The 57671-nt window shown below is 42.1% G+C and carries 55 protein-coding genes and 1 tRNA gene; 19 read left to right on the top strand and 37 right to left on the bottom strand.

The annotated features are described in order from the left end of the window. Window positions 1–92: 92 nt before the first annotated feature. From glmM to rlmE, 4 genes are all read right to left on the bottom strand, one after another. A complete protein-coding gene (gene glmM / locus PR761_RS10695) occupies window positions 93–1430 on the bottom strand; it encodes a phosphoglucosamine mutase (protein ID WP_006814510.1) in 1338 nt (445 codons plus the stop codon). Then, entirely contained in the window at window positions 1423–2271 is an 849-nt protein-coding gene (folP, locus tag PR761_RS10690) for a dihydropteroate synthase (RefSeq protein ID WP_006814512.1), read from the bottom strand. Before folP ends, glmM begins: the two co-directional genes overlap by 8 nt. Before the next feature lie 70 nt (window positions 2272–2341). Further along, window positions 2342–4309, bottom strand: a complete 1968-nt coding sequence (gene ftsH, locus PR761_RS10685; protein WP_006814513.1) for an ATP-dependent zinc metalloprotease FtsH — start codon at window positions 4307–4309, stop codon at window positions 2342–2344. A 57-nt stretch (window positions 4310–4366) separates the two neighbouring features. After that, complete coding sequence (gene rlmE, locus PR761_RS10680; RefSeq protein ID WP_006814514.1) at window positions 4367–4996, bottom strand: 23S rRNA (uridine(2552)-2'-O)-methyltransferase RlmE; 630 nt, start codon at window positions 4994–4996, stop codon at window positions 4367–4369. Between the two features lie 256 nt (window positions 4997–5252). Between rlmE and yhbY the strand changes: the two genes are divergently transcribed. Beyond that, window positions 5253–5546 carry a ribosome assembly RNA-binding protein YhbY gene (gene yhbY, locus PR761_RS10675; RefSeq protein ID WP_006814515.1) on the top strand — a complete coding sequence of 98 codons (294 nt, stop codon included), beginning with the start codon at window positions 5253–5255 and terminating at the stop codon, window positions 5544–5546. 118 nt (window positions 5547–5664) lie between these two features. On the opposite strand, the gene greA is transcribed toward yhbY, so the two are convergent. Beyond that, complete coding sequence (gene greA, locus PR761_RS10670; protein ID WP_006814516.1) at window positions 5665–6141, bottom strand: transcription elongation factor GreA; 477 nt, start codon at window positions 6139–6141, stop codon at window positions 5665–5667. Window positions 6142–6400: 259 nt separating this feature from the next. On the opposite strand from greA, the gene dacB reads away from it, so the two are divergent. Beyond that, complete coding sequence (gene dacB, locus PR761_RS10665; RefSeq protein ID WP_006814517.1) at window positions 6401–7849, top strand: serine-type D-Ala-D-Ala carboxypeptidase; 1449 nt, start codon at window positions 6401–6403, stop codon at window positions 7847–7849. An 87-nt stretch (window positions 7850–7936) separates the two neighbouring features. On the opposite strand, the gene cgtA is transcribed toward dacB, so the two are convergent. The 3 genes from cgtA to rplU all read right to left on the bottom strand — a co-directional run bounded on the left by cgtA (window position 7937) and on the right by rplU (window position 9830). Then, the gene (cgtA, locus tag PR761_RS10660) at window positions 7937–9112 is read right to left on the bottom strand and encodes an Obg family GTPase CgtA (protein WP_006814518.1); all 1176 of its coding nucleotides are present in this window, start codon (window positions 9110–9112) and stop codon (window positions 7937–7939) included. Between the two features lie 132 nt (window positions 9113–9244). Then, entirely contained in the window at window positions 9245–9502 is a 258-nt protein-coding gene (gene rpmA / locus PR761_RS10655; RefSeq protein WP_004905922.1) for a 50S ribosomal protein L27, read from the bottom strand. Between the two features lie 19 nt (window positions 9503–9521). Next, complete coding sequence (gene rplU / locus PR761_RS10650) at window positions 9522–9830, bottom strand: 50S ribosomal protein L21 (protein WP_008913976.1); 309 nt, start codon at window positions 9828–9830, stop codon at window positions 9522–9524. Between the two features lie 332 nt (window positions 9831–10162). On the opposite strand from rplU, the gene ispB reads away from it, so the two are divergent. Continuing rightward, entirely contained in the window at window positions 10163–11134 is a 972-nt protein-coding gene (gene ispB, locus PR761_RS10645; RefSeq protein WP_006814520.1) for an octaprenyl diphosphate synthase, read from the top strand. A 62-nt stretch (window positions 11135–11196) separates the two neighbouring features. Here ispB and PR761_RS10640 read toward each other — a convergent pair whose 3' ends face one another. Further along, window positions 11197–11562: a DNA-binding protein gene (locus tag PR761_RS10640; protein ID WP_006814521.1), complete on the bottom strand. Its 366-nt coding sequence runs from the start codon at window positions 11560–11562 to the stop codon at window positions 11197–11199. Window positions 11563–11662: 100 nt separating this feature from the next. After that, the gene (locus PR761_RS10635) at window positions 11663–12022 is read right to left on the bottom strand and encodes a DNA-binding protein (RefSeq protein WP_154610816.1); all 360 of its coding nucleotides are present in this window, start codon (window positions 12020–12022) and stop codon (window positions 11663–11665) included. A gap of 504 nt (window positions 12023–12526) precedes the next feature. Here PR761_RS10635 and PR761_RS10630 point away from each other — a divergent pair. Further along, window positions 12527–12808, top strand: coding sequence for a helix-turn-helix domain-containing protein (locus tag PR761_RS10630; protein WP_006814523.1), 282 nt, complete (start codon window positions 12527–12529; stop codon window positions 12806–12808). A 216-nt stretch (window positions 12809–13024) separates the two neighbouring features. Here PR761_RS10630 and mdh read toward each other — a convergent pair whose 3' ends face one another. Further along, window positions 13025–13963 carry a malate dehydrogenase gene (gene mdh / locus PR761_RS10625; protein ID WP_126462335.1) on the bottom strand — a complete coding sequence of 313 codons (939 nt, stop codon included), beginning with the start codon at window positions 13961–13963 and terminating at the stop codon, window positions 13025–13027. Between the two features lie 468 nt (window positions 13964–14431). Here mdh and argR point away from each other — a divergent pair, with 468 nt between their 5' ends. Both argR and PR761_RS10615 read left to right on the top strand, forming a co-directional pair. After that, entirely contained in the window at window positions 14432–14902 is a 471-nt protein-coding gene (gene argR / locus PR761_RS10620) for a transcriptional regulator ArgR (RefSeq protein ID WP_039854857.1), read from the top strand. Window positions 14903–14943: 41 nt separating this feature from the next. Further along, window positions 14944–15354 carry a DUF6122 family protein gene (locus tag PR761_RS10615; protein WP_115164765.1) on the top strand — a complete coding sequence of 137 codons (411 nt, stop codon included), beginning with the start codon at window positions 14944–14946 and terminating at the stop codon, window positions 15352–15354. 40 nt (window positions 15355–15394) lie between these two features. Here PR761_RS10615 and mpl read toward each other — a convergent pair whose 3' ends face one another. After that, on the bottom strand, window positions 15395–16774 hold the full coding sequence (gene mpl, locus PR761_RS10610) for a UDP-N-acetylmuramate:L-alanyl-gamma-D-glutamyl-meso-diaminopimelate ligase (protein ID WP_039854859.1): 1380 nt from the start codon (window positions 16772–16774) through the stop codon (window positions 15395–15397). A gap of 162 nt (window positions 16775–16936) precedes the next feature. Here mpl and fbp point away from each other — a divergent pair, with 162 nt between their 5' ends. The 3 genes from fbp to PR761_RS10595 all read left to right on the top strand — a co-directional run bounded on the left by fbp (window position 16937) and on the right by PR761_RS10595 (window position 20778). Next, window positions 16937–17944: a class 1 fructose-bisphosphatase gene (gene fbp, locus PR761_RS10605; protein WP_006814528.1), complete on the top strand. Its 1008-nt coding sequence runs from the start codon at window positions 16937–16939 to the stop codon at window positions 17942–17944. 138 nt (window positions 17945–18082) lie between these two features. Continuing rightward, on the top strand, window positions 18083–18613 hold the full coding sequence (gene ppa / locus PR761_RS10600) for an inorganic diphosphatase (RefSeq protein WP_006814529.1): 531 nt from the start codon (window positions 18083–18085) through the stop codon (window positions 18611–18613). A gap of 455 nt (window positions 18614–19068) precedes the next feature. Next, window positions 19069–20778 carry a pyridoxal phosphate-dependent decarboxylase family protein gene (locus PR761_RS10595; RefSeq protein ID WP_112837451.1) on the top strand — a complete coding sequence of 570 codons (1710 nt, stop codon included), beginning with the start codon at window positions 19069–19071 and terminating at the stop codon, window positions 20776–20778. Window positions 20779–20840: 62 nt separating this feature from the next. On the opposite strand, the gene PR761_RS10590 is transcribed toward PR761_RS10595, so the two are convergent. Genes PR761_RS10590 through tamA form a run of 3 tightly spaced genes read right to left on the bottom strand, consistent with a single transcriptional unit; the run spans window position 20841 to window position 26710 of the window. Next, the gene (locus PR761_RS10590) at window positions 20841–21188 is read right to left on the bottom strand and encodes a gamma-glutamylcyclotransferase family protein (RefSeq protein ID WP_006814532.1); all 348 of its coding nucleotides are present in this window, start codon (window positions 21186–21188) and stop codon (window positions 20841–20843) included. A gap of 3 nt (window positions 21189–21191) precedes the next feature. Further along, window positions 21192–24971, bottom strand: coding sequence for an autotransporter assembly complex protein TamB (tamB, locus tag PR761_RS10585; RefSeq protein ID WP_115164766.1), 3780 nt, complete (start codon window positions 24969–24971; stop codon window positions 21192–21194). Further along, window positions 24968–26710 (bottom strand): autotransporter assembly complex protein TamA, encoded by a 1743-nt coding sequence (gene tamA / locus PR761_RS10580; RefSeq protein WP_039854862.1) that lies wholly within the window; start codon window positions 26708–26710, stop codon window positions 24968–24970. Before tamA ends, tamB begins: the two co-directional genes overlap by 4 nt. 133 nt (window positions 26711–26843) lie before the next feature. On the opposite strand from tamA, the gene msrA reads away from it, so the two are divergent. After that, window positions 26844–27476: a peptide-methionine (S)-S-oxide reductase MsrA gene (gene msrA / locus PR761_RS10575; protein WP_006814535.1), complete on the top strand. Its 633-nt coding sequence runs from the start codon at window positions 26844–26846 to the stop codon at window positions 27474–27476. A gap of 199 nt (window positions 27477–27675) precedes the next feature. Continuing rightward, window positions 27676–29034: a hemolysin family protein gene (locus PR761_RS10570; RefSeq protein ID WP_039854864.1), complete on the top strand. Its 1359-nt coding sequence runs from the start codon at window positions 27676–27678 to the stop codon at window positions 29032–29034. A gap of 90 nt (window positions 29035–29124) precedes the next feature. Here the strand turns inward: PR761_RS10570 and PR761_RS10565 are convergent, their stop codons facing one another. After that, entirely contained in the window at window positions 29125–29331 is a 207-nt protein-coding gene (locus PR761_RS10565) for a DUF1107 domain-containing protein (RefSeq protein ID WP_039854865.1), read from the bottom strand. Window positions 29332–29621: 290 nt separating this feature from the next. Here PR761_RS10565 and PR761_RS10560 point away from each other — a divergent pair, with 290 nt between their 5' ends. Continuing rightward, the gene (locus tag PR761_RS10560; RefSeq protein ID WP_154610766.1) at window positions 29622–30185 is read left to right on the top strand and encodes a YtfJ family protein; all 564 of its coding nucleotides are present in this window, start codon (window positions 29622–29624) and stop codon (window positions 30183–30185) included. Window positions 30186–30378: 193 nt separating this feature from the next. On the opposite strand, the gene qseC is transcribed toward PR761_RS10560, so the two are convergent. Further along, entirely contained in the window at window positions 30379–31731 is a 1353-nt protein-coding gene (gene qseC, locus PR761_RS10555; protein ID WP_154610765.1) for a quorum sensing histidine kinase QseC, read from the bottom strand. Further along, window positions 31731–32390 (bottom strand): quorum sensing response regulator transcription factor QseB, encoded by a 660-nt coding sequence (qseB, locus tag PR761_RS10550; RefSeq protein ID WP_006814541.1) that lies wholly within the window; start codon window positions 32388–32390, stop codon window positions 31731–31733. Before qseB ends, qseC begins: the two co-directional genes overlap by 1 nt. Before the next feature lie 177 nt (window positions 32391–32567). On the opposite strand from qseB, the gene PR761_RS10545 reads away from it, so the two are divergent. The 4 genes from PR761_RS10545 to mqo all read left to right on the top strand — a co-directional run bounded on the left by PR761_RS10545 (window position 32568) and on the right by mqo (window position 36067). Beyond that, window positions 32568–32978: a YgiW/YdeI family stress tolerance OB fold protein gene (locus tag PR761_RS10545; protein WP_006814542.1), complete on the top strand. Its 411-nt coding sequence runs from the start codon at window positions 32568–32570 to the stop codon at window positions 32976–32978. 137 nt (window positions 32979–33115) lie between these two features. After that, complete coding sequence (locus PR761_RS10540; RefSeq protein ID WP_154610764.1) at window positions 33116–33706, top strand: NUDIX domain-containing protein; 591 nt, start codon at window positions 33116–33118, stop codon at window positions 33704–33706. A gap of 468 nt (window positions 33707–34174) precedes the next feature. Beyond that, window positions 34175–34564 carry a hypothetical protein gene (locus PR761_RS10535; RefSeq protein WP_172459973.1) on the top strand — a complete coding sequence of 130 codons (390 nt, stop codon included), beginning with the start codon at window positions 34175–34177 and terminating at the stop codon, window positions 34562–34564. 9 nt (window positions 34565–34573) lie between these two features. Then, a complete protein-coding gene (gene mqo, locus PR761_RS10530) occupies window positions 34574–36067 on the top strand; it encodes a malate dehydrogenase (quinone) (protein WP_006814545.1) in 1494 nt (497 codons plus the stop codon). A 29-nt stretch (window positions 36068–36096) separates the two neighbouring features. Here the strand turns inward: mqo and cysQ are convergent, their stop codons facing one another. Together cysQ and PR761_RS10520 are read right to left on the bottom strand one after the other, a co-directional pair. Beyond that, entirely contained in the window at window positions 36097–36849 is a 753-nt protein-coding gene (gene cysQ, locus PR761_RS10525) for a 3'(2'),5'-bisphosphate nucleotidase CysQ (RefSeq protein ID WP_112837454.1), read from the bottom strand. Window positions 36850–36973: 124 nt separating this feature from the next. After that, complete coding sequence (locus PR761_RS10520; protein ID WP_039854993.1) at window positions 36974–37594, bottom strand: peptidylprolyl isomerase; 621 nt, start codon at window positions 37592–37594, stop codon at window positions 36974–36976. A gap of 206 nt (window positions 37595–37800) precedes the next feature. On the opposite strand from PR761_RS10520, the gene PR761_RS10515 reads away from it, so the two are divergent. Then, window positions 37801–38412 (top strand): LysM-like peptidoglycan-binding domain-containing protein, encoded by a 612-nt coding sequence (locus PR761_RS10515; protein ID WP_154610762.1) that lies wholly within the window; start codon window positions 37801–37803, stop codon window positions 38410–38412. A gap of 156 nt (window positions 38413–38568) precedes the next feature. Further along, window positions 38569–39345: a CDP-diacylglycerol diphosphatase gene (locus tag PR761_RS10510; protein WP_154610760.1), complete on the top strand. Its 777-nt coding sequence runs from the start codon at window positions 38569–38571 to the stop codon at window positions 39343–39345. Window positions 39346–39439: 94 nt separating this feature from the next. On the opposite strand, the gene rplI is transcribed toward PR761_RS10510, so the two are convergent. The 16 genes from rplI to tsaE form a co-directional block, all read right to left on the bottom strand. Further along, on the bottom strand, window positions 39440–39889 hold the full coding sequence (gene rplI / locus PR761_RS10505) for a 50S ribosomal protein L9 (protein WP_006814550.1): 450 nt from the start codon (window positions 39887–39889) through the stop codon (window positions 39440–39442). Window positions 39890–39927: 38 nt separating this feature from the next. Continuing rightward, window positions 39928–40155 (bottom strand): 30S ribosomal protein S18, encoded by a 228-nt coding sequence (rpsR, locus tag PR761_RS10500; protein WP_000135199.1) that lies wholly within the window; start codon window positions 40153–40155, stop codon window positions 39928–39930. A 4-nt stretch (window positions 40156–40159) separates the two neighbouring features. Beyond that, window positions 40160–40477 (bottom strand): primosomal replication protein N, encoded by a 318-nt coding sequence (gene priB / locus PR761_RS10495; RefSeq protein WP_039854876.1) that lies wholly within the window; start codon window positions 40475–40477, stop codon window positions 40160–40162. Window positions 40478–40485: 8 nt separating this feature from the next. Continuing rightward, complete coding sequence (rpsF, locus tag PR761_RS10490; protein WP_006814552.1) at window positions 40486–40881, bottom strand: 30S ribosomal protein S6; 396 nt, start codon at window positions 40879–40881, stop codon at window positions 40486–40488. Window positions 40882–41046: 165 nt separating this feature from the next. After that, window positions 41047–41784 carry a 23S rRNA (guanosine(2251)-2'-O)-methyltransferase RlmB gene (rlmB, locus tag PR761_RS10485; RefSeq protein ID WP_112837457.1) on the bottom strand — a complete coding sequence of 246 codons (738 nt, stop codon included), beginning with the start codon at window positions 41782–41784 and terminating at the stop codon, window positions 41047–41049. A 65-nt stretch (window positions 41785–41849) separates the two neighbouring features. Then, window positions 41850–44327 carry a ribonuclease R gene (gene rnr, locus PR761_RS10480; RefSeq protein ID WP_039854878.1) on the bottom strand — a complete coding sequence of 826 codons (2478 nt, stop codon included), beginning with the start codon at window positions 44325–44327 and terminating at the stop codon, window positions 41850–41852. 41 nt (window positions 44328–44368) lie between these two features. Beyond that, window positions 44369–44791 (bottom strand): nitric oxide-sensing transcriptional repressor NsrR, encoded by a 423-nt coding sequence (nsrR, locus tag PR761_RS10475; protein WP_039854879.1) that lies wholly within the window; start codon window positions 44789–44791, stop codon window positions 44369–44371. A gap of 299 nt (window positions 44792–45090) precedes the next feature. Continuing rightward, entirely contained in the window at window positions 45091–46392 is a 1302-nt protein-coding gene (locus tag PR761_RS10470) for an adenylosuccinate synthase (protein ID WP_112837584.1), read from the bottom strand. A 285-nt stretch (window positions 46393–46677) separates the two neighbouring features. After that, window positions 46678–47679 carry a protease modulator HflC gene (hflC, locus tag PR761_RS10465; protein ID WP_006814558.1) on the bottom strand — a complete coding sequence of 334 codons (1002 nt, stop codon included), beginning with the start codon at window positions 47677–47679 and terminating at the stop codon, window positions 46678–46680. Between the two features lie 2 nt (window positions 47680–47681). Next, window positions 47682–48890 (bottom strand): FtsH protease activity modulator HflK, encoded by a 1209-nt coding sequence (gene hflK / locus PR761_RS10460; RefSeq protein ID WP_006814559.1) that lies wholly within the window; start codon window positions 48888–48890, stop codon window positions 47682–47684. A 171-nt stretch (window positions 48891–49061) separates the two neighbouring features. Next, window positions 49062–50342: a ribosome rescue GTPase HflX gene (gene hflX, locus PR761_RS10455; protein ID WP_006814561.1), complete on the bottom strand. Its 1281-nt coding sequence runs from the start codon at window positions 50340–50342 to the stop codon at window positions 49062–49064. 91 nt (window positions 50343–50433) lie between these two features. Then, entirely contained in the window at window positions 50434–50730 is a 297-nt protein-coding gene (hfq, locus tag PR761_RS10450) for an RNA chaperone Hfq (RefSeq protein ID WP_006814562.1), read from the bottom strand. 105 nt (window positions 50731–50835) lie between these two features. Further along, complete coding sequence (gene miaA / locus PR761_RS10445) at window positions 50836–51777, bottom strand: tRNA (adenosine(37)-N6)-dimethylallyltransferase MiaA (protein ID WP_006814563.1); 942 nt, start codon at window positions 51775–51777, stop codon at window positions 50836–50838. Continuing rightward, a complete protein-coding gene (gene mutL / locus PR761_RS10440) occupies window positions 51770–53725 on the bottom strand; it encodes a DNA mismatch repair endonuclease MutL (RefSeq protein ID WP_006814564.1) in 1956 nt (651 codons plus the stop codon). Before mutL ends, miaA begins: the two co-directional genes overlap by 8 nt. Window positions 53726–53736: 11 nt before the next feature. Continuing rightward, window positions 53737–55053 (bottom strand): N-acetylmuramoyl-L-alanine amidase AmiB, encoded by a 1317-nt coding sequence (amiB, locus tag PR761_RS10435; protein ID WP_154610759.1) that lies wholly within the window; start codon window positions 55051–55053, stop codon window positions 53737–53739. 14 nt (window positions 55054–55067) lie between these two features. After that, window positions 55068–55532 (bottom strand): tRNA (adenosine(37)-N6)-threonylcarbamoyltransferase complex ATPase subunit type 1 TsaE, encoded by a 465-nt coding sequence (gene tsaE / locus PR761_RS10430; protein ID WP_154610758.1) that lies wholly within the window; start codon window positions 55530–55532, stop codon window positions 55068–55070. Window positions 55533–55747: 215 nt separating this feature from the next. Here tsaE and queG point away from each other — a divergent pair, with 215 nt between their 5' ends. After that, complete coding sequence (queG, locus tag PR761_RS10425; protein WP_112837459.1) at window positions 55748–56905, top strand: tRNA epoxyqueuosine(34) reductase QueG; 1158 nt, start codon at window positions 55748–55750, stop codon at window positions 56903–56905. Between the two features lie 687 nt (window positions 56906–57592). On the opposite strand, the gene PR761_RS10420 is transcribed toward queG, so the two are convergent. Continuing rightward, window positions 57593–57668 (bottom strand) — tRNA-Gly (locus PR761_RS10420). Between the last annotated feature and the right edge of the window lie 3 nt (window positions 57669–57671).

Genomic DNA, 57671 nt, shown 5'->3' with positions numbered 1-57671 from the left:
ATTATCGAAATAATACTCAGCCATCTAATTATGTCGTCTTAACGTTTATTTTTATAAGCATTAAGAAAACCCATTTCAATGAATAAACTTAATTAACCCGCTGCTTTTACTGCATCAGCAATATGGTTAGCCATTTTAGTCACAGTCTCTTCATCTTCACCTTCGACCATCACACGGATAAGTGGTTCGGTACCCGATTTTCTGAGTAATACGCGACCTTTCCCAGCTAACTCTTTTTCTACTTGTTCATTTGCTGCAATGACCGCATCACTTTGTAGAGGATCATGCTTGCCTTTGAAACGTACGTTAACCAACACTTGTGGCAATAATTTCATCCCACTGCAGAGGTCATGTAAACTCATTTGGTTACGAACCATTGCACTAAGTACTTGCAGCCCAGCTACAATGCCGTCACCCGTAGTGGTTTTATCTAATAAAATAACGTGCCCTGAGTTTTCCGCTCCCATGCGCCAGCCTTTTTCTTGCAGTTTTTCCAGTACATACCGGTCACCGACTTTAGCTCGCTCAAAAGGAATACCCAGTTGTTTCAGTGCAATCTCCAAACCCATGTTACTCATCAAGGTGCCAATAACGCCACCTTTTAACTGGCCTTGGCGTAATGCTTCACGTGCAATGATATATAGGATTTGGTCACCGTCGACTTTGTTACCTTCGTGGTCAACCATGATGATTCTGTCGCCATCACCATCAAAAGCTAAGCCTACATCCGCTTTCTCTGCAATGACGCGCTCTTGCAGCATACGAACATCTGTTGCGCCACACTCTTCATTAATATTGATACCATTAGGATCGCAACCAATGGCGATAACTTCTGCACCTAATTCGCTAAATACATTGGGAGCAATGTGGTACGTTGCGCCATTTGCACAGTCTAGAACAACTTTAAGACTGTTCAGGCTCTGCTCATTTGGAAATGTGCCTTTACAGAATTCGATATAACGTCCTGCCGCGTCGACGATACGGTTTGCACGACCTAATTCAGCAGATTCAACACAAGTAATCGGTTTTTCCATCTCAGCTTCGATAGCTTCTTCAACTTCATCTGGCAACTTAGTTCCATCAATAGAGAAGAATTTGATCCCATTATCATAATATGGGTTATGAGAGGCAGAAATAACGATCCCCGCTTCGGCACGGAAAGTACGAGTGAGATATGCAACCGCAGGCGTTGGCATTGGACCAGTAAACGATGCAGATAATCCAGCAGCCGCTAAGCCAGCTTCTAAAGAAGACTCCAACATATAGCCAGAAATACGCGTATCTTTGCCGATAATAATTTTTCGTGAGCCATGACGTGCGAGGACTTTACCCGCAGCCCAGCCTAATTTTAAAACGAAATCAGGCGTGATCGGACTGTCGCCCACTTTGCCACGAATACCATCAGTACCAAAATATTTACGGTTACTCATACGCTAACTTTTCCTTTTCTGACAGAGTCATCTGAACCACTTGCATTGCCTGCACAGTTTCTTTCACATCATGAACACGAATAATCTGTGCTCCCTGCATTGCAGCAATAGTTGCACAAGCTAAACTGCCCGCAAGACGTTCTTGAGGTGGAACATTCAATAATTGTCCAATCATAGATTTGCGTGACAGACCTGCCAATAGCGGTAGTCCGAAATCATGAAACTGATCTAAATATGCTAATAATTGGTAATTATGCGACAGGTTCTTACCAAAACCAAAGCCTGGATCGATAATTATTTGCTGTTTATCAATTCCAGCATCTACACAGCGTTTAATTTCAATGGCTAAGTAGTCTTTGACTTCCTTGACGACATTCGCATAGTCAGGTGCATTCTGCATCGTTCTTGGCTGGCCTTTCATGTGCATAATACATACGGGTAACCCTGTATTGGCTGCAACCTCAAGCGCACCATCTTCATGCAATGAACGAATATCATTGATAATGTGCATTCCTGCTTTAGCGGCTTCATTCATGACTTGAGCTTTTGAGGTATCAACAGAAATCCACACATCAAAACGTTTAGCAATGGCCTCTACAATTGGAATAACTCGGTCTAATTCTTCGCTTACAGAAACTTCAGCCGCACCTGGACGTGTCGATTCACCGCCGATATCAATAATCGTTGCGCCTTCTTGAACCATTTTAGCAACATGATCGAGTGCATCGTGATAACGATTATGGGTGCCACCATCTGAAAATGAATCAGGAGTAACATTCAGAATCCCCATCACCTGAGGAGTAGATAAGTCAAGGAGATGACCTCGAGCTTTAATGTGCATGATTATTTTTCCTTAACGTAAAAAACCCCAGTAATCTGGGGTTTTCAATTAATCAACTTGTGACGATAGCTTATTGTGGCTTGCTATCGTTATTATCGGATGAATTATTTTCATCTGACTTATCAGTTGGTTGTTCAGGCTGAGGTTCTGTCGCCGCTGTTTCAGGTTTTGATGCGCTTGTTGCTGCACCAAATGAGCCGGTCACATTGTTAACTTTTTTATCCTCATCCCAACCTGCTGGCGCACGTACTGGACGGCGGTTCATCAGGTCATCAATCATTGGCATATCTATCGTTTCATATTTCAATAATGCATCTTTCATTGCATGCAGAATATCCATATTGTCGGTTAAGGTTTTATGTGCAACCTTATAACCACGGTCGATAATTGCTTTGATCTCTTCATCAATAATGCGTGCAGTTTCATCTGAATAAGTCGAGCTATGTCCTGAACGACCTAAGAATGCTGGGCCTTCTTCTTCAGAATATAACACTGGACCTAACTTGTCAGAGAAGCCCCACTGAGTCACCATTTTTCTAGCTGTGTTGGTGGCTTGCTGGATATCGCCTGATGCACCGGTAGAAATTTTGTCATAACCGTAAATCAGTTCTTCAGCAATACGACCACCATAGGTGCTTGCAATATTACCTTCTAACTTCTGACGGCTCGCACTAATTTGGTCACCTTCAGGTAAGTAGAACGTCACACCCAATGCACGACCACGAGGAATAATAGTCACTTTATGAACAGGGTCATGCTCTGGCATCAAGTAGCCCACAATCGCATGTCCAGCTTCATGATAAGCAGTCGATTCTTTCTGCTCTTCCGTCATCATTAAAGAACGGTGTTCAGCACCCAGCCAAACTTTATCTCGCGCTCTTTCGAATTCAGCCATGGAGACAACACGCTTATTTTCACGTGCCGCAAACAATGCTGCTTCGTTAACTAAGTTTGCTAACTCCGCACCAGAAAAACCTGGGGTTGCACGAGCAAGGATAGAGGTATCAACACCTGGGTCAATTGGAACACGACGCATATGAACTTTCAGAATCTGTTCACGGCCACGGACATCCGGTAGACCAACAACAACCTGACGGTCAAAACGACCTGGACGTAATAATGCTGGGTCAAGTACGTCAGCACGGTTAGTTGCAGCAATAACAATGATGCCTTCATTACCTTCGAAACCATCCATCTCAACCAGCATTTGGTTCAGTGTCTGTTCACGTTCATCGTGACCACCACCTAAACCAGCGCCACGTTGGCGACCAACAGCATCGATTTCATCAATAAAAATGATACAAGGCGCAGCTTTCTTTGCTTGTTCGAACATGTCACGAACACGCGAAGCACCAACCCCGACAAACATTTCCACGAAATCAGAACCGGAAATAGTAAAGAAAGGAACTTTAGCTTCACCAGCAATCGCTTTTGCCAGTAATGTTTTACCTGTACCCGGAGGTCCTACCATCAGGACGCCTTTAGGAATCTTACCACCGAGTTTTTGGAAACGAGCTGGTTCACGTAAGAATTCTACGATTTCACCCACTTCTTCTTTAGCTTCATCACAACCAGCAACGTCTGCAAATGTTGTTTTGATCTGATCTTCTGTCAGCATACGGGCTTTACTTTTGCCGAATGACATAGCCCCTTTGCCGCCGCCACCTTGCATTTGGCGCATAAAGAAAATCCAGACACCAATCAACAGAAGCATTGGGAACCAGGAAATGAAAATAGATGTCAGTAAGCTAGGTTCTTCTGGTGGTTCACCGACGACAGTTACATTCTTGTTTAACAAGGTGTCTAACAACTTCTCATCCTGCATAGGAAGATAAGTTGTATAGCGGCTATTATCCGCTTTTCTGACGTTCAATTCACGACCTGTGATACGAACTTCACGTACCTGATCCTGGGCTAACTCATTGATAAACGTTGAATAATCAACTCTGCGACTATTCGAATCGCTTGGGCCAAAACTCTGGAACAAGGACATCAGAACAACTGCGATGACTAACCAGAGAATTAGGTTTTTCGCCATGTCACTCAAGGGATTAACCTCACCTTACAACTGTGTTAACAAATAACGCTCAGGGTACTATAGTTTTAGTCCTGTCGCTACAATGTATACTTCACGCGATCGTGCCCGCGAAGATTCGGGTTTACGAACTTTAACTTTCGTAAATAGGGAGCGGATATCCCTGAGGTATTCATCAAAGCCTTCTCCCTGAAATACTTTAACAATAAAACTTCCCCCAGGAGCCAATACCGCACGGCACATATCCAATGCTAATTCAACCAGATACATAGAGCGAGGAATATCTACTTCAGGTGTTCCGCTCATATTTGGAGCCATGTCAGACATAACCACTTGTACTTTTTTATCCCCTACTCGCTCTAACAAAGCAGCAAGTACGGCTTCATCGCGAAAATCTCCTTGGAGGAAATCAACACCGACGATGGGATCCATTGGTAACAGGTCACAAGCAATAACACGACCATGATGACCTATTTGGCTGACAACATACTGCGACCAACCACCTGGGGCGGCCCCTAAATCAACAACGGTCATACCTGGTTTAAAAATCTTATCACCTTGCTGGATTTCATCCAGTTTAAACCATGCACGTGAGCGGAGCCCTTTTTTTTGTGCTTGCTGAACATATTTATCACTAAAATGTTCTTGCAACCAACGACTGGAGCTTGCCGAACGTTTTTTATTGGCCATTGCACTTTCCAACTATACTAATAGAAATACATTTCCCGACATTCTTCAAGTTACAAGGGATTAGCTTCATTTTTCCCCAAGCTACATAATTTACTATGTATTTCAGGATAGTTTACGTTGCCGCCTACTAGTAACCCGATGGACTTCGGGTAATCATTAGCTGCTTCTTTACCATCAAATAAGATATAATTGATGGTGATAGTGATCAGATGGCGGTAGAATATGCCATTTTCAATACTAACCAAGCAAAAAATCGATGAATCTTAATAAAAAACAAATCCAGCACCTAAAAAGTCTCGCTCACCACTTAAACCCTGTTGTTATGATTGGCAACAATGGCTTAACCGAAGGTGTTTTGGCTGAGATAGAACTCTCATTAACACATCACGAGCTTATCAAAGTCAAAATCGCAGGCGAAGATCGTGATACTAAAAATTTGATCGCTGATGCGATTGTTCGCGAAACTGGTGCAGCAAATGTCCAAGTTATCGGTAAAATTCTTGTTCTCTACCGTCCTTCAGCTGAGCGCAAAATCATTTTACCTAAATAATAACTCTTCATTTATATAAAAATGCCATCGAAAGCATGTTTTATATGACGAAAAAGGCCGCCTGCGGCCTTTCTCTCTAAATCAGTGAAATAATATAACCAATTCAGGGAAATAGGAATCAGATATACTCAACTTTAAGAATTTCGAACTCAACATCCCCGCCCGGCGTCTTAATTGTGACGACATCATCAACTTCTTTGCCCACTAATCCACGAGCAATTGGCGAATTGACAGAGATTAAATTCACTTTAATATCTGCTTCATCATCACCGACAATACGGTAAGTTAGCTCTTCATCTGTATCTAGGTTAAGTACAGTGACTGTTGCTCCGAAAATAACACGTCCATTGTTAACCATTTTCGTTATATCAATCACTTGAGAGTGGGAAAGTTTAGATTCAATTTCTTGAATACGACCTTCACAAAACCCCTGTTGTTCACGCGCAGCATGATATTCAGCATTTTCTTTTAAATCACCATGCTCACGAGCATCTGCAATTGCCGCAATAATTTCAGGGCGACGGACAGATTTCAAGTACTCGAGCTCTTCTCTGAGCTTGTTTGCACCAAATACTGTCATTGGAATCTGTTTCATTTGATAAATACCTCTGATTCAATCCTATATAAAAAATAAGTATCTTCCTGATTTTGTAACAGCAGTACACCGAACACCACTGTGTGTAGGGGGGTGTTCAAATTACTTGGGGTGTAAATAACTCAATCAGACTAATTTAGCCACTTATCTTATCATACTGTTCGCTATTTTAACTGAGAGTTAATAGCGGATCATCGTTTACTTTATTGGGCATTACACTTTAGTATGTGTAGTATGTCTACCCTGATATGTGAAATATATGTCGTTATTAACTTCAACCAGAAAATTAATCATCACTTTAGGACTTACCTTCGTAAGTTCACAAGCTTTATCCATTCCTGTTGATGATTTTAAACAGTATCTCCCCGACGGCACTAACCTTGCTCTGGTTGCGCAGAAAGTAGGAAGTAATACTCCGCTCATTGATTATAACGCTCAACAAATGGCGCTACCGGCCAGTACCCAAAAAGTCGTCACTGCATTGGCTGCTTTATTGCAATTAGGCCCAGACTATCGTTTCGTAACCAATTTTGAAACCGATGCAAAATTAAATAACAACACGCTGACGGGTGATTTAGTCATCCGCTTCAGTGGCGATCCAACACTGACTCGCCAACAAATTCGTAATATGGTCAACGCATTAAAGCAAATCGGTATTCATAAAGTTGATGGCGATCTTATTGTCGATATTTCAGCATTTGCAAGCCATGACAAAGCACCGGGCTGGGTATGGAACGATATGACCCAATGCTTTAGTGCACCACCTGCCGCCGCGATTATTGATAGAAACTGCTTCTCAGTTTCCCTCTATCCCGCAGATAAACCGGGCGATATGGCATTTATCAAAACAGCTAATTTTTATCCGGTGAATATGTTTAGTGAGGTTAAAACCCTTGCAAAAGGTTCGCCAGAATCCCGTTACTGTGAATTGGATGTGGTTCCAGGAGAGCTCAATCGATATACCTTAACAGGCTGCTTAACTCAACGCAGTGAGCCCCTACCTCTAGCTTTCGCAGTACAAAATGGCGCAAGCTATTCGGGTGCAATTGTTAAGAATGAGTTGATCAATGCGGGTATTGAACTGACAGGAAGCATAAAGAAAAGAACACTTCCCGTTCCTCAATCCCAAGTTCTCGTCAAAACAGAATCGAAACCTTTGCATGACCTGCTGAAAGTTATGTTGAAAAAATCAGATAATATGATCGCTGATACGGTATTTAGAACCATTGGGCGTGATTACTATGGGGTACCAGGTACATGGCGTTCAGGCTCTGATGCAGTAAGACAAGTATTGAAGCAAAAAGCAGGTATCGATTTAGGTAATACTGTGATGGTGGATGGCTCTGGGTTATCACGACATAACCTGATTACACCAGCAACTATGATGGAAGTTTTGCAGTTTATCGCTAAAAACGATCAGCAGCTTGATTATATCTCAATGCTCCCGCTAGCAGGCCATGATGGAACACTGCGCTACCGTGGCGGTTTAGATGAAGCGGGTGTAAACGGTAAGGTTTCAGCTAAAACAGGCGCATTGCAAGGAGTTTATAACCTCGCCGGCTTTATTACCACAGCAAGTGGGCAGCGAGTTGCATTCGTCCAATTTATTTCAGCCTATGCCGTTCCTCAAAGCCAACAGCGTAGTCGCCGCGTACCATTAGTGCGTTTTGAAAGCCGTTTATATAAAGATCTGTACCAGAAAAACTGATCCTCACAGAGATCCTTTTCAGGATCTTAAGGTATAAAAAAGGCGCAATTATCAAAATTTGCGCCTTTTTATATACCTAACGATTAATTATTTTTGGTAAATGAATTCGACACCTTCGTCGTCATCTTCATCCCAATCATCATCCCAATCGTCATCAAGTTCTTCAGCTTCAGACAGTTGCTCTTTATGGTAATCATCCCACATAAATTCAACTTTCTCTGGCTGTTTAGTTTCATCTTCAACGGACATATTGCGTGGTTGGGTATTCATAAACTCCATGATATCCCAGCACAGTGCTTTCACGCCTTCGTGATTCACTGCGGAAATCATATAGTATTTATCTTCCCAGCCCATACCTTTGGCAATTTCAGCTGCACGTTTAGCTGACTCTTCTGCACCTAAAATATCGACTTTGTTGAAGACTAACCAGCGTGGTTTTTGTGCTAATTTCTCGCTGTATTTCTCCAGTTCACCAACAATGATCTTTGCATTTTCTACAGGATCAGATTCGTCAACTGGACAGATGTCGATCAAATGTAACAATACGCGGCAACGTTCTAAGTGTTTAAGGAATTGGATCCCTAAACCCGCACCTTCCGCAGCACCTTCGATCAACCCTGGAATGTCAGCAACCACAAAGCTCTGCTCGTTATCCATACGTACCACACCAAGGCTTGGTACTAAGGTCGTAAATGGATAATCAGCGACTTTTGGCTTAGCCGCAGAGACTGAGCGAATAAATGTTGATTTACCGGCATTCGGCATACCTAACATACCCACATCAGCAAGCAGCATTAGTTCTAAAAGGATCTCACGAGTTTCACCTTTCGTTCCCATGGTACGCTGACGCGGAGCACGGTTAACTGAAGATTTAAAACGGGTGTTACCCAGCCCATGGAAACCGCCCTTAGCAACCATGTGGCGTTGTTCATGACGAGTCATGTCACAAAGTACTTCATTAGTACCTAAATCGCGTACACGGGTCCCTACAGGAACTTTAACCGTGATATCTTGACCACGTTTACCAGTACATTCACGACTTTGACCATTTTGGCCACGTTCAGCCCGGAATGATTTTTCAAAACGATAGTCGATCAGGGTGTTGAGGTTTTCATCTGCCTGTAAATAGACATCACCACCATCACCACCATCACCACCGTCAGGTCCCCCTTTCGGGATATATTTTTCACGACGGAAGCTGACACAACCATTGCCACCATCTCCCGCCACGACCAATATTTTGGCTTCATCTACAAATTTCATAATTCTTTCTCCGTCTGCTAGCCATTATAGTGCTGGATGGCTGTATTACCCAGAGATGGCGTATTTTGAATATAAAAAGCCCCGCAAAAGGTTTTTGCAGGGCTTTAATTCTAAAATTAAAAGTCAGAAAACTTATTCAGCTTCGATGCTGATAAATTTACGATTGTTTGGACCTTTAACTTCAAATTTAACTTTACCGTCCGCTAGGGCGAATAGAGTGTGGTCACGGCCACAACCTACGTTGTTTCCTGCGTGGAATTTAGTACCACGTTGACGTACGATGATGCTACCTGCTAATACAGCTTCGCCACCGAAACGTTTTACACCCAGACGTTTTGCTTCTGAGTCGCGACCGTTACGAGTTGAACCGCCAGCCTTTTTATGTGCCATTAATCTGCTCTCCTAAATCTTAAGCGATGCCAGTGATCTTAACATCAGTGAACCACTGACGATGACCTTGCTGTTTACGGCTATGTTTACGACGACGGAACTTAACGATTTTAACTTTATCGCCACGACCGTGTGCAACCACTTCCGCTTTCACTTTAACGCCTTCAACGACAGGAGCGCCGATTTGGATCTCATCGCCATTAGCAACCATCAGAACTTGATCAAATTCAACAGTTTCACCTGTTGCGATGTCCAGCTTTTCTAGGCGGACAGTTTGACCTTCGCTAACTCGGTGTTGTTTACCACCACTTTGGAAAACCGCGTACATATTAACTCCGCTTTCCGCGTACTCGCTAAATATTTCAATTCCTGAGCACGCTATAAAATATTCACAATAGGGCGCGAATTCTACGCAAAAAAGCATCAGAACACAAGCCAATAATGCAGTTAGATTACAAAAAATACGACTTTTTTATCTTGTGTGGCTTTTTCCGGCTGATTTTTTTGGAATATATTGAATTGTTACTTATTTAAACATTTTTTGCACTTCACCCGATAATCTTATTATTAATAATGTTATGCTTACAGAATTACTGTGATCTCGGCCCCCCCTTTTGACTCTCGGGAGGACCCAAAAACTAATAATATGAATAAATTACAATGAATTTAGAATCTATTATTGAACTGACAAATGAGGACATGTCAGCGGTAAACAAAGTGATCCTCAGTCAATTAAATTCGGATGTAGCGTTAATCAATCAATTAGGTTACTACATTATCAGTGGCGGCGGTAAAAGGATCCGACCAATGATCGCGATCCTTGCCGGACGATCCCTCGGCTATTCTGGGCATAAACATACCCAAGTCGCCGCACTGATAGAGTTCATCCACACGGCCACTTTATTACATGATGACGTTGTTGATGAATCGGATATGCGTCGTGGAAAACAGACAGCAAATGCGGTTTTTGGAAATGCTGCTAGCGTTTTAGTCGGTGACTTTATCTACACTCGATCCTTCCAAATGATGACGGATCTTGATTCTATGCGTGTCTTAAAGCTCATGTCAGAAGCGACTAATGTCATCGCTGAAGGTGAAGTTTTGCAGTTAATGAACTGCAACGATCCTAACATTACCGAAGAAAACTACATGCAGGTTATCTATAGCAAAACAGCTCGCCTATTTGAAGCGGCGTCTCACGCCTCTGCCATTTTAGCGAATGCAACACCTGCTCAAGAAAAAGCATTACAGGATTATGGCCGTTATATTGGCACCGCATTCCAGTTAGTAGATGATCTTCTGGATTACGATGCTGATAATACCCAACTGGGTAAAAATACCGGTGATGATCTGGATGAAGGAAAACCGACGCTACCACTGTTACATGCAATGAACCATGGTAACGAAGAAGAGTCCGCACTGATTAGGCAAGCGATTGAGCAAGGTAATGGACGCCATTTACTAGACACAGTTCTAGCAACTATGAAACGTTGTGGTTCACTCGATTACACTTACCAACGTGCCCAAGAAGAAGCTCAAAAAGCAATTGATGCTTTAGATATCCTTGAAGACAGTGCTTATAAGCAAGCATTAATTGGCTTGGCACACATAGCAATCCAACGCCATTCCTAATTTTTCAGGTATTATATCGATAGCTAAACTCAGGGGTGAAAGAAATTTCGCCCCTTATTATTTTATTCCTGCTCTTGCTGCGATTCTTGTTCTATTTTGGCTAATAATGACGAGAGGCCATAGCGTAAAATATACTTAACGATTGTTTTACGTTCAGTTTCTGTTAACTGATAATACGCCTCAGTCCAAATCTGGAATGCATCCATTCTCTGTGCTTGATAAGGCACTGATGGCTCGTAGACATTTAATTGCCCTTGAATGTCTGTAGGTAAGCTTTCAAAGTAATATTCTACAGCCTTCCCCTGAACACCTCTTTTACGTCGATTTTTCCAGCCTTCTCTTCGAGCCATCAGATTGATACCTTGAGGTGAAGTAGGAAGACCATCTATGCCTGCTAATTCTTTCGCAGTGAACCACAATTTTTTCATATTCTCACTTTTACGCTTAGCTTATATTTTGTAATCTGCTTTTGTCGCTATACCAAAGTTGTTTTGTTAAAAAATTCATTCGATTCAATACAGTATAAATTTATAGCTTGGTTATTTTTTTATCAATTAAACTGACCAACGCCAATGCCCCCTCTCGTACAATAAACGCTAAAACCTTTACGCGTTCATCATCAGAAAGCTGGTTGTATGCTGCCTGCCAGATATGCGATTGCTCCTCATGTTTAGCCTGATAAACCACCGGAGCTTCATACATAAAAACATGTTCAGCAATATCGGAAGGGATGGAACTAATATGGTATTCCAATGCTTTACCTTGAATTCCTCTCCGTTTGCGACTAAGCCAATTTTCTCGTCTAGCCATCGCATTAATACCTTGAGTGCTCATAGGTAACCCCTGAATTCCCACTAACTCCTTAGCTGTTAGCCATTCCTTATTCATCATCGACTCTCCTTGTCGTACGAGTATCTCTCTTTATCGTTGCCGAAAATTATTTCTATATAACCTTGCACCATCATTGTGAATATTAAGAAATCATAAATAAATGATAGATATTATTCGCTTTTTGTTTCTTATATAAAAGGTATTAACAACACATTGAGAATGGTTTTTATCAATTATTGAGAAATATAAATCTTCACGATAAACAGAATAAATACATATAAACACAGGGATTTTCTTAATAACTAAATTTAGTTATTTTTATTTTCAAAGTCTTACCTTAATTCACAATAATCATTCTCATCTTTCTATTATTTTCAGAAAAATAACGACAGTTTCATAAAAATGAATATTTAGAAAAAATTAGAAATTATTATTGGAAATTTCTGTTATTTTATTTCCAATAACAGAGCAATTGTACTGAATGTATCACAATACTCTGTTAGATGTACCATTAACTCTCATGAATCTGAGTAAAAAAAGGATTAAAAAAAGGATTAAAAAATGATGTTACGGAAATCGGATTGGCACCCAGCAGATATCATCGCAGCCCTACGAAAACGGGGAACAACACTTGCTGCTATTTCTAGGAAGGCAGGGCTTAGCTCATCGACTCTTGCAAATGCGCTGTCCAGACCTTGGCCTAAAGGAGAATGGATTATTGCAAATTTTTTAGGCATACACCCATCAGAAATTTGGCCTAGCCGCTATTACGACTCAATGACTGGAGATTTATTAGAAAGAAAGGCGAGAGAGAAAATAGAGCACGAAGAAAACGCGATATAGCAGAAACATAAGTTTCTATTAAAAAATCCATTGGTCCGAATAATTAATTAAACTAAATAATTCACCCAAACCATTATTAATATATCTTTAGTTATGAAATCACTTTAAGAAGAAATTTTCATTATATTGAAACAGATACACTTAGCATAAAATAAAAGGGTTGAGTTGCATCAAGGCAACCCAACCCTTATTTATGAATGAATCATTAAAACAGCATTAGCCATTAATGAATTTTTCACCAAGCTCGATATCCGCTTTCAATACCTCTAACATCTCATTCAGTGCTTTCTCTTCGAATGCACTTAATTTACCGATTGGTAAATGTTTTTCGATGCCATTTTTGCCTAATAATACAGGTTGAGCGAAGAAACGAGCGTGTTCACCGTCACCTTCAGTGTAAACACATTCAACAACGTTGCTTTCGCCTTGTAAACCACGGATAAGAGATAAGCCCAAACGTGCAGCTGCTTGGCCCATAGACAGAGTTGCTGATCCGCCACCCGCTTTTGCTTCAACAACTTCAGTACCCGCGTTTTGAATACGCTTAGTCAGAGCTGCAACTTCTTCATCAGTGAAGCTAACACCAGGAATTTGAGATAATAATGGCAGAATAGTAACGCCAGAGTGCCCACCAATAACTGGCACTTCGATTTCGCTTGTTTTCTTGCCTTTCAGTTCAGCAACAAAAGTATTTGAACGAATGATATCAAGTGTTGTTACACCGAACAGACGATTTTTATCGTAAACACCTGCTTTTTTCAGAACTTCAGCCGCGATAGCCACTGTCGTATTCACTGGGTTAGTGATAATACCGATCAGCGCTTTCGGGCAAGTTACTGCGATTTGTTGAATAAGATTACGTACAATGCCTGCGTTCACGTTGAATAGGTCAGAACGGTCCATACCCGGTTTACGTGCAACGCCCGCAGAAATTAATACTACATCCGCACCTTTCAGTGCTGGAGTGGCATCTTCACCTGCGAAACCAACAACTTTAACGTCTGTAGGGATGTGGCTTAAATCTGCGGCAACACCTGGAGTTACTGGTGCGATGTCGTAGAGGGAGAGTTCTGAACCTGCTGGGAGCTGGTTTTTGAGAAGAAGGGCTAGAGCCTGACCGATACCACCTGCTGCACCTAGGACTGCAACTTTCATTCTAAAACTCCTTAATTGTACTTTAAAAATATGAATTCATCTGACTACGCACTAAACACATTACTTATAAAAAACAATTCTTTAACAGTTAGAGAGAAGTGTTAACGCGAGATAAATTACCGACTGAATGACACCATTCTAAACAAATTCCTTATCTGTTAATGAGATAACGGACACTTTTTTAACAAATAGTTTTTATTGCTATTGTCTTTAACCCTAAGCACAACTTTATGTGTTGTTTTTTCCATCTTAATCATATGATTTAACAAAAATGAAACATATTTTAAGATGAAACTTAAGGCGCTTTTAAGTTAAATTTTGAGCCATTAATTTAAGATAGAGATAAAAACCTGACTGTAAATTCCTCTTTTAAATCGGCCATTAAATCATCAAAAACCAATTATCTTGCATAAAAATGCAGTTTTACGCATAATGCAACTCAATTTAATACCAAAAGATGGGTTAATTATGCGCACTGTGTCGAAACAAGAAGACTTGGTAAAAGCTTTTAAAGCTCTCCTGAAAGAAGAGAAATTTAGTTCACAAGCTGAGATTGTGGTTGCTCTTCAAGAACAAGGCTTCGAAAATATTAATCAATCTAAAATTTCCAGAATGCTAACCAAGTTTGGTGCGGTTCGAACCCGTAACGCAAAAATGGAAATGGTGTATTGCTTACCAAGCGAACCTGGGGTACCAACTGCGACGAGTCCACTCAAAAATCTGGTACTGGACGTTGATTACAACCACTCAGTTGTTGTGATCCGTACAAGCCCTGGTGCCGCACAGTTGATCGCACGCCTGCTAGATTCTCTAGGTAAAGCTGAAGGGATCTTAGGCAGCATTGCTGGAGATGATACGATTTTCTCCACACCAACCAATGACTTCACAACTCGTGAGCTGTACGAATCCATACTAGTCTTGTTTGAACAAGAACTTTAGCCCTTTTGAGGGATTATCTCGAAACCTAAAGAGGGAAAACCGTGTTATTTGAAATTTTAAGAAATATAATTCATTACGGTTTTCACTTTTTAGTTCCTTTTCTGTTTGGTTATCTATTCTGGCGAAAAAATTGGCAGTTAGCGGCATTATTGATGATCGCAACTATGGCGATCGATTTAGATCATCTTCTAGCTGACCCTATCTTTGATCCAGATCGCTGTGGTGTTGGCTACCACCCAATGCACACTATTTGGGCTGCAATTGCCTATGTGGTGTTATTTTTCTTCCCATCATGGAAATTAAAAGCGATTGCCGTGGGCTGTTTATTCCACTTATTTACCGATTCAGTAGATTGCTATATGGGAAGTATAAAGAAAGAGATGCAAACAACGGTGCTAAGCTGTTCAGGATTACCCGATCGGGCAGATATTGATTTACCACCACAGCGATAAAAATTGAAGCCCTAACAGAGTGTTAGGGCTTTTATTCTGATTACTCTTCAGGTTCAGCTTGCGCTTTCTTTTTCAAACCATCCAGTAATTTTTCGTGAATACCACCAAAACCACCATTACTCATCACTAAAATATGGTCACCCGGCTGAGCCGTTTCGATCACCATATTTGCCAGAGTATCCACATCGGCATGCCAATGCGCAGGTTGCACACAATGCTCAGCAATCTCAGTCACCATCCAAGGAATATTCGTTGGTTGGAATAAGAAGACTTCATCCGCACGACCTAATGCCGGTGCGATATCATTCTTATTGATGCCCATTTTCATGGTATTCGAACGTGGCTCAAGTACTGCGATAATCCGTGCTGTTCCGCCGACCTTGCTACGTAATGCTTCTAACGTCGCTAAAATAGCAGTTGGATGATGAGCAAAGTCATCATACACACTGACATCATTTTCAACACCACGTAGTTCAAGACGGCGACGAGCATTGATAAATTTATCCAATGCCAAACACGCTTCTTTTGCAGGCACACCAACATGATGCGCCGCTGCAATTGCCATCAAACCATTTTGAATATTGTGATTACCCACTTGAGACCAATTCACTTCCCCGACTTTTTGCTGCTGATAATGTACTTCAAAGCGGCTGCCATCGTGGTTCAGTTTCACGGCCTGCCATTCACCGTGTTCACCCACCAGTTCTTGTTCACTCCAACAACCCATATTCATGACTTGTTTGAGATTATTATCACTGTCAGGCATTAAAATTTTCCCGCTAGCAGGAACAAGACGAACGAGATGATGGAACTGTTTTTGAATTGCCTCAAGATTTTCAAAGATATCCGCATGATCGAATTCAAGGTTATTGAGGATCAACGTTTTCGGGCTGTAATGAACGAATTTTGAGCGCTTATCAAAGAATGCACAATCATATTCATCGGCTTCAATAACAAAGAATGGGCTATTACCAATCTTTGAGGAAACATCAAAATTACCCGGAACACCACCAATCAAAAAGCCTGGTTCGTAACCACAATCTTCGAGGATCCAAGCCAGCATTCCCGCAGTCGTTGTTTTTCCATGAGTTCCCGCAACGGCTAATACCCAACGCTCTGGAAGCACATGGTCATGGAGCCATTGTGGTCCTGATGTATACGGTAAACCTCTTTCTAAGACGGCTTCTACACAAGGATTGCCACGCGTCATTGCATTACCAATCACCACCATATCCGGAGCAGGATCTAGCTGAGCAGGGTCGTAACCTTGAATCAGTTCAATGCCTTGCTTTTCAAGCAATGTACTCATTGGCGGGTATACGTTCGCATCGGAGCCTGTCACTTTGTGTCCTAAAGAACGAGCCAAAATTGCCAAACTACCCATAAAGGTACCGCATATGCCTAAAATATGTATGTGCATTATTTTTCATCCAATAGCATGAGGTTTATCACTATTCTACTCATCAATCACAGGTTTATAAATGTATTAGCCTATTAATCTTTTTTTTATTTAGATAAACTCCTCGCCCAAGGGTACAATACGCCCCGCAAACCTCTGTCAATTTTATTCAGGACCTTCGTCATGAAAACATTAGGCGAATTCATCGTCGAAAAGCAACAAGATTTTTCTCATGCAACAGGTGAACTGACGGCATTACTGTCAGCGATCAAACTGGGCGCTAAAATTATCCATCGCGATATTAACAAAGCTGGACTCGTTGACATTCTCGGCGCTAGTGGTGTTTCGAATGTACAAGGTGAAGTTCAGATGAAGCTTGACCTGTATGCAAACGAAAAACTGAAAGCGGCTTTGAAAGCTCGCGGAGAAGTCGCCGGTATCGCCTCTGAAGAAGAAGATGACATTGTCATTTTCGAAGGTGACCGTGCAGAAAACGCGAAATATGTCGTTTTAATGGATCCATTAGATGGTTCTTCGAATATCGATGTAAACGTTTCCGTTGGTACAATCTTCTCAATTTATCACCGTATTACGCCAATTGGTCAATCGGTAACTGAAGAAGATTTCCTACAGCCTGGCCACCGCCAAGTTGCTGCTGGCTATGTAGTTTATGGCTCATCAACCATGCTGGTATATACAACAGGTTGCGGTGTTCATGCGTTTACTTACGACCCATCCTTAGGTGTATTTTGTCTTTCTCACGAGAAAGTAATGTACCCAGCAGAAGGAAAAATGTATTCCATTAACGAAGGTAACTATATCAAGTTCCCTATGGGCGTTAAAAAATACATAAAATACTGCCAAGAACAAGACGAAGCCACAAACCGCCCATACACTACGCGTTATATTGGTTCTTTAGTTGCAGACTTCCACCGCAACTTATTGAAAGGCGGTATCTATATTTACCCTAGCACTGCAAGCCACCCAACGGGGAAATTGCGCCTACTTTACGAATGTAATCCAATTGCATTCTTAGCAGAGCAAGCTGGCGGTAAAGCAAGTGATGGTACTAACCGTATATTGGATATTATTCCAAGCAAACTGCATCAACGTGTACCGTTCTTTGTCGGAACAAAATCCATGGTTGAAAAAGCAGAATCATTCATGAGTGAGTACCCAGACGCAGAATAACCAAACTGACTGTTTGAGCTGAAGGCGAGATTATCTCGCCTTTTTTGATGTAATTTCTTTCCAACTAGTGAGTTTTGCCTCTCTTTGCGGCTATAATAGCCTCCACGTTATTTTAAGCACTCATAAGGATACATTTTAATGGGCCTGAACAATGTACCGGCAGGTAAAGAACTGCCAGAAGATATCTACGTTATTATCGAAATTCCTGCTAACGCTGATCCTATCAAATATGAAGTTGATAAAGACTCTGGCGCACTGTTTGTAGACCGTTTCATGTCTACTGCAATGTTCTATCCATGCAACTATGGTTACATCAACAACACATTGTCTTTAGATGGTGACCCAGTTGACGTATTAGTCCCAACTCCATACCCATTACAGCCAGGTTCTGTCATTCGCTGCCGTCCAGTTGGCGTTCTGAAAATGACTGATGAGTCTGGTGAAGATGCGAAATTAGTGGCTGTCCCACACACTAAATTAAGCAAAGAATACGATCACATCAAAGATGTGAATGATATTCCTGAGCTGCTGCGTGCACAGATCACTCACTTCTTTGAACACTACAAAGATTTAGAAAAAGGTAAGTGGGTTAAAGTTGATGGTTGGGAGAATGCAGAAGCGGCTAAAGCTGAAATTATCGCTTCTTTCGAACGCGCTGCTAAAAAATAATAAGTTCTCTTCATCGAGATAGATGAATGATAAAAAGTTCTGGCAAATGCCGGAACTTTTTTTTGCTTATGACCCTATTAAAGCGCTCCTGTTCACAAAAACATTACTTTTAGTGATATATATCGTTCAAAACAGAACGCAACGAAGACAAATGAAACTAAACGCCAAATAATATTTAAATACTGGATTTATATATTAGATTTAATTAAAAATGCGAAATATAAACAAATAAAAAAACAATTTTAATAGATTAAAAATCTGTGACAACCCTAGCAATATATAAATATATTTTATTTTAAAAAACAATCTTTTATTTTATATATTTATATAAATATCAATCAACTAAGCAATTAATTTTATAAAATGATTACTTAGTTGATCATTTAAATAAATATAATCAGGTGTAGAGTATTCCCATAAATCATTAAATTCATAAATGTAAATGGGAGTCAATGATGGACCAATCTGAACTCATCGCTCGCCATAGTGCGAATCAATTAACCTCTGAGTTTGAGCACCAATATCAAAATATCGTGGCGAATTTCTTTAGCCGTGATCCTAAAAAATGGCCACTTTTTAATGATCCCCAAGTTCAGGCTATTACCCAATTCCGTAAAACGGTTTTAGCGGATAGCCAACTGATCCATCACTATCCTAATGGCGCTGATCTACTGAGTCAGTTAAATAGTCAAACCCACGTTCAGCAACATATGAATTTTCCAGGAGCTCAACAAGATAACTTGTTAACTTTTGCTTCTGCACTGTGTAAAAACTGGGAGAACCCACTCGCCGTTGAAAATGTCATCGCCATGCCATCTGATCCCGCTTTATATGGCTCTATGCTAGGACTTTTAGGCAACCCAAACATGGTTTACTGTGAATATTCTGGCGTAGCAGATACCATGGAAAAAACCGTCATCAAAAAAATGGCCAACTTAATTGGCTATGATGAAAATCAAGCCTCGGGCCTGTTCACCCAAGGCGGTACCATGTGTAACTTATATGGCTACCTATTTGGGATCCGCAAAACGCTAAAAGATTCAAAACAGCTGGGCATGTCTGTTGATCAAGATTATCGGATCATCAACTCCCAAGGCGGTCACTATTCCAATATGACCAACCTTTCCTTGCTAGGCGTAGATATTCAAAATAAAACCATTCGGATTAAAGTCGCCTCAGACAACACTATCGACCTACACGATTTAGAGCAACAAATCCGCGCCTGTTATACCGTTCACTGTAAAATCCCAGTCATTTTATTGACCGCGGGAACCACAGACACCTTTGGTGTCGATGAAATCAAGCAGGTTTATGACTTAAGAAATCGCTTATGCGACGAATTTGAAATTAACGATAAGCCCCATATTCACGTCGATGCCGCAGTTGGCTGGCCAATTATTTTCTTTATTAACTATGATTTTAATAACAATCCATTAGCGATTAACGAAGCCACTTTATTTGGTTTACGCCATACGGTAGAAAAATTTAAGCAGCTAAAATATGCCGATTCGATAACTATCGATTTCCACAAATGGGGTTATGTTCCTTATACCTCTAGCCTAGTCATGGTACGTAATGGCGATGATTTTAAAGCGCTTGAGAACTCACCGGAAAACTTCACTTATTTTGAACATGATCTCGAAGGCCAAACTCACTTACAATCGACAATCGAATGTAGCCGAAGTGGGGTGGGAATCTTTGGAGCTTATGCAGGACTACACTATCTCGGTATCGAAGGTTACCAAACAATCATTGCCCATTGTCTACAAAACGCAAATTATATGCGTAACCAGTTAATTGAAATGGAAAATGCAGCTGTTATGGTTCCTCAAAATCAGGGACCGAGTGTAGGATTCCGGCTATATTCGCCTAAATTACAGGCTGATCCCCAAGCTATTTTTGACTATGAGCTAAGCTGTGCTAGCGATAAAGCCGCATATGAAACCATGATCCGTAACAGTAAATGGCACCGTAATATGTTCTTAACTCGGGGGAAATCAGGCTTGTTTACTAACTGGGTAGATTCTATCGCTTGCTCAACCTACGCTGAACATAACCGATTTGCCTATATTCCTGGGGAAAAAGCCGTATTTATGAACCCGACGACAGAGCGTCATCACATTGATGCATTTATTCAGATGCTCAAGGAAATGAGCCAAGCTTAACAAAAGAAAACGCCGGTAAGGTTTCCCTCTGCCGGCGTTCGTTCACATTGCTAATGACTTAATTAATTTTCTTCATGTCGTTTAAGCCAATCGCCACTTTTAATGTGGCGTAAACCTTCCACTGAGTGTTTGTAGAGATAAATCCACGCATTACCATAAGGTGTAGGAACTAACTCACGTTCATAATCCTGTGAGTTTTTCTTTAGTTCATCTAACTCCGTTAAGATTGAAGGGTTGATTCGATAAACTTCACACTCGATTGCCCCTCCGCCTTTAACAACCGCAGGATAATATCCGAGATCATACAACTCATAACCTTCTAGCTTATGCTCACCTAGCAGCTGAGCATAAGTCATCCAGTGATGATTGCCTTGCTTTTGCCTTAAACTGCCATAAACGATTACACGCATATATTAAAACTCAAATTGGTAAAGGAGATCTAAAGCCTGATTAACGCCAGAAATTGCTTCCAAATACAATTTTGGCATTACCCTATAACGTAAAGTGAGCGTCGCTAGTGAATCAAATATGCCAACTCCATACTTAACTTGCAAGTCGTTCGTAATTTTCCCACTAACAACCACTTGGGAACTATCTCCAACACCTTGGGTATCTACCGCCAGCTCAGACACACCAAATGTTTCGCCAATCTTACCGACCAACTGACCACTTTGGGCAACCCCTAAGCCAATCAACATAGAGGTCATTTGTGAACCATTAGCGTCACCACTATCCAATCCTTCCCCTCTTAACAAATAGGAAAGAGCTTCTTGCTGGGTTTTTGATGGCTCGGAGAAAATCTCCACCTTAGGTTTATCGGCTAATCCCGTCACTTTTACACCAGCAATTACATCATCTGCCGTATTTTCTGGATTACGAATCGCTTCTAAATTTAAGAATGGCTGGTCCGCAGGCCCGGAGAACAGAATTTGACCTTTACGAACGATCAAGTCTTGCCCGTAAGCGCGGAAACGTCCTGATGGAATATCCACTTGCCCGTTAAGACTCAACCCTTGCTTGTCTTGAATAACTTTCAGCAAACCGGTCAAACGCGCTTTTAACCCAAAAGCATCCAAGCGAACATCATCACCAATCTTGATATTTAAATTGGTTTGTATAGGAATTGACGCCTCTTTCGGATTAATAGGTTTTAAATCTTTATCCAGCATCACCACATCTGACGATGCACTGACCGCAGACTCTGGTAATTCTTGTACCGTAATTCGAGCCCATGGAATTGTCACGCTACCATTGAGAGTCAATAAATTCGGAGAGGCTTCTAACACCAAATCAGGTTGAACATCAATTTGAATCATCGGTGGCATTGCGACGCGCAAGTTAGTGCCCTTCGCCATCACTGTCGCACGCCATGCATCGATATTGCGCCAATCTGCATTTCCATCAATATTCAGGAAGCCGTCTGGCGTCTTGATTTGCCCAGTCATCACCGAACTGGTTCCGTTAAAATCAATACCTAACTGGCTATTTTGAATATCGAACGGGATCATCGCAGATTTAAGTTCTAAACCGGATAAGGAGACATTGCCGTTCATCAATGGATTATGAGCTGAACCACCTAGTCGTAAATTTGCATTCAAGTTGCCATTAGCGACTTCTTTTTCCCCTAACAACGGCTTAAGTAAGCCCAGAGTAATATTATTAATTTCAATATTACCGCCTAATATACGTCGTTTTTCGATATCCGTGACCTGAACATGACCTTTGAATTGTCCATTCTTTTCAATTCCCAACAACCATTGCAGATCTGCCTTGCCATTTTTTAATGCGGCACTCAGCGTTAGAGTGTCAAAAGCAATAGGTAAGCGGGCTCCATCCACAAACTGCACGACTTTAACGCCATTGCCGTTTAGGTCAACTTTCACTTGCGGCAGGCTACCATCTGCTTTCCAAACCGCATTCGCTTTACCCGTGAAAACGCCATGAACGCGAGTATCACTCGGCATAAACGGTTTAATCATCGCAAGGTCAAAACGCTCTAACACAATATCGGCACTACCGCTTTTACCCGCTTTAACCGGTTTTGGTACACACACCCGAGCATTCGGGTTAACCCAGCAATGGGAGCCAATCACAACTTCTTGTGTATGATTATTGTAATTGAGGGACATGGCTTGATTCAGTCGCCATTCACCCACTTCGGTATCAAATAACGTATTATTTAAGTTACCTTTCCAAATCTCAGTTTGACGATCAAAACTCCCTGCTAGCGCTAGCTGACCAGAAACGGGCTGCCCTGTGACATTCAGCTTGAGGGTATGTTGTTTTTCACTGCCTTTTGCATCGAGGGTTAGGTTGCTTATCACTAAATCGGCTTGACGTAATTGGCGAACCACCACCGACAAATCACCTTTAATTTGGTCACCTGTCGCAACGTTTCCTTTGATAGTTGCATTTTCTACCGTCAAATCTTGCCATCTCACACCGCGAGCCGTGATATCGGCAAGCGCTTGAGGGGCTTTCAAATCCCCACGTAGTTTTAAATCCCCAATAATCACGCCGCCCAATCCAGGCACTAAACCATTCAGTGCTGGCGCATTAATTTTTGCATCCAAATTCCATTTTTCAGCTAAGGAGCCTTTTAAATCAACGGTATTTTTACCCAGTGCTAAGTTAAAGCTTGGAATGTCCCATTGACCCGCAGCGTTACCTTTAGCTTGCCCACGAGCCTTCAATATGTGCTGTTTAACATTACCGTTTAAGGTAATTTCAGGAATTTCTAGCTGCCAGCTTCCCCCGTACAAACTACCTCGGGTTGCAATTTTACCATCGACCTTGGCTGGCCATTCCGGATACTGTTTCGCTGTATTAATGCCTGACAAAGTCAGAACCATATTCCAGCTGATCGCTTTACTCCAATCCGCAATACCAGAAATATCGGCATTACCCTGTAGGGCCGATAAACGTAAGCGAGTCAGATTGATATGTTCTTCATTTCCTTTGGCATCTAGTAATAATTTTGAGGGTGGAAGGTCTTGCCCTGTAATAGCCGAACGTAATGAAAGATCATAACTGGATGGTCGACCATTCAGTCGTAAACGTGTTCCATCGAGTTTATATTGGCTTTCCCCCACCAATGGCCACGTTAATTTTTGGCTTTCAAGAGTCAGTTCAATAGGAAAGTCAGCCTGAGAAAGATCCGTTTGAGCATCTAATTTAGCGTTCACGGGGCCATTAAGGTTTAAAGCCAGCTTAAGCTCTTCAAGTAAGCCACCTTTCAGCGATAAATCGAGTTTTTGCCCACTAAGATCTTCTAACCGACTTTCACCAATAACGGATAATGCAACAGGCCATTTTTCTGCGAGGGAAATCGATCCTGAAATAGCGACTTTTCCTTGAGGCGCATCGACATTAAGTTGTTTTAATAATACGCTTTGACCACTATTCTCTAATTTCAAATTCAGGCTATTAATAGTGAGATCAGTTGCACCTTTTAATTGGAAATTAGACGCATGAATTCCTTCGACATTCAAATCGACAGGAAGAATAATCTCGGGAAGTTCGGCTAATAAGGGTTTTGAAAACAGCGCTTTGAGTTCTTCACCCAGTGGTTTTTGTTCTTCAATCGGCGCTTGAGGTACCACAGGCTGTACAGGTGTTTCCACTGTAGGTTCTTCGCTAACCGGTAAGCTTATCGCCAAATTGATAATGTCGGTTGGAATAATATTGATGGCTTTCTGCTGCCAAGTGATCCCGGTGGCAAACTTATCGAGGTCGATGACAGTACCATCTACATTGACGTGAGTATTCACTAACGCTAATTGGTTTAGGCGAATGGTAAGAGGCGCGTTCAGTTCCGTTAATGGCTCAGACGGCGGAGCCTCTTCCGATGGTGGAAACTGGCTAGTATCTACATTGACTGTCACCGTATCTGTCGAAAGATCATCAATACATACTTCACGGCTGGTCAGGCATTTTAAACGCCATGCTAAATGAATTTTCTTCGCATCTACATCGATACCCGGCATTTGGTATTTCACGCCAGACAGGGTTAAATCCTCAATCCCCCCATCAATGGACTCGATGGTTAATTCAGGAACTAAGCGAGTTGCTGTATTTAAGGCAAAATGTAGACCTGATTTGGTACCCAGTACCCAATACAACGCACCAACAACCAGAACTAATAGCAATAAAATGGTTATTGCTATCCATTTTAACCATTTCATCCACTTCATAGTTCTGTCCCCAATCCGATGTAAAACTGAATTTTATTATTATCTGGATCACCAATTGGCTTGGCTAAATCAAACTTAATCGGTCCAACAGGAGAGACCCAACGGATCCCTACACCAGCACCGGTTTTAAAATCGCTATTTTTAAAGTCATCAACCGCTTCACCACTATCAATAAACGTCGCTCCCCACCAGTTACCGGTGAAGTTATATTGGTATTCCACGGATCCTACTGCGAGCTTGGATGCCCCAGTTAACTGACCTTTATTATCTTCAGGAGAAATTTTCTGATAACCATATCCACGAACACTGCCATCCCCACCCGCGAAGAAACGTAAGTCTGGAGGAATTTTGTCAAAATTATTGGTTTCTATCCAACCTATATTGCCACGTACAACGAAGCGATGCCCTTCCCATGGGGTACGGATCCACACGTTTTTGGCTTGCAATACCATGAAATCAACGTTCGAGCCCCAAATCTTATTGGAGTAATCAATCGAATAACGCTGGCTATCACCCCATGTTGGCATAACCCCGCCCTTTTGGCGGATCCGACTCACGTTAGCCCCCGGATATAGCAGCATCGTGGTATTCGTCACGTCGGCTTGAGTAAAGTTACTCAGCATCCAGCGCATATTCACGCCGTATTGCCATCCCTTGGAGTAATCCCAGTTACGAGAAACGTTCAATGTCGTGGTATTCGACTGAGTATCGTTTAAGTCTGTGCGTTTAAAGCCCCCTTGAATCGCATAATATTGTTCAAGTGGATTAGCTTTCAGTGGGATTTTATAGCTGGCATCGATTAATTGTTCTGGCTGGGATAGGCTGATACTAGAGGTTAAACTCTGCCCCCGAGAGTTAATCCACGGCTTATTCCACGTCGTCTTCAGTCTAGGTCCCACATCGGTAGCATAACCACCACCCAGCTCAATAAAGTTTTGCGCTCTTGGGCTCATGACCCCAACCATTGGCAATAAATCAGTATGCTCTGCACGCGCTTTGCGAATATCGGGTGTGACTAGCGAAGAGTTAAACCAGCCAGTTGATGCTAATCTTTGGTTATATTCAGCTAGCTGTTCGGAAGTGTAGTATTCGCCTTCTTTAAATGGCGACATGTTTTCAAGGTAATCCTCACGAATCTGTGATCCCTCAAAAGTCAGTTTGCCAAAACGGTAACGCTCCCCACTATCAAAATCAAAATCCCAATAAGCGGCGTGATGGTCAACGGAAATACCTAATTGGCTTTTTTCCATCACGGCATCAAAATAGCCTTTACGAATAGCTAAGCTACTGAACTTACCTTTAAAATCCTCGTATTCACCATCATTTTGGACCGTGCCATATTTAGGGGTATTGTTCTTGATCATTTTGGCGTAGTCAGGGTCAGTTTTGGCTCCGCCCTGTAACTCTACGTTGACACCCTGCACAAGAATAGGCTCACCGGGAATGACTTTTGCAGTCAAAATGGAGCGGGCAGGCGGTTTCTTTTCTTCATAACTAAATTCAACCGTCGGGTCATAATAACCCAGCGGTTTTAATCCTTCGCGAATCGCTTTTTCTACTCGAGCACGAAAACGCCCATTTGCAACCACTTCATCTTGTGAAATATTAGAAAGTTGAATACGGACGTTCTGATTGAGCTGCCCTTCAAGCCCTTCAATATTAAGGCGTAGATTTGCAGCAAATGCCGCAGGTACCGCCGCTGTTAGGCACAACATACAAAGGGTTAGATATTTCGACACGCCTGCTCCTAGGGTGATAGATAATTTGACTTATTACTGAATAACGGCTTATTTTGAGTAAAATGAATCACTGATACAAGTTTTTATCCCAATTTTTACTTTATTTCTATATTCACTGTATTTAGGAATCGCTATGTCTTTTAATCAATTTCAGTCCGTTAATACGCCACAGACCCTACCCGGTCGACAATCGACTATGGCGGTGTCACCTTACCATGCAGTGAACCATCATTCGATTGAGATTACTCCTAAGAATATGGAAATCCTCTATTTTGCGATGGGCTGTTTCTGGGGAGTGGAGCGACTATTCTGGCAGCAATCAGGGGTATATTCCACTTCAGCAGGCTATTGCGCTGGAAGTACGCCAAACCCAACGTATGAAGAAGTGTGTTCGGGGTTAACGGGCCATACTGAAGCCGTTCGAGTGGTATTCGACCCGGCGGTTATCAGTTTATCCCAGTTATTGGCGCTATTTTGGGAAAATCATGACCCCGCCCAAGGCATGCGTCAAGGTAACGATATGGGAACACAATACCGTTCGGGGATTTACACAACGACTGACGAACAGTTCCAACTTGCTGTTGAAACTCGCGATGCTTATCAACGTGCGATGGCAGCACAGGGCGATCATCGTTTGATTACTACTGAAATTCAGCCTATCGAGACGTTTTATTTTGCTGAAGACTATCACCAACAATACCTCTACAAAAACCCCAATGGTTACTGTGGGTTAGGTGGTATTGGTATTTGTCTACCCCCAGCTTGACACTGTTTTCGCCCTAAATACAATCTCTCATAAATTCGAGCTATCCCTAAGCACCGATAGCTCGAATGGTGACGAATGAACAAAGCTGGTGCTATACTAAACAAGATACCTACCAAAACTTATCAAATTGGAATATTCATTACGTTGCCTTTAGGAAATTCTGAATACAACATTCGCCCCCTAGAGGATTGGATAATTTATGCTAAACAGTTTATTAATCGTACTTTTATTATGTGCAATTAGCGCATTTTTTTCGTTGTCAGAAATTTCATTGGCAGCATCTCGTCGCATCAAACTGAAACTGATGGCCGACGAAGGCAATATTAACGCCGCTCGCGTTCTAAAATTACAAGAAATGCCGGGCAGGTTCTTTACTGTGGTACAAATTGGCTTAAACGCAGTTGCTATTTTAGCGGGTATTGTGGGTGAGTCTGCTTTTTCTCCTGCACTGCAACAATTTTTCATCCAGTTTTTATCCCCTTATTGGGCTCAGCAGTTTGCCTCTATTTTGTCATTTATCATTGTGACCAGCTTATTTATCTTAGTCGCAGACCTCACACCCAAACGTATTGGCATGGTTAAGCCAGAAGCTATCGCCATTCGTATTGTGAACCCAATGCGTTTTTGCTTAGCCGTCCTCAGCCCGTTAGTTTGGTTCTTTAATGGCTTATCCACCTTAATTTTTAAAATATTTAAGCTGCCTATCGCACGTAATGAAGACATTACGTCTGACGATATTTTTGCGGTCGTTGAAGCCGGTGCTGTCGCGGGTGTTTTACGTAAACAAGAACACGAATTAATTGAAAATGTCTTTGAACTCGAATCACGTACAGTCCCCTCAGCAATGACGGCACGTGAAAGTATCATCTATTTTGATAGGGACGAGTCTGAAGAGAGCATTAAGCATAAAATTTCAACCCAACCACATTCTAAATTCTTAGTCTGCTCAGGTGATATTGACCACATTATCGGCTATGTCGATTCTAAAGAGCTCCTGAATCGCGTACTGAATGGGCAAAGCCTAAGCTTGCGTGAAGGTGTACATATTCAGAATACCTTAATGGTTCCAGATACACTTTCGTTATCGGATACCTTAGAAGCCTTTAAAAATAATGGGGTAGATTTCGCCGTAGTTCTTAATGAATATGCGCTCGTTATGGGGATTATTACCATTAATGACGTCATGATAACGTTAATGGGTGACTTGATTGGCCCAGGGCAAGAAGAGCAAATTGTTGCCCGTGATGAAAACTCTTGGCTGGTTGATGGAGGAACCCCTATTGAAGATGTTCAACGGACTTTGGATATCGATGAGTTTCCTGATTTTAGTAACTATGAAACCATTGCTGGCTTTATGATGTATCGCTTGCGAAAGATGCCAAAACGCACCGATTATGTGAAATATGCAGGTTATAAATTTGAAGTGGTCGATATTGATAACTACAAAATTGACCAGCTGTTAGTCACTCGAATTACCGCAACGCCATCGCCAGTTGTTGTTCAAGCCGGAAGTAATGAAACGGCGGACGCTAAATCACAGACTAAAAACTCTCATTAATCGCGAAGCCGTTTCTATGAACACGCCACCTTGTGTGGCGTTGTTATTCTTTAAGGTAATTAGCGATATCTAAAACACGCTAATTGCCTTTTATCCCAACTCAGTCCTCAATAATACCACTTGCTTATTGACTTCATTCATTACGCTATAGTGAGTCTTATCACCGATTTTCGGTGGCAAAATCTTCCCATTATTAAATTCGAAAGCGCCAAAATCCTTAATATAGAGCCTACCGCTGAATAGTGTTTTCACATAAAGAGCAATTTTCGATGGGTTGTAATGCTTAAAAATTTTCATTAGAACTTCTCTCCATTTTGTTCCGACGATATTGAGTGCGACATATCGCTCAGTAATCATAGACTAGAAAATTTCGTTTTGGTTCTAACATTGCAAATTTATTCAAAAGACTGACATAAGATGACACTGTAAACTCGCTGCATAATCATTAATAGACATTATATTTATGCTGAATTTTACAGAAATGTTAATTTTTAGCTTGCAACTCATCCGATGAGCTATGCTATAACTATCCGTGCAAAAAACACTCATACACCAATAATGACAAAACGACCTCTAAAGGCATCCCTATGATAAGAAAATTTATTCTATTAGCCTGTTTACTTGGGTTATCTTCAACCGCACTTGCAATTAATATTCAATTAAATCAATCCGTCCCCGCCGTTTCTGTCTCAGATAAAGGGGAATTAGTTATCAATAATGCAGGAAAATTTGCCTACCAACCGTGGCGTAGCCAACAGTTGATAGGCAAAGTTCGTACTATTCAACATATTGCAGGTCGTTCTTCCGCTAAGGAGCTGAATGCCCCGCTCATTGAAGCCATTAAGCAAGCAAAACTTCCCCACGATAGATATCAAACCACCAGCATCATCAACACAGAAGACGCCATTTTCGGTACCGGTGTATTTGTCAAAAATAGCGTTGAAGACAGTAAAAAAGAGTTCCCATACTCACAGTTTATTGTCGATGCCGATGGCTTAGTAAAAAATGCATGGGGTTTAGCGCCAGAAAGCTCAGCAATTATTATTTTAAATAAACAGGGTAATGTGCTGTTTTATAAGGATGGTGCTCTAACACCTCAAGAAATTAATAAAGCGATTAGTGTATTAGTAGCTGAATTAGAAAAACAATAGGTAAGCTTGAGGGAAGTCATTCCGTTAATATTGAAATGCTTCTGTGCACAAAATGAGTCGGTGCACAGAAGCTTCTTAAGATATACCGGTAAGTATCGAGAATGCTTTAGAGAAATAATATCCTATTACGATTACATTTCAGCTAATTATGCTGCCAGCGCCTTAATCAAGATTTTGCATAAATCAGGTTTTTTTATGCACTCCAACTAATTAACACCCTAAAGCCACCCTCTTGAACATTTTCAAAAGCCAACGATAAATGATGCAATTGAGCAATTCGTTTCGCGATCGATAACCCTAAACCGCTGCCTGTTTTTTCTTGCCCTGGAGGGCGATAGAAGCGCTCCCCTAAACGACTTAACACCTCGGGAGTCACGCCAAAACCATCATCCTTCACTTCTAAATAGTCACGATGCAAGTTGACTTCGATTCGACCAGGTTGTTTACCATATCGAATCGCATTATGGAGTAAATTCCTCAAAAGCACGCATAACAGTAATTGCTGCCCTTTAAATACGGGGGGCTCATCAGTAATTGTAATATCAATGGTGACCTGATTGGCTTGCGCCTCTGAAGCGATATCCCTCACAGCAATTTCAATTAGCTCTCCCCAAGAAACATCACTGAGATCCTCTAACTGATTGGACGATTCTAAGCGTGACAGTGTGAGTAATTGATCTACCAGCCGTGTTGCACGATCAATCCCTTCTGAAAGATTCGCCACAGCATGCTCTCGAATGGCAGGATCATTACCCGCGATTTGTACCACTTCAGCTTGAACTTTCAATGCCGCTAAAGGGCTACGTAATTCATGTGCTGCATCGGATGTAAATTGCCTCTCACGTAAAAACATCTGGTTTATTTTTTCGAATAAACCATTTAAGGAGTCAAGGATCGGTTTTGCTTCATTGGGTATAGCGGGTACCATCACCGCACTTAATTCATTTGGCTTACGCAAGCGTAATTGTCGGGCAACATCTTTTAATGGTTTCAATGCGCGGGTTAATAGCCATAAAAAAACAATCAACATAATCGGTAAAGCAATCATCCAAGGCACAAACTGCGCCACCATAATGCTGGTTGCCATATCTTGTCGATATTCCCACTCTTGTCCCACTGCAATAATATGTTGTCCATCAACGGACTTTAACCAGACAAAGCGCCAACAGTCATTACTTCCTTTGAGATTACCTTCAGCAAAACCTTCTCGCTCAAATTGGAAAGCAATTTTTCGCCCATTGTCCCCATCATTGAGCAGCATTTCTCCACTAGGATTAAAAATCGCAAACGCCAATGCATCATCATCTTGGCTACCGCGATTTTTGCGTAATAATTTTTTAGTTTTACTCAATGAAGTTTCTGGGGAGTCCAAATCTGAATGCAAAACTGATAAACGCTTTGCAAACACCATTTGCTGAGTATCAAACAATTCATTAATTGTTTTATAGGTTTGATACCACGCAAGGGAACTGGCAATTCCCCATGTCATTAACGATAAAAGAAGCAACATCAACGTGAGTTTTAATCTCAAGCTAAATGTTTTCATCACGCATCCCCTAGCCTATAGCCAACACCATGAACAGTTTGAATAAATTTAGCGCCCAATTTACGTCTAAGATGATGGATATGAACTTCAACCGAGTTACTCGATACTTCCTCATCCCAGTTATAAAGCTTTTCTTCAATTAAACTACGGGATAAAACCTTTTTAGGGTTGTGTAAAAACAGTGACAATAAAGCTAGCTCTTTCCCTTTGAGTTGTACCGGCTTTCCTTGACAAGTCACTGTCATTGCCTGTGGATCCATTTCTACATCCCCATGAATTAAGGTTGGAGATAATTGCCCACTGCGCCGACGAATGAGCGCCTGCAAACGAGCAGCAACTTCCATTAAGGCAAAGGGTTTACACAAATAATCATCCGCACCTTGCTGTAATCCTTGAACTCGCTGATCCAGTGCATCTCGAGCAGTTAAAATCAATACTGGCTCATCACGACCTTCTTTACGCCAATATTTTAAAATATCCATTCCATCGATATTCGGGAGAGAAAGGTCGAGAATAACGGCATCATAAGGCGCATCAAATAAGGCTTGCTGCCCTTGCTTGCCATCCATAAACCAATCCATCGTGAAACCAAGTTGAGTTAATCCCACCTTTAATCCATCGCCAATTAATCGATCATCTTCCACTAAAAGAATACGCATTGTTACCTCCACCTCGAATATTGTTATATTTATCCTATAAAATGAGCCATGACCAGCTACGATCGTGTAAATACAAAATATATATTTTTTATTTGAGTTCTTAAGATTCTGTTAAGATTTTCTTGGTTAAATACATCCCGTAAACCAAATATCAGGTTCCTAACGGAGAAATAAAATATGAAAAAGCTACCTTTGATTACTTTAGTTGCTGCCCTCGCTACCGCCCCTGTTTTTGCTGCTACTGGTGGTTTCTCAGGCCCAAGTGACATTAAAAATAACACAGCGCAAACCACACAAACTCAAGCGGGTGGTTTTTCAGGTCCAAATGTCAGTGAAACAACCGTCGCAAAAGCTCTTGATATGGCTGATGACAGCTGGGTAATCTTACGCGGTAATATTGTTAAGCAATTAGACCGTAAGCATTATGAATTTACAGATGGCACTGGCACTATGACCATTGAAATCAGTGACAAACGTTGGAATGGTTTGAACGTAACGCCAAAAGATAAAGTCGAAATTCGTGGTGAAATTGATAAAGACTGGAACTCTAAAAAAGTTGAAGTAAAACAAATCAATATTATTAAATAATCATCGTCACCTCAAAAAGCCAGCAGAATTCAAAGCCTGCTGGCTTTTATTATTTTTTGCGCATTTTCTGACTATTTTCCCTTTCCATTTATAGTGTTAAATTAACTCCACCTTTCCTCTTTCTATAACACTTATTCATGAAACAGCCCCAAGTTCGAAATATCAGTGAGAAATTACTTTCCGATAATTGGTACATTCTCAAAAAATATACTTATGAGATACAAAGGCATGATGGTAGCTGGCAGCAACAATCTCGTGAGGTTTATGACCGAGGCGATGGTGCCGTTATCTTGTTATATAACAAAGTGAAAAATAGCATTATTCTTATTCGCCAATTTAGAATGCCAATGTATGTCGCTGGGTACCAACAATTGTTGGTTGAAGCCGCTGCAGGTTTATTGGAAGGAGCATCACCCGAAGCCAGAATTATTGCTGAAGCCGAAGAGGAAACTGGATACCAAATTAATAATATTGAAAAGGTATTCGAAGCGTTTATGAGCCCCGGTTCGGTGACTGAAAAACTCCATTTTTATATCGCCGAATACAATGATAAAGACCGTCACAGTGAAGGTGGTGGACTCGCTGATGAAGGTGAAGATATCGAAGTCATGGAATGGTCGTTTCCTGATGCTTTCAACGCCATAAAAAGCGGAGATATTGTGGATGGAAAAACCATTATGCTCATCCAACATCTCGCTATTAGTGGAATTTTAAACATAAATCCCTAATTGCATTTAGTGGGTGAAATTATCTTATTTCGCCCACATTAAATCATCATAAAAAGAAATTTTCGGACTGTTATTCATATCCTATAAAATTTATTTTTATCAAATTACAATTTATTACATTATCAATTAACGAGCATCATAACTAGATAAACAAAAGTATGAAATAAAGATTAAACTAAAAATAAAGTACTATCTATCAATATACTGATTTACAACGCGAATGAAGCGTAATCCATCATCAAAATAAAGCCATCGGTAAAGAGTAATTTATCAAAATAAATTATTTATAAATAATTGTTGGCGACGAATTTAAATAATAATTTTGACCTACCGAATAAAAAACTTTAGATTTAAAGGCATCTTTCTATCTCTGATTTTAATAATTTCAATTATGTATTTCAGAAATCGAAGCATTGAAAATTATCTTAATGATTAAGCCATATTATTCTTAATTGAGGAGTTAATAAGATGATACGTTGTATTCGTATGTGGACAGGTGAAGACGGTAATTCTCTGTTTGAAGAAGGTACCGTCGAGCTCAATAGCGTTGCTCGCGGTGATGATCAAAGCCCTATCATTGGTGTTAAAGAACTTACCTTTCGTGAAACAGTTTCGGGTGGTTCTTGGGATTGGCATAAAGATCCCGTTCCTCGCTATGTCATCACCCTCAGCGGCACTTTAGAATTTGAAACCAAAGACGGTTCTAAATTTATTATTAATCCAGGCGACATTTTACTTGCACAAGATAACACGGGCACAGGACATAAATGGCGATTGATTGGTGATGATCCATGGCGCCGTGCATATGTGGTGTATCAAGAAGGCACAGACTTGTGCTTCACTCCGACTAAAAAATAGGTATTTTCCATGACTAAACCCATTGCAGAAAATATTGATGTTGCCCTAATTGGGGCAGGGATCATGAGTGCAACACTCGGTACCTTTCTAAAAGAACTTGAACCTAATTTAAATATTGCTGTATTTGAAAGACTTAACGATTGCGCACAAGAAAGCTCTCATCCGTGGAATAACGCAGGAACAGGGCATGCTGCCAACTGCGAAATGAACTATACCCCACCAAACCCAGATGGCACGGTAGATATTAGTAAAGCGCTGGAAGTTAATACCGAGTTCGACCTATCTCGCCAATTATGGTCATACTTAGTCACTAAGGGAAAAATTAAAAATCCACGGGATTTTATCCACCCTTGCCCGCACATGAGTTTTGTTTCTGGTGCCGATAATATTAAATTTTTGCAGCAACGTTTCCGTCAAATGTCAGCCCATCACTGCTACCACAATATGGAATACAGTGATGACCTGAAGCAGATTGATGAATGGGCACCATTAGTTGTTGAAGGTCGTGATCCTGATGAAAAAATCGCAGTAACCCGTGTTGTTACAGGTGCTGATGTGGATTATGGTGCATTAACTCACTTGTTAATGGCGCAACTCAGTGAGCAAAGTGGGTTCTCAATTCACTATAAACATGAAGTTATTGATGTGACGCAGACTCCTGATGGGCGTTGGAATATCGAAATTAAAAATCTCGTGACTCACGAAAAAACCATCACATCCGCAAAATTTGTGTTTGTCGGGGCTGGTGGTCGAGCGATTGAATTACTGCAAAAATCCGAAATTCCTGAAGGTAAAGGCTACGGTGGATTCCCAGTCAGTGGAATTTGGTTGCGCTGCGATGATGAACAAATTGCTGCACGCCATCATGCAAAAGTGTACGGCAAAGCAGATAAAGGTTCTCCACCCATGTCTGTCCCTCACTTAGATACCCGCATTATTGGCGGAAAACGTTCCTTATTATTTGGCCCATATGCCGGTTTTTCCAGTAAGTTTCTAAAACACGGTTCTTATCTGGATCTGTTTGACTCCATCAGACTGAACAATATTGAGCCGATGTTAGAAATCGCTAAAGATGACTGGTCTCTGGCGGAATATTTAGTTGGGCAAGTGCTGCAAACTTCTGCTCATCAATTCTCTATGCTGCAAAAATTCTACCCAGATGCCCAGCGTGAAGATTGGAAAGAAGTGGTCGCAGGTCAACGAGTACAGATCATCAAACCTGACCCAGTGAAGAAAGGCGTTCTGGAATTTGGTACTGAGCTAATCACCAGTGCAGATAAATCCTTTACTGTCTTGATGGGCGCATCTCCTGGTGCATCAACAGCTGCCTTTATCGCGTTGAATATCTTGAAAACCTGCTTCGATGATCAACTCGAATCTGATGGTTGGAAAGCCCGCTTGAAAGAGATCATTCCAACCTATGGAATCGATTTAAAACAAGACGCAAAAGCCTGTTTAGATATTCGTACCGCAACAGCAAAAGTGTTACAGCTGGATAATTAATCAGCTATTTGTTTGTCGGGTAATCTTATTTACCCGACATTTTCACATAATGAGCACACAAAACCGGGATTCAAGAAGGATTCACGGGGAGTGTAATCCAACGTTTTTCCGTTCCAATCTACGACTTTAGCTCCTGCGCCTAATGCTACCGCATGCCCAGCCGCCGTATCCCAAATGTTAGTCGGTCCAAACCGAGGATAAAGCTGCGCCGCGCCTTCTGCCACTAAACAGAATTTTAGCGATGAGCCAATTTCTGCAGTTTTATGTTGTTTAATCTGCGATAAATACGCCATCAGTTCAGGATCTTGGTGTGAACGGCTGATCACGACCACCGGTGGATTTTCTGATTTCACATGAATAGCATGATGATGTCCATTCTCTTCTTTCCACGCTTGATCCCCTTGTGCGTAATACAGAAGCCCCTTGGCGGGAGCATAAACCACGCCCATCACCGGAACACCATTTTCGATCAACGCAATATTGACCGTAAAATCCCCATTACGATTAATAAATTCTTTGGTGCCATCCAGTGGGTCAATCAACCAATAACGCTGCCAATTTTGTCTTGTCGTCCATTCTGGCGGGTCTTCTTCTGAAAGTTGAGGGATATCAGGGGAGATAAGATTTAAACCTGCTGTGATGATCTTATGGGCTGCAATGTCTGCTGCAGTGACGGGGGAATCATCCGATTTATGTTCAACCTGTAATGGTGCGTGCCCATTGTAGATAGCCATAATTGCGTCGCCCGCTTCTCGGGCTAACTTACATACCTTCTGTAGCATCTCATTTCCCTTTTTTATCAAGTTAATCCAGAGTAACAAGGGCGGAATATTTACGCCATAAAAAATGCCTCATTAGGCGTTTTCCCAATGAGGCATGTCAATCAGCGATCAAGCGAGTGAGAAATTATAAAATTTCCAGTAACTCAACTTCAAAAACTAAGGTGCTGAATGGTGGAATTGATGCTCCTGCACCGCGCTCACCATAAGCTAGCTCATGAGGAATATATAATTCCCATTTAGAGCCAACTGGCATCAGAGTTAATGCTTCGATCCAACCTGGGATCACACCGCTTACAGGGAACTCAGCGGGTTGTCCACGCTGTACTGAGCTATCAAATACAGTACCGTCGATTAGGCGGCCAGTATAATGAACGCGAACACGATCAGAACGAGTTGGGATCGCGCCTTCACCTTGGTTAATTACAGAGAATTGCAAACCAGATTCAGTGGTAGAAACACCGTCTTTCTTTTGGTTTTCATCTAAGAACTTTTGACCTTCAGCAGCCATCACTTTTTGGTTTTCTTGGCGTACAACGTCTGCACGCTCATGCATTTCACGCAGTGCTTTATGCAGCGCTTCAACAGGTACAGATGGCATATTGCCTTCTAAAGAATCAGTCAGACCTGCTAAGATCGCTTCTGGTACTAAACCTTCCAGTCCTGATTCTAATAACTGCTGCCCAATTTGTAGACCAATGCCATAGCTCGCTTGAGCTTCTACTGAATCAAAGTTTTGGTTTGCCATGAGGATACCCATATCATTTTTGAGAAAAAATAAGGATAGCAGCCCCTTTTAGATGGGTAAACCTAAACCATAGAACATTGAGATAAAACCGCTTAAATTGTTCAGTGTTCTCCGAAAATCGCTATCTGCTTATTAATATTGTGATAAATAATGCTAGTATGCGTACAAAGACTGTACATTTAATCGTTCCTCATCAAGGAGGAGTAATGTTTAGACTATCCGCATTTCATCGCTATGGGATTGCTATTTTAGCGCTCATCATTATTGCCGCAGCCTTTTGGCCTGAAGGCGATAAACCTCCTGCGAATAATAATGGGCAAAGCCAGCCAATTGTTATTCCACCGCCTATGGAACCTCAAGTCATTCCAGAGCCGATCATCACGCCTCCGGAGCAACCCATCCCAGCTATCCCTGAAGGTCAGCCACCAACACAGCCCGTGGTGCCAGATATTATTCAACAACCCGCAGAGCCAACTCAGCCGGTTGTTCAACCTTCAGTGACGCCACCACCAACTGCACAGCCAACGGAACCTAAACCTGCTCGCCCATCAGCCAATGAATGGCAAAATTATCAGATACAAAAAGGTAAAACGCTGGCACAGCTATTTCGTGATAATAATTTGCAAGCCAATGATGCTTTTATCATGGCGCGAGTTGAAGGTACTGAAAAACCACTCAGTAATTTGCAGCAAGGACAAAAACTTCGATTAAAAGCCAATGGAAAAGGTGAAGTACAACTCTTAGAAATCACCACACAAAACGGTAAAACCTACAGTTTTGCGCGATTAAGTGACGGAACCTACTATCGAACCCCATAGTTTTATCTATTTAAGGTGGTTTATGAGCGGTCATCTACCACCTTAACGTTAATCTCCAGACAAAAGTTTGTCCGAATCGCTATTTAATACCTCGCAATAAACAATAAAACTCTATAATTATTCTGTTATTCACTATAAAGAGAAATCATAGAGCTTATGGAAAACAACAAAAAAACCTGCAAAAACAAAATAGTAAAACTGATTTTAATCGGTCTATTACTTATCATACTCGGCGCAATTGGCTATATATCTTGGATAAAATACCATTCAGATACACTTTGGAATATTGTTAGCCAGCAGTGTGTTCCACTAAAAGGAACTGAACAACAAAATCCATCCTGCACCAAAGTCGACTTAGAAAATCGCTATGTACTTTTTAAAGATAAACAAGGTCCAGTGCATAATTTAGTGATCCCCACAGATAAAGTTTCTGGCATTGAATCACCACTGTTACTCACTGAAACTAGCCCAGACTATTTCGCACTGGCATGGAATGAAAGAGAAAGTGTCAGCCCAACGGGTCAATCCCCAATAAGTGATGATAAATTAGCACTCGCAATCAATTCTCAATATGGTCGTTCTCAAGATCAGCTGCATATCCATATTTCGTGTTTGAAGCCACAGGTAATTCAACAGCTCAATCAGCATACGAATGCTATTACCTCAGAGTGGTCGGCTTTCCCTACTCCGTTGGAAGGGCACGAATATTGGGTTAAAAAATTGGGGACATCAAATCTCCAACAAGAAAATCCATTTAAGCAATTGAATTTGTATGTCAAAGAACATGACGATGAAATGGGAAATTATGGACTCGCAGTTGCCAAGTTACAGGATGGCTCCATGGTTCTACTCGCCAATCGGATCAATATCTGGCAATTCAATTTAGGCAGTGCGGGGGAATTATTGGATTATCAATGTCAGGCTAATCATTAAGTTCGGACATTGTTAGATATAAAAAAACACCGAACATGTCGGTGTTTTTTTATTGTGCCACCGAATTAACAGTGGCAACTACCATCATTATTGATTACTCAGCAACGATGATAACGTTCAGCTCTGCGAAAACATCACTGTGTAACTGGAAGTGAACTTCGTGATCACCAGTAGTACGCAGAACGCCATTTGGCAGGCGAACTTCGCTTTTCGCAACTTTAACGCCAGCTGCAGTAATTGCATCAGCGATGTCACGAGTACCGATTGAACCGAACAGTTTACCTTCGTCACCAGCTTTAGAAGCCAGAGTAACAGAACCCAGAGCAGTAACAGCTGCTGCACGAGCCTGTGCTGCTGCCAGAACGTCAGCTAATTTAGCTTCCAATTCAGCGCGGCGAGCTTCAAAGAATTCGATGTTTTTCTTAGTTGCAGGAACAGCTTTACCCTGTGGAACTAAGAAGTTACGAGCGTAGCCCGATTTAACGTTAACCTGATCACCCAGGCTACCTAGGTTAGCTACTTTATCAAGCAGAATAACTTGCATTACCTTATCCTCTATTAGTCGTTAATGGACTGTACCAATTACTGATGACGATCAGTGTATGGTAACAGAGACAGGTAGCGAGCGCGCTTGATAGCACGAGCGAGCTGGCGTTGATATTTTGCACGAGTACCGGTGATACGGCTTGGTACAATTTTACCACTTTCAGTGATATAGTTTTTCAGCGTTGCGATATCTTTATAGTCGATCTCTTGAACGCCTTCCGCTGTGAAACGGCAGAACTTGCGACGACGGAAATAACGTGCCATATGGCTAGTCTCCAGAATCTATCAAATCAATCTGCTCGGCATGTAAGACTAATTTACTGACTCCATTGCGCCCTTGATGGGTACTGATGAAGCCTGTAACAGTAATCAGACTGCCGACCGTTATACTGTGAGTATGGGTTTCTAAGGCTTGTCCACTAGCAATTACGGGCATTCTGCACCATGCTTGCCTTGACAATCCTGCTTCCTGTTGCTGGGAACGATGTTCCAAAACAAACTGGCAATGAGGAATGCCGGACGGACTCACTTTTCGAGTCAATGCTTTACAGACTGTGCCTGTCAGCACCAAACGATTAGCGGTCACCTGAGTAATTACTCTTCAGAATCCCCAGCTTCTTCTACTTCTTCATCCTGATAATCATCAGAAAGGTCACGGCCGCGACGTTCGTCTTTAGCTTTAACCATTGGAGAAGCTTCTGTTACTGCGTGTTTTAAGCGCATAACCATGCTGCGGATAACGGCATCGTTGAAGCGGAAGTTAGTTTCCAGCTCATCAATCGCTTCCTGTGGAGCTTCTACGTTCAACAGAACATAGTGAGCTTTGTGCAGTTTGTTGATTGGGTAAGCCAGTTGACGACGGCCCCAGTCTTCCAGACGGTGGATCTGACCTTGTGCATTAGTGATAACTGCACTGTAACGCTCGATCATGCCCGGAACCTGTTCGCTTTGGTCAGGATGGACCATAAAAACGATTTCGTAATGACGCATTAGTAGTTGCTCCTTACGGATTATTAGCCTCCTGTCTGGGTTAACCGCGGCCCGCGGAGGCAAGGAACTTATTGAGTGCGGCTAAAAAATTGACGCGTAACTATACCCATCCCAGAGAAAAAACTCAAGGGATGGGGACAAATTAAGCAAAAATTATTTTGGGGCTTATTTTGCGGTACGCTGGCGCACGGCTTCGAACAGGCAAACACCCGTCGCAACAGAGACATTCAAGGAGGAGACTGAGCCAGCCATTGGAATGCTGATCAGTTCATCGCAGTGTTCGCGAGTCAAACGGCGCATACCTTCCCCTTCAGCGCCCATCACTAATGCAATAGGTCCGGAAAGTTTGCTTTGATACAGAGTATGATCTGCTTCGCCTGCGGTTCCCACGATCCACACATTATATTCTTGCAGCAAGCGTAATGTTCTTGCCAAGTTAGTCACGCGAATTAAAGGAATATTTTCCGCTGCCCCGCAAGCAACTTTCTTCACTGTTGCATTTAACTGTGCAGATTTATCTTTCGGTACAATCACCGCATGCACGCCAGCAGCATCTGCGCTACGTAAACATGCCCCTAAGTTGTGAGGGTCGGTGACGCCATCCAAAACGAGTAAGAACGGAGATTCGGTACTTTCCAATAAATCAGGTAAGTCACCTTCTTGGTATTGCTTGCCCGGTAAGACGTTCGCAATAATACCTTGGTGTACTGCACCTTCAGTCTGTGCATCCATCCACTGGCGATTCGCCACTTGTACCACAATACCCTGCGCTTCAATTTCATGAACGATTGGCATTAGGCGACGATCTTCACGACCTTTTAAAATGTAAACTTCTTTAATTCGTTGAGGTGAATTCTCAAGCAGGGCTTTCACTGCGTGAATGCCGTAAATAATTTCGCTCATAAATATCTTTTATGTTGGAGTGTAGAGGTGGTGATAACTCACCACCTTATTTCATTAAAACGTGGTTATCCCTCTTGATTTTGGGATTTTTTGGCAACACGTTTTGCCTTTAATTTGGCACTGATTTTTCGAGTCTTGTCTGAAGGCTTTTTACTTTTGCTCTTCCCTTTTGCATCAGGCTTAGCATCAGATTGGGCCTCTTTTTTGCCTTTTTTCTCTGAACGACGGAATGCAGAATCAGGCTCAAAGTTTTTCTCTTTGCGCACATCCCCTTTTCGACGGGCTGGACGTGTTGCATTTTTAACTTCTGACTTCATCTTGTCGCGAGAAGTTTTACCCGGATTTTTCGCTTTACGTGTTGTCGAAATTAACGCGAAATCAATGGTGCGTTCATCCATATGTACAGCTTCCACACGGATTTCCACTTCGTCACCAAGGCGATAAGTGGTGCTAGATGACTCACCAATCAAACGCTGGCCTACAGCATCATAGCGATAATAGTCATTATCAAGGGTGGAGATATGCACTAAACCATCAATAAATAGATCATTCAGACGGACAAAGAAACCAAATCCAGTGACGCTGGTAATCAAGCCTGTGAACACTTGCCCCACTTGGTCTTGCATAAAGTCGCATTTTAACCAATCTGCTACGTCACGGGTAGCTTCATCTGCACGGCGCTCTGTCAATGAACAATGTTCACCTAACTGAAGCATGCTCTCTATGTCGGAATGCCAACCACCCGTTTCCGTCCAGCGTTTATCCCCATGACCATGTTCTTTGGCTAACAAGTACTTAATACCGCGGTGCAAGGATAAGTCTGGGTAACGACGAATTGGCGACGTAAAGTGTGCATAGGATTTCAGTCCTAAACCAAAGTGACCTCGGTTTTCAGGATCGTAAATTGCCTGCTTCATTGAACGTAAAATCATGGTTTGGAGTAACTCATGATCTGGGCGTTCAGCAACTTCGTTCATTACTTGCGCATAATCTTTCGGCTCTGGTTTCATACCACCCGGCAGAGTTAAACCTAACTCGCTGAATACCGAGCGCAAATTCATCACGCTCTCTTCTTTAGGGCGATCATGCACACGATATAACGCAGGCTCTTCATTTTTTTCCACAAATCGAGCCGCCGCAATATTAGCTAAAATCATGCACTCTTCAATCAATTTATGTGCATCATTACGCTCAACGGGCTCAATACGTTCAATTCGACGCTCCGCATTAAAAATAAACTTCGCTTCTTCCGATTCAAAGGAAATCGCGCCGCGTTCAATACGGGCTGAATCTAATGCTTTGTATAATTGGTGCAAGTGCTCGATGTGCGGAACAAGCTCTTTATAATGTTCACGTAGCTCTTCATCACCTTGGATGATTTTCCACACTTTGGTGTAAGTCAGACGTGCATGGGAGCTCATCACCGCTTCGTAGAATTTATACGATGAAAGCTTACCTGTTGCAGATACCGTCATTTCACAAACCATACACAGACGGTCAACACCTGGGTTCAATGAACACAATCCGTTAGACAGCACTTCCGGTAGCATCGGTACCACTTGGGATGGGAAGTATACGGAGTTACCACGGCTACGCGCTTCAGTATCCAACGCAGTTTGTGGACGAACATAGTAGCTGACGTCCGCAATCGCAACCCATAAACGCCAACCGCCACCTTTTTTAGGTGAGCAGTATACTGCATCATCAAAGTCACGAGCATCTTCGCCATCGATAGTCACTAAAGGTAAGTCACGTAAATCTACTCGTCCTTTTTTCGCTGACTCTGGAACTTGTTCGCTTAAATCTGCAACTTGCTTTGTCACTTGTGGCGGCCAAGAGTGAGGAATTTCATGGGTGCGTAGCGCGATTTCAACCGCCATGCCCGTGCCCATAGTTTCGCCCAACACTTCAATAACGTTACCGACTGCTTGAGATCGACGCTGTGGTCTAGTCACTAATTCAACCACCACCACGTTACCCATACGGGCACCACACGTTTGGTCTTTTGGTATCAAAATATCAAAGCTCAGGCGACTATCGTCAGGGACAACAAATCCCATACCGGCTTCGATAAAATAGCGACCAACAATTTGGTTATTACGAGGCTCTAATACACGAACAACACGCACTTCAGTGCGGCCTTTGCGGTCTTGTCCGTATGGCTGAGCGAGAATAATATCGCCGTGTAAAGCACGCTTCATCTCATCTTGAGATAAGTAATAATCTTCTTTTTTACCTTCAACGCGTAAGAAACCATAACCATCACGGTGGCCGATTACTTTACCCTTGAGGAGATCAAGGCGCTCTGGTAATGCATAACATTTGCGGCGAGTGAATACTAATTGACCATCACGTTCCATCGCACGTAAGCGACGGCGCAATGCTTCTAATTCATCTTCAGTAGAGAGATTTAATAACTGAGCAATTTCTTCACGATTAGCAGGAGCGCTGCGTTTAGATAAGAGATCTAAAATAAATTCTCTACTAGGGATTGGCGACTCGTATTTTTCTGCTTCTCTTTCCTGAAAAGGATCGTTTGACATTGTTACCTCCATTGTCGTCAGAGTGATAAATTACTGAGACATTAATCGAGCAGTAATTGATACAGCGGGCTATTATCTTTTACCATGTCCGCCAGCGTATATTGATCAAGTTCTTGTAAAAACTGCTGTATTGCTTTATTCAGCGCACCTTTCAGGCGGCAAGCGGGTGTAATATGACAAAATTCACCACTACAATTAACAAGGGTCAAGGGTTCTAACGCTCTCACGACATCCCCTATCCGAATTGATTCTGCTGGTTGACCTAGCGATATGCCGCCATTCTTGCCGCGAACGGCTTTAATATAGCCAAGGTGACTAAGCTGATTAATTATCTTAACCATGTGATTACGAGAAACACCATACACGTCAGTAACTTCTGTGATACTCGTCATTTTCCCTTTTTCAAGGGCTGCGAGATAAATTAGGGCGCGTAACCCATAATCAGTAAAACTTGTCAGCTGCACAGTCACCTCAAATATTTTTGGCGTTACAGTATGTTGTTAAATGCCTATTAACCATCTTAGTTATCTTTCTTGTTTTGAGTATCTAACAACAAAGCTATTATTTTGAATAACTTTCACAGTATATAACCTTAGTTGCAGTCTAGCCTATCCCTACCTATAAAGATGTATCCTATGGCACGGAATGTTCAGTGTACTAAAGATATTATGTGGAAGTTTTGACTTTTTATCAAAAACGAATTCAATGGAAGGAAAAAAGGGGTGATAAAAAAACAGCGCCCTAATGAGCGCTGTCAATGCGATTACTCAACGTCAAACGGATCACGCAGGATCATAGTCTCTGAACGGTCTGGACCGGTTGAAATAATATCAACTGGAATACCCGTCAGCTCTTCGATACGTTGGATATAATCTAAAGCCGCTTGCGGTAACAGTGCTCTTTCTTTAACGCCGAAAGTGGTTTCACTCCAACCAGGCATGCTTTCGTAAACAGGCTCTAAACCAACCCACTCATCAGCAGCTAATGGCGTAGTTTCTAATACTTTGCCATCTGGGCGACGGTAACCTACACAGATTTTAACTTCTTCTAAACCATCTAAAACATCCAGTTTAGTTAAGCAAAAACCTGACAGGGAGTTAATTTGTACCGCACGATTAATCGCAACAATATCTAACCAGCCAGTACGACGTTTACGACCGGTGGTTGCGCCAAACTCTTGACCTTTCTCACGCAGGAATTCGCCGATTTCGTCAAACAGTTCAGTTGGGAATGGACCCGCGCCAACACGTGTAGAATACGCTTTGATGATGCCCAGAACGTAGTTTACATAGCGAGGACCTAAGCCAGAACCTGTTGCCACGCCACCCGCAGTGGTATTTGAAGACGTCACATACGGATAGGTACCGTGGTCGATATCTAATAATGTGCCTTGTGCGCCTTCAAACATGACTAATTCATTCTTCTGATGCGCTTTATAGAGCAAATCAGAAACATCAATTACCATGCTAGTCAGAAGGTCTGCAACTGACATCACGTAATCTAAGGTTTTTTGGTAATCAACCGCAGGTTCTTTGTAATAGTTAACCAGTTGGAAGTTATGGTATTCGATGATTTCTTTTAATTTTTCAGCAAAAGTCGCTTTATCGAATAAGTCACCAACACGCAGACCGCGACGAGCAACTTTATCTTCATAAGCAGGACCAATACCACGACCGGTTGTTCCGATAGCTTTCGCACCACGCGCTTTCTCACGCGCATTATCTAATGCGATGTGATAAGGCAGGATCAGTGGGCATGCTTCAGAAATACGTAAGCGTTCACGAACAGGAACACCACGGTCTTCCAATTCTTGCATCTCTTTCATTAAAGCATCAGGCGCAAGAACTACACCATTAGCGATAATGCTGATGACATTTTCACGAAGAATACCGGATGGAATTAAGTGGAGAACGGTTTTTTCACCGTTTACAACAAGAGTATGGCCAGCATTATGGCCGCCCTGATAACGAACTACATATTTAGCTCGTTCTGTCAGCAAGTCAACGATCTTGCCCTTCCCTTCGTCACCCCATTGGGTGCCCAGTACGACAACGTTCTTACCCATTTCGAAATACACTCGGTTGCTTAAAAATGAATTCTACCATCAAAAATGAACTGTTCCAGTGATATTTTGGCATTGCAAAAATTTTTTTCTAGAAAGCAAGTAAAATGGTAGTTTTATTTCTGTCGTAAACTCAAAATGAATTTCATCAACCTGAGCAGCTGCAATTTTCCCTGAAAAATCCGACACTTGAAACGACAGGCGAAAAAAAGCCCACCGAAGCGGGCTTTTCTTTATTAGATTAACAGTAATTTAAGCTCGTTGCACGTAACTTAAGTTGGCTGTTGATTAATCTGGTGCACGCAACTTAGTTGGTGCCTTCATAAAGCGGAAGAAGTCAGTGTCTGGGCTAAGTACCATTACGTCGTCACCACTTTTGAAGCTCTGCTCATAAGCACGTAAGCTACGGATAAAGGCATAGAACTCAGGATCTTGGTTAAATGCATCAGCAAACAATTTAGTTGCCATTGCATCGCCTTCACCTCGCAGAGTCAGCGCAGTACGCTCAGATTCTGCTAAAGTTTCCGTTACTGTTTTATCTGCAACCGCACGAATTTTCGTTGCTTCTTCTTGACCTTGAGAACGATGCTGACGAGCAACTGCTTCACGCTCTGCACGCATACGCGCATAAATTGCCTCAGAAACTTCGTTTGGTAATTCAATACGTTTAATACGTACGTCGACCACTTCGATACCTAATGCCGCCATACTGTTCGCATTGACAACCAGTGGCTTCAAGTTTGTTTCTTGCTCAACCCGAGCCGCAGCATCTGCAATTGCAGCATCTGCATCTTTTGTTGCTTCGTCGGTTGCCGTACCTTTGTTCAGTGCATCACGAACATCTACCGTTAAACGACCACGAGAATCGGTAATGATGTCTTTCACGCTTAAACGACCAAACTCAGAACGTAAACGGTCACTAAACTTACGCTTTAATAGTGTTTCTGCTTGGAATGGGTTACCGCCGCCTGTCGCTACATAGTAGCGGCTGAAGTCCGTAACACGCCATTTCAGGTATGAATCCACCATTAAGTCTTTGTTTTCGCTAGTCAGGTAACGGTCAGCTTGAATTTCTAATGTCTGAATACGTGCATCTAGCATTTTTACTGTTTCAATAAATGGAACTTTAAAATGTAGACCCGGCTCATAAATGATCGGTTTATTTTCAGAATCACGCAAAACCTTACCAAAACGTAAAACAATACCGCGATCAGTTTGAGGAACAATAAAGATAGATGCGTAGGCAACTGCCAAAACAGCAATAACAATAAAGATTAAAGACTTACGCATGATTATTGTCTCCCTACTCTAACTGCATCACCGCGCACAGCATTATCTGGCTGAGCGGGTGCTGTACCCGTAGAAGATGTACTTTCCGTTGGGTTCGTCATTCTTGCTGACTGATTTGTTTTTGGAGCAGTGGCTGTGTTGCCATTCGTTCCACGCATGATTTGATCAAGTGGCAGCACTAACATGCTGTTGCTCTTATCATTCGCAATAACTTTACGTGTATTTGCTAACACGCGCTCCATCGTTTCAATGTACAGACGCTCACGAGTAATCTCTGGTGCAGCACGGTATTCAGGTAACATTTTCGCAAAACTTGCGACCTCACCCTCTGCTTTGAAGACCACACTCGCTTTATAAGCCTCAGCTTCTTCGATCATCTTCTGAGCATTACCTTTCGCCAATGGCAGAACTTCATTTCGATAAGCATGCGCTTGACGAATAGTTTTCTGTTCTTCTTCCCTTGCCGAAATTACGTCATCAAATGCCGCTTTTACATCTTCAGGCGGACGAGCCGCTTGGAAGTTGACATCGAGTAATGTGATACCCATTTTGTATGGTGCAATCGTCGCTTCTAGCTCTTTCTGTGTAACATCACGGATAAAGGCTCGATTCGTAGTCAATACTTGCTCCATGGCTGATTGACCAATAACACCACGCACTGCGCTATCCAGAGCTTGACGTAAACTATTATCCGGATTCGTCACGCTAAATAGATATTGAGCAGGGTCTGTAACACGATATTGTACGTTCATTTCAACGCGGATCACGTTTTCATCTGACGTTAACATCATGCCATTAGTTGCTTGTTCGCGAACTGTTTCAACGTTGACTGGAACCACGTTATCAATAAAAGTTGGCTTCCAGTTCAAACCAGGTCCGACAATACCATTGTACTCACCAAAACGTAACACTACGCCACGGTCACTTTCTTTAATGGTATAGAAGCCAGATCCGGCCCATACAACAACGATTGCAGCAACGGCTAACATTCCTAGGCGACCGCTAAATTGAGATGGTTGTTTAGTATCGCCTTCACCACCGCCCTTTTTACCGCCACCGCCGAGCTTGCTGCCTATTTTACGAAAGAGATCGTCGAGATCATAAGACCCAGGTTTCCGACTGCCTTTATTCCCGCCAGAGTTGCCGCCTTTATTGCCGCTTCCCCACGGATCGCGGTCTTGTCCGTCATTACCGGGCTGATTCCACGCCATGTTTTAGCTCCATTCTTTATGATTGATTTTTAGGGCTAAGAGCAAAATTCGCTTTCTTCAGTCAACCACTTGGGATCGTGAATTAAGTCGAGCATATTGGCTCTTAATATCAATTCCATTGCCTAACTATGTTGCGATTACGCCAGTATAAAAACTGAAGTAACATCGTCTTTAAACAACATAATCAGGTAATTGTTGCTCTTGCTTACATAAACGTCGCCAATCCACCATTGGCATACGCACCTCAAGACCGATGGTACCGTCCTCTTCTTGCCACTCACGTTCTATGGATTGAAGTTGATAAAAACGGCTCCGCAAACGGCCTTCATTGGGTGGTAAACGCAATTCAAAATGTGCGATTTCACCTGAAAGGCGTTCCGTCAATGCTTGAAGCAACAAAGGGATACCTTCACCTGTTTGCGCTGAAACCCAGACACGAGCAGGCTTGTTATCCTCATCTCTGTCGATACGCGGGACAAAATCTTCCAGCATATCAACTTTGTTCATCACTAAAAGTGTCGGTATTTCATTCGCTTCAATCTCTTCCAACACACTTTCAACCGCCTGAATATTTTCATCCAAACGATTATCTGCTGCATCAATCACATGGAGCAATAAAGTTGCTTCACGAGTTTCTTGCAGGGTTGCTTTAAATGCTGCAACCAAGTCGTGGGGGAGATGGCGAATAAAACCTACCGTATCTGCCAGAACTACAGTGCCGACATCATTAACATCAATACGACGTAATGTCGGGTCCAGTGTGGCAAACAGTTGATCCGCAGCATAAACATCTGCCGACGTCATCCTGTTAAATAAACTGGATTTACCGGCGTTGGTATAGCCAACCAAAGAAACTGTCGGAATATCCGCTTTATTTCTTGATTGACGTCCCTGCTCACGCTGTTTTTCGACTCGTCCAAGGCGGGATAATATCTGTTTGATTTTATCTCGTAGTAATCGACGGTCTGTTTCAAGCTGAGTTTCACCGGGACCGCGTAAACCAATCCCGCCTTTTTGTCGCTCAAGGTGCGTCCATCCCCTCACTAAGCGAGTTGATAGATGCCGTAGTTGAGCTAATTCAACTTGAAGTTTACCTTCATGCGTACGCGCACGTTGAGCAAAAATATCTAAAATCACCCCTGTACGGTCAATAACCCTACATTGGCAAAGCCTTTCAAGATTACGTTCTTGAGCAGGGCTAAGAGTATGATTAAATAGCACCACATCTGCACCACTCGCCTCGACTGCTTCAGCGATTTCTTCAGCTTTTCCTTCCCCAACAAAAAACTTTGGGTGAGGTGCCTTGCGGCTGCCAGTTACTATTTGTACGGGTTTAACCCCAGCAGAAGTCACTAGGGACTCAAATTCTGCTAAATTATCAACGTCTTTTTCTTGGTCAAAAAAAACATGAACAAGTACAGCCAGTTCACCGCCTTCATACCTATCAAACAAGGTGTAACCTCTTAGGCTCAATAATAATTGCAAAGGAAAAACACAGGTATAGTCTCCCTACCCATGCTTTCCTTGTTTTTAGCGTACAGTCTTATTCAGCTGATTCGCCATCTTGCCCAGCAGCACCACCTGAATGGTAGTTGCTATTGCCTGCGCCAGCAGTACCTGTACCGCTATGATGAGAAACAGGGCGTGCCGGAACAACAGTAGAGATAGCGTGTTTATAAACCATCTGGCTAACTGTGTTTTTCAGCAAAATAACAAATTGGTCAAAAGATTCGATTTGACCCTGTAATTTAATACCATTAACGAGATAAATAGAGACCGGAACCCTTTCACGACGTAATGCGTTCAGGAACGGATCTTGCAAAGATTGCCCCTTAGCCATTCTATGTTTTCCTTATTTTGTTGTTTTTAAATGAGAATCTGTCGATTCCAAAAATTACTACTCAAAAATTACGCTTAACGTTTTAATTGTACACAAACAATAGCCCTATGCACTAACAACCTGTATAACTGTGTCAAGCGCCAGCTGAGGTTGTTCACTATCTAACCGGTGAACATTATCCCAGCCTCTCAACCAAGTGACCTGCCGTTTCGCCAATTGACGTGTCGCACAGATCCCTCGATAAACCATTTCATCATAATCTATTTCACCATCGAGATATGACCACATTTGTCGATACCCTACACAACGGATAGACGGCAAGTCGACATGGAGATCTCCTCGTTGGTATAGCGCTCTAACTTCATTCTCAAATCCTGCCTCTAGCATTAAATGAAAACGTCGCTCGATACGCTCATGTAAAATTTTACGATCTTGTGGCTCAATAGCAAACTGAAACACATTATAAGGCAATTCTGTGCCCGCTGTTTGAGTCATTTCAGTCAAAGTTTGTCCCGAAATGAGATATACCTCTAAAGCTCGGGATAATCTTTGTGGATCATTAGGATGAATTCGCGCTGCTGCAACAGGGTCTACTTCAGCTAAACGACGATGGATTTCACCCCAACCTTGTTCATGAGCGATTTGCTCAATTGTCTCGCGAATTTCTGGTGACGCGGAAGGCAAAGGAGACAACCCTTCCAACAAGGCTTTAAAATAAAGCATAGTCCCGCCAACCAACAATGGAATTTTACCTTGAGATGTAATTTCATCCATTGCATTTAATGCGTCACGACGAAAATCAGCCGCTGAATAAGGTTGTGACGGATCGAGAATATCAATCAAACGATGGGGGGCTTGGCTGAGTTCTTCTTCATTTGGCTTTGCGGTACCAATATCCATTCCTCGATAAATCAGCGCTGAATCAACGCTGATTATTTCTACTGGTAAGTGCTTGCGCAGTTCAATCGCTAAAGCAGTTTTACCCGAGGCCGTTGGGCCCATAAGGAATATTGCATCCGGTTTTTTTTGAGTTACTAAATCACTCATTTGTTAGTGTAGCTACCACGGATTGTAAATTAATTAATTGTAATAATGTTGGCGGTGGATTTTTCACCCACTGCGGACAGATCCGCTCAACATCTGCGAGTAACTGAACAGCCTGTGCCAAACTCCAACTTTCCTCAATTTTTGTCTGTGAAATCGCTTTTGCTAACCATTGCGCGATATTTTCATTAGTAACACTTTCTTTTGTCGACAAAAACGCAATTAAATCGGAAAAAAGTTGAGATAAATTTTGTGTTCTTAATGGTAACGATACCGTATGAATAGTCACTTTTCCATGAAATATAGTGGCTTCGATACCAAATAATGTTAATTGTGCCTTATATCGTTGTAAAACCTCTACCTCGTCATTTTTTAATGACAATTTTAACGGGATTAACAACGGCTGAGGCTTTAAAGATTCTTCTGCTGGAGAGAGCTGAGCTAACTTCAACAAATAATTCGCTTCATTTAAGGATAACAGGATTATGCCCAATGAAGACTCAATTAATGCAAAGTTTTTTGCGTAAATTGTCAATACTTTGCCAAATTGGTAGCCATCCGCATTTTCTGCCACAGATTGGCTCGATATTGAATGAGTTCCTAATGGTTTTCTTTCTGGAAATAATGTTTTTTTGTCCTCAGGAGCAACAGGGATAGACATCAAGCTTTGATAGAGTTCCCCAGCTTTACGGTCATAATCCGGTGCAGAGTATTTGTTTGTATTATTTTCTACCGGAACATAGGGGCTTTTAGAGGCTGAAGAGGCTGTTTTCGGTTCGCTATATGAGGCCTGAGATTCTCGGGCATACACTGGTTGATGATCATGGCGTTCATGATTTTTTACCACGCTTCCCACAGATACCGGAGAGGCAAAATAGTTTTCCCCAGCGGAAGCTCGATTTTCAATTTCTGAAGATATTGGTTCAATTCCTGGTAACTGATCAACAGCGGTAGTATTAAGCAGTACCGTACGAACAGCTTGATAAATAAAATCATGTACTAAACGAGCTTGATGAAAGCGTACTTCATGCTTCGCTGGATGAACATTAACATCCACTTGCTTTGGGTCGATCGTCAAATATAGGACATAGGCAGGCTGCTGGTTTTCATCAAGATGCCCTTCATAAGCTTGGCGAATAGCATGGTTAATCAGCTTGTCGCGCATCATTCGTCCATTCACATAACAATATTGAATATCACTCGCAACATGATGAGAAGATGACGGCGAAACAACCCAGCCTTTGATTGCTAAATCACTATGTTCCCACAATAACGCTAATGCCCCTTGCATAAATCCAGTACCACAGATTGCCCCGAGGCGACGCTCTTGCTGAATATCATCATGGGCAGCACGATACTGCTTCACCAATTTACCATTATGAGTCAGGTTTATCGCAACATCGGGACGAGAAAGCGCAATACGGCGAACAATCTCATCAATATGACCAAATTCTGTTTTTTCCGTACGCATAAATTTACGGCGTGCGGGAGTATTGTAAAATAAATCCAGCACTTCGACTGTCGTGCCATTGGGATGTGCGGCTGGTTTGACGGTCACTTGCATATCCCGCCCTTCCGCATAAGATTGCCATGCTTCCGTTTGCTCTGCGGGTTTCGACGTCAATGTTAAGCGTGCGACGGAGCTAATGCTCGCTAATGCTTCGCCACGAAATCCCATACTCATGATGGCTTCAAGGTCATCTAATGTGGCAATTTTGCTCGTCGCATGGCGCGCTAATGCAAGAACTAATTCATCTTTATTGATCCCGCAGCCGTTATCACGAACACGGATCAATTTCTCTCCCCCTCGCTCGATATCAATATCGATGCGTGTAGCCCCTGAATCTAGGCTATTTTCTACGAGCTCTTTCACAACAGATGCTGGTCTTTCGACCACTTCACCCGCTGCTATTTGGTTAGCTAGCTGTGGAGAGAGAATTTGAATCGACATTATCTACTCGCTTATTTTGGGGCGGCTTGTAACGGGTTCGCTAAGAAATACTGACGCAACCCTTGATGAATACCATCCGCGACTTTCTCTTGGTAATCATTTGATTTTAATAGCTGCTCTTCTGCTGTGTTACTGATAAACCCAGTTTCAACCAAGATTGATGGAATATCCGGAGAACGTAACACACCGAGACTGGCATGTTCTGGGGTTTTCTTATGAATATTACCTACTTTACGAAGTTCACGAATCACATGAACAGCCACGTCATAACCAACACGCTGTGAATGACCAAATTGCAAATCCAATACTGCTTGGCTTAAATAAGGGTCGGCGCCACTAAGCGCATCACCAGCACCACCTAGTAATTCTGACTGTTTCTCACGCTGTTCTAACCAGCTACCTAATTCACTGTTCGCTCGACGATTTGATAACACCCAAACAGAGGCACCTCGCGCACTGCTGTTTGGTGCGGAGTCAGCATGAATGGAAACCAGCATATTGGCACCTTTTTTACGTGCGACATCCGAGCGGCCACTGACTGAAATAAAGTAGTCACCCTCCCTCGTCATAACGGGTTTAAACATCGGGTCTGCATCGAGTTTTTGATACAGTTTACGCGCTACACTCAGGGTGACGTCTTTTTCTTTATAACCATTTTTACCAATCGCGCCGGGATCTTTACCACCGTGCCCTGCATCAATCGCAATCACGACCTGCTTAGTTCCTTTCGGTAAGCTTTTTGTTACTGCAGGCTTTGTTGCAGGTACTGTGGCTGGCGTCACCGCCGGAGAATTCATTTTTAGCGGTTTCTCTTGCACAGTTGATGGATTACGTGTTGATGTTGTCACCGCAGGCTGAGCCATATCAGTGCTATTGAAAGAGTTCGATGAGCTGCTATTACCCGTTGATACTGTCAATACCAATTGATATTGCCCAGAAACTTGCTTAACTATCGCTTTGGTTTTTGCTGCTTGGGACAGCTCTAATACGATACGTTGATGACGGTTATCGGGAGCTTGACTTGAGCGCACCTGTTTAACTAAATCACCTTTCGGAAGCTTAATTGGTAAACCGATGATTTTACCACTTTGTTGGATATCAACCACTAAACGTTCAGGTGAATGCAACGGAAAGGTCGAATAATCAGGCTTTCCATCAACAAAAGTTAATGTCACTTGCGCCTGTGAAGGGCTATTATTGACTTGAATATTAGAAAGTGATGCAGCCTGAGCCAAGGATGTCATTAAGCCTAGCGCAAACACTATCAATAATAAAAAGAAAGAAAAAAGACCCTTAATTGTTATTCTGTTTATCGATGCATTCATCATGAGCTATATATTCCTTAGAATACCGGTAATGCTTCTAGTAACGACTCTCCAGTTGCCGAAAAAGCCACTAAACGTGCCTGGCGCCCTTCATCTTTATACGTTAAATGGAGTTCAAGATCCGCTTCAGGTAAAAATCCCTTGCCTTGCTGTGGCCATTCAACCAAACAGATTGAGTTGCCCGAAAAATAGTCGCGAATTCCCATAAATTCAAGTTCCTCAGGATCAGCTAAACGATAGAGATCAAAATGAAAAACCTGTCTATCCGCTAATTCGTAGGGTTCAACTAATGTATAAGTCGGGCTTTTTACGTGACCTTTATGACCAAGCGCTTGAAGAAATCCACGACTAAATGTCGTCTTTCCTGCGCCAAGATCGCCATATAAGTTAATCACAACGCCTTGATGGCAAGCGATGGCAATAGCGCGCCCCAGCGCAACTGTTTGCTCTTCATTAGCGAGTTGTATTGTGCATTCTTTCATAGTTGGTGCAGCCAATTATAATGATAAAATCGAATCAGAATTGATATTACCGCTTATATTAACCTAAGCAGATCCATTTTTCTTATTTAACATTGTGTGAACATCGAGATCAGAAACTTCTGGCCTTGACCGCAAAGCTCAACAGGGGGTTATTTTGATAAATGAAACGATCATGTTAGAGTGCCTGCGAATCCACTTTTACCTTGATAGAACCCATGTCTACACGCCTTAATCTTAATCTTCTTGCCCAAAATATAAAACAATGGGGCCTCGATGCTGGCTTTCAACAAGTTGGCATCTGCGATACCGATTTATCCCTCGAAGAACCAAAGCTTCAAGCTTGGTTAGATAAGCAATATCATGGTGATATGGAATGGATGAATCGCCATGGCATGATGCGGGCCAGACCCCATGAGCTACATCCCGGCACATTACGAGTCATCAGTGTGCGCATGAATTACCTTCCCGCAAAAGCCGCATTTGCCAGCACACTCAATAACCCTGAACTTGGCTATATCAGCCGTTATGCGCTGGGGCGAGATTACCATAAGCTCTTAAAAAAACGCTTAAAGATTCTTGGCGATCGTATTTTAGATTATTGCAGACAGTTTGAATGTTCTGATGATCTTAATTTCCGTCCTTTTGTGGATTCCGCACCGATCCTTGAACGGCCTCTTGCGGTTAAAGCAGGTTTGGGATGGACAGGAAAACATTCTTTAGTTATCAATCAACAAGCTGGATCTTGGTTTTTTCTTGGGGAGCTGTTGATCAATCTCCCTCTTCCCGTGGATCAACCTATAGAGGAACAATGTGGGCGTTGCGTAGCATGTATCACAACCTGCCCAACAGGTGCAATTGTAGAACCTTATACCATTGATGCGAGACGTTGTATTTCTTATCTGACTATTGAGTTGGATAGCGCAATCCCCGAAGAATTTCGTCCATTAATGGGAAATCGTATTTATGGTTGCGATGACTGCCAACTTATTTGCCCATGGAACCGATTTTCCCAGCTAACCGACGAAGATGATTTTAGCCCAAGAGCCGCATTGCATACGCCAGAACTTTTGGATTTATTCGCTTGGAGTGAGGATAAATTTCTCCGTGCCACTGAGGGGTCAGCGATCCGTCGAATTGGCTATATTAAATGGCTAAGAAATATCAGCGTTGCTCTTGGCAATGCCCCCTACCAAGACCAGATTGTCCTCGCTTTACAAAATCGCCTTGGAATCAATCCGATGCTTGATGAGCATTTTCAGTGGTCGATTCGCCAGCAACTACAACGGCGAGAAGAGAATCAAGTGACTATTCAAACTTCACAACAAAAGCGACTTGTACGCGCTATTACCAAAGGTTTACCGCGGGACGCTTAAAAAAGATGCGGTTATATATCTTGATCTGTTAATTGTCAAATCGATGTGAATAAAATAAAAAAGTTCTTAGCCGACAATAGGTAAAGGATTTGCAAGTTATGCTTAGCACATTTTGAATAAATAAAATTAATCAATAAATTCAATTAGTTAATTTATTTCATTATAAAATTCATTTTATGATAATCTAAAATTAACCTACAAGTAACCTGTGGATAACTCTGTGTGGTAAATTATTTCAAAATAGACTAAACTCAACCTAAACACATTCAGGCTGTGGATAACTTTCTCTTATAGAGAAATAATAAAATACGCTGATTTTTGGTTAACTAATCAGAGTTAAGTTGTGAAAAAATCAGGTTAAGAAGATTGTTTGACTGAACTAAGAAAAAATGACTTTTTTGTCGCCCATTCAAACGAGTGCCATTCTGGCAGAAGTTCTTACTGAAATGCCCTATTGCTAAGGGGTGGCTATTCTATGGCGACCGATTAGCGAATGCAAGTAAAAAACTTGATTTGATCTCAAAAAGATCCTGAATAATAAAAGGATCCCGTAGGGGAGCAAGATAAAAACATGACTACTTAATAATTGAGCATCACGAGGGCAAATAAGGAATATTACTTAGCGATAGTAAAAGATGATTTGCAATTACAGAGGAGATTAATTTAGAAAATTACCTGAAGAAAAATTGGAGCGGGAAACGAGACTCGAACTCGCGACCCCGACCTTGGCAAGGTCGTGCTCTACCAACTGAGCTATTCCCGCATT

The organism is Providencia sp. PROV210 (assembly GCF_028479445.1).
Classification (GTDB): domain Bacteria; phylum Pseudomonadota; class Gammaproteobacteria; order Enterobacterales; family Enterobacteriaceae; genus Providencia; species Providencia rustigianii.
The sequence above is the reverse complement of the archived record's forward strand: the minus strand, read 5'-3'. Positions and strand labels throughout refer to the sequence as shown.

Coding starts and splice junctions, on each gene's coding strand:
- PR761_RS10640 (WP_006814521.1), bottom strand. CDS start 11,562: ATGAAAAAATTGTGGTTCACTGCGAAAGAATTAGCAGGCATAGATGGT.
- PR761_RS10565 (WP_039854865.1), bottom strand. CDS start 29,331: ATGAAAATTTTTAAGCATTACAACCCATCGAAAATTGCTCTTTATGTG.
- rpsF (WP_006814552.1), bottom strand. CDS start 40,881: ATGCGTCATTACGAAATCGTTTTTATGGTCCATCCTGACCAAAGCGAA.
- tamB (WP_115164766.1), bottom strand. CDS start 24,971: ATGAAGTGGATGAAATGGTTAAAATGGATAGCAATAACCATTTTATTG.
- rpmA (WP_004905922.1), bottom strand. CDS start 9,502: ATGGCACATAAAAAGGCTGGCGGTTCAACTCGTAACGGTCGCGACTCA.
- glmM (WP_006814510.1), bottom strand. CDS start 1,430: ATGAGTAACCGTAAATATTTTGGTACTGATGGTATTCGTGGCAAAGTG.
- rlmE (WP_006814514.1), bottom strand. CDS start 4,996: ATGGCCAATAAAAAACGTTCGGCAAGCTCCAGTCGTTGGTTGCAAGAA.
- cysQ (WP_112837454.1), bottom strand. CDS start 36,849: ATGCTACAGAAGGTATGTAAGTTAGCCCGAGAAGCGGGCGACGCAATT.
- greA (WP_006814516.1), bottom strand. CDS start 6,141: ATGAAACAGATTCCAATGACAGTATTTGGTGCAAACAAGCTCAGAGAA.
- PR761_RS10560 (WP_154610766.1), top strand. CDS start 29,622: ATGATAAGAAAATTTATTCTATTAGCCTGTTTACTTGGGTTATCTTCA.
- PR761_RS10520 (WP_039854993.1), bottom strand. CDS start 37,594: ATGGCAAACCAAAACTTTGATTCAGTAGAAGCTCAAGCGAGCTATGGC.
- ispB (WP_006814520.1), top strand. CDS start 10,163: ATGAATTTAGAATCTATTATTGAACTGACAAATGAGGACATGTCAGCG.
- msrA (WP_006814535.1), top strand. CDS start 26,844: ATGTCTTTTAATCAATTTCAGTCCGTTAATACGCCACAGACCCTACCC.
- mdh (WP_126462335.1), bottom strand. CDS start 13,963: ATGAAAGTTGCAGTCCTAGGTGCAGCAGGTGGTATCGGTCAGGCTCTA.
- PR761_RS10510 (WP_154610760.1), top strand. CDS start 38,569: ATGGAAAACAACAAAAAAACCTGCAAAAACAAAATAGTAAAACTGATT.
- ftsH (WP_006814513.1), bottom strand. CDS start 4,309: ATGGCGAAAAACCTAATTCTCTGGTTAGTCATCGCAGTTGTTCTGATG.
- PR761_RS10630 (WP_006814523.1), top strand. CDS start 12,527: ATGATGTTACGGAAATCGGATTGGCACCCAGCAGATATCATCGCAGCC.
- PR761_RS10545 (WP_006814542.1), top strand. CDS start 32,568: ATGAAAAAGCTACCTTTGATTACTTTAGTTGCTGCCCTCGCTACCGCC.
- tsaE (WP_154610758.1), bottom strand. CDS start 55,532: ATGAAAGAATGCACAATACAACTCGCTAATGAAGAGCAAACAGTTGCG.
- rnr (WP_039854878.1), bottom strand. CDS start 44,327: ATGTCAAACGATCCTTTTCAGGAAAGAGAAGCAGAAAAATACGAGTCG.
- amiB (WP_154610759.1), bottom strand. CDS start 55,053: ATGATGAATGCATCGATAAACAGAATAACAATTAAGGGTCTTTTTTCT.
- PR761_RS10535 (WP_172459973.1), top strand. CDS start 34,175: ATGATACGTTGTATTCGTATGTGGACAGGTGAAGACGGTAATTCTCTG.
- argR (WP_039854857.1), top strand. CDS start 14,432: ATGCGCACTGTGTCGAAACAAGAAGACTTGGTAAAAGCTTTTAAAGCT.
- hflK (WP_006814559.1), bottom strand. CDS start 48,890: ATGGCGTGGAATCAGCCCGGTAATGACGGACAAGACCGCGATCCGTGG.
- hflC (WP_006814558.1), bottom strand. CDS start 47,679: ATGCGTAAGTCTTTAATCTTTATTGTTATTGCTGTTTTGGCAGTTGCC.
- PR761_RS10570 (WP_039854864.1), top strand. CDS start 27,676: ATGCTAAACAGTTTATTAATCGTACTTTTATTATGTGCAATTAGCGCA.
- qseC (WP_154610765.1), bottom strand. CDS start 31,731: ATGAAAACATTTAGCTTGAGATTAAAACTCACGTTGATGTTGCTTCTT.
- rpsR (WP_000135199.1), bottom strand. CDS start 40,155: ATGGCACGTTATTTCCGTCGTCGCAAGTTCTGCCGTTTCACAGCGGAA.
- PR761_RS10470 (WP_112837584.1), bottom strand. CDS start 46,392: ATGGGTAAGAACGTTGTCGTACTGGGCACCCAATGGGGTGACGAAGGG.
- mqo (WP_006814545.1), top strand. CDS start 34,574: ATGACTAAACCCATTGCAGAAAATATTGATGTTGCCCTAATTGGGGCA.
- PR761_RS10595 (WP_112837451.1), top strand. CDS start 19,069: ATGGACCAATCTGAACTCATCGCTCGCCATAGTGCGAATCAATTAACC.
- rplU (WP_008913976.1), bottom strand. CDS start 9,830: ATGTACGCGGTTTTCCAAAGTGGTGGTAAACAACACCGAGTTAGCGAA.
- PR761_RS10635 (WP_154610816.1), bottom strand. CDS start 12,022: ATGAATAAGGAATGGCTAACAGCTAAGGAGTTAGTGGGAATTCAGGGG.
- cgtA (WP_006814518.1), bottom strand. CDS start 9,112: ATGAAATTTGTAGATGAAGCCAAAATATTGGTCGTGGCGGGAGATGGT.
- PR761_RS10540 (WP_154610764.1), top strand. CDS start 33,116: ATGAAACAGCCCCAAGTTCGAAATATCAGTGAGAAATTACTTTCCGAT.
- PR761_RS10515 (WP_154610762.1), top strand. CDS start 37,801: ATGTTTAGACTATCCGCATTTCATCGCTATGGGATTGCTATTTTAGCG.
- mpl (WP_039854859.1), bottom strand. CDS start 16,774: ATGCACATACATATTTTAGGCATATGCGGTACCTTTATGGGTAGTTTG.
- rlmB (WP_112837457.1), bottom strand. CDS start 41,784: ATGAGCGAAATTATTTACGGCATTCACGCAGTGAAAGCCCTGCTTGAG.
- miaA (WP_006814563.1), bottom strand. CDS start 51,777: ATGAGTGATTTAGTAACTCAAAAAAAACCGGATGCAATATTCCTTATG.
- yhbY (WP_006814515.1), top strand. CDS start 5,253: ATGAATCTTAATAAAAAACAAATCCAGCACCTAAAAAGTCTCGCTCAC.
- qseB (WP_006814541.1), bottom strand. CDS start 32,390: ATGCGTATTCTTTTAGTGGAAGATGATCGATTAATTGGCGATGGATTA.
- queG (WP_112837459.1), top strand. CDS start 55,748: ATGTCTACACGCCTTAATCTTAATCTTCTTGCCCAAAATATAAAACAA.
- PR761_RS10590 (WP_006814532.1), bottom strand. CDS start 21,188: ATGCGTGTAATCGTTTATGGCAGTTTAAGGCAAAAGCAAGGCAATCAT.
- hfq (WP_006814562.1), bottom strand. CDS start 50,730: ATGGCTAAGGGGCAATCTTTGCAAGATCCGTTCCTGAACGCATTACGT.
- dacB (WP_006814517.1), top strand. CDS start 6,401: ATGTCGTTATTAACTTCAACCAGAAAATTAATCATCACTTTAGGACTT.
- fbp (WP_006814528.1), top strand. CDS start 16,937: ATGAAAACATTAGGCGAATTCATCGTCGAAAAGCAACAAGATTTTTCT.
- folP (WP_006814512.1), bottom strand. CDS start 2,271: ATGCACATTAAAGCTCGAGGTCATCTCCTTGACTTATCTACTCCTCAG.
- rplI (WP_006814550.1), bottom strand. CDS start 39,889: ATGCAAGTTATTCTGCTTGATAAAGTAGCTAACCTAGGTAGCCTGGGT.
- ppa (WP_006814529.1), top strand. CDS start 18,083: ATGGGCCTGAACAATGTACCGGCAGGTAAAGAACTGCCAGAAGATATC.
- mutL (WP_006814564.1), bottom strand. CDS start 53,725: ATGTCGATTCAAATTCTCTCTCCACAGCTAGCTAACCAAATAGCAGCG.